The organism is Hymenobacter caeli (genome assembly GCF_013294115.1).
Lineage (GTDB): Bacteria > Bacteroidota > Bacteroidia > Cytophagales > Hymenobacteraceae > Hymenobacter > Hymenobacter caeli.
In genome coordinates, this window is the sequence record NZ_JABSNP010000011.1 from 57389 (window position 1) to 113804 (window position 56416).

Annotated in this window: 52 protein-coding genes and 1 tRNA gene (1 of these 53 only partly in view); 20 read left to right on the top strand and 33 right to left on the bottom strand. The window is 65.6% G+C overall.

What is annotated here, in order from left to right; translation table 11 throughout:
• The 7 genes from HNP98_RS12635 to HNP98_RS12665 all read right to left on the bottom strand — a co-directional run.
• A protein-coding gene (locus HNP98_RS12635; RefSeq protein WP_173810436.1) for a VWA domain-containing protein crosses the window boundary here: on the bottom strand, positions 1-240 show its 5' end (the start). It extends 864 nt beyond the left edge of the window; 240 of the gene's 1104 nt are visible here — the first part of the coding sequence; it begins with the start codon at positions 238-240; its stop codon lies off the left edge, out of view.
• Between the two features lie 12 nt (positions 241-252).
• Positions 253-789, bottom strand: a complete 537-nt coding sequence (locus HNP98_RS12640; protein ID WP_173810437.1) for a CbrC family protein — start codon at positions 787-789, stop codon at positions 253-255.
• A gap of 30 nt (positions 790-819) precedes the next feature.
• Entirely contained in the window at positions 820-3120 is a 2301-nt protein-coding gene (locus tag HNP98_RS12645; protein WP_173810438.1) for a DUF5682 family protein, read from the bottom strand.
• Between the two features lie 34 nt (positions 3121-3154).
• Positions 3155-3829: a hypothetical protein gene (locus HNP98_RS12650; RefSeq protein ID WP_173810439.1), complete on the bottom strand. Its 675-nt coding sequence runs from the start codon at positions 3827-3829 to the stop codon at positions 3155-3157.
• Positions 3826-4224: a RusA family crossover junction endodeoxyribonuclease gene (locus HNP98_RS12655; RefSeq protein WP_173810440.1), complete on the bottom strand. Its 399-nt coding sequence runs from the start codon at positions 4222-4224 to the stop codon at positions 3826-3828. The genes HNP98_RS12650 and HNP98_RS12655 overlap by 4 nt, the downstream gene beginning before the upstream one ends.
• Positions 4225-4257: 33 nt before the next feature.
• Positions 4258-5334, bottom strand: coding sequence for an ATP-binding protein (locus HNP98_RS12660; protein WP_173810441.1), 1077 nt, complete (start codon positions 5332-5334; stop codon positions 4258-4260).
• Between the two features lie 92 nt (positions 5335-5426).
• Positions 5427-8570 (bottom strand): SWIM zinc finger family protein, encoded by a 3144-nt coding sequence (locus tag HNP98_RS12665; protein WP_173810442.1) that lies wholly within the window; start codon positions 8568-8570, stop codon positions 5427-5429.
• A 498-nt stretch (positions 8571-9068) separates the two neighbouring features.
• On the opposite strand from HNP98_RS12665, the gene HNP98_RS12670 reads away from it, so the two are divergent.
• The gene (locus tag HNP98_RS12670) at positions 9069-9860 is read left to right on the top strand and encodes an MBL fold metallo-hydrolase (protein ID WP_173810443.1); all 792 of its coding nucleotides are present in this window, start codon (positions 9069-9071) and stop codon (positions 9858-9860) included.
• A 226-nt stretch (positions 9861-10086) separates the two neighbouring features.
• Here the strand turns inward: HNP98_RS12670 and HNP98_RS12675 are convergent, their stop codons facing one another.
• From HNP98_RS12675 to HNP98_RS12695, 5 genes are all read right to left on the bottom strand, one after another.
• On the bottom strand, positions 10087-10506 hold the full coding sequence (locus HNP98_RS12675) for a response regulator (RefSeq protein ID WP_173810444.1): 420 nt from the start codon (positions 10504-10506) through the stop codon (positions 10087-10089).
• Between the two features lie 68 nt (positions 10507-10574).
• A complete protein-coding gene (locus HNP98_RS22350) occupies positions 10575-11114 on the bottom strand; it encodes a sensor histidine kinase (protein ID WP_173810445.1) in 540 nt (179 codons plus the stop codon).
• Positions 11048-11761, bottom strand: coding sequence for a PAS domain-containing protein (locus HNP98_RS12685; protein WP_173810446.1), 714 nt, complete (start codon positions 11759-11761; stop codon positions 11048-11050). Before HNP98_RS12685 ends, HNP98_RS22350 begins: the two co-directional genes overlap by 67 nt.
• On the bottom strand, positions 11758-13446 hold the full coding sequence (locus HNP98_RS12690; RefSeq protein ID WP_173810447.1) for a response regulator: 1689 nt from the start codon (positions 13444-13446) through the stop codon (positions 11758-11760). Before HNP98_RS12690 ends, HNP98_RS12685 begins: the two co-directional genes overlap by 4 nt.
• 1114 nt (positions 13447-14560) lie before the next feature.
• Positions 14561-15523 carry an alpha/beta fold hydrolase gene (locus HNP98_RS12695; RefSeq protein ID WP_173810448.1) on the bottom strand — a complete coding sequence of 321 codons (963 nt, stop codon included), beginning with the start codon at positions 15521-15523 and terminating at the stop codon, positions 14561-14563.
• A gap of 269 nt (positions 15524-15792) precedes the next feature.
• On the opposite strand from HNP98_RS12695, the gene HNP98_RS12700 reads away from it, so the two are divergent.
• Positions 15793-17091 carry a metal-dependent hydrolase family protein gene (locus tag HNP98_RS12700; protein WP_173810449.1) on the top strand — a complete coding sequence of 433 codons (1299 nt, stop codon included), beginning with the start codon at positions 15793-15795 and terminating at the stop codon, positions 17089-17091.
• Positions 17092-17180: 89 nt separating this feature from the next.
• Positions 17181-17639 carry a YybH family protein gene (locus HNP98_RS12705; RefSeq protein ID WP_173810450.1) on the top strand — a complete coding sequence of 153 codons (459 nt, stop codon included), beginning with the start codon at positions 17181-17183 and terminating at the stop codon, positions 17637-17639.
• A 598-nt stretch (positions 17640-18237) separates the two neighbouring features.
• Here HNP98_RS12705 and HNP98_RS12710 read toward each other — a convergent pair.
• Positions 18238-18311: transfer RNA gene (locus tag HNP98_RS12710), tRNA-Asp, on the bottom strand.
• 273 nt (positions 18312-18584) lie between these two features.
• On the opposite strand from HNP98_RS12710, the gene HNP98_RS12715 reads away from it, so the two are divergent.
• The 8 genes from HNP98_RS12715 (at position 18585) to HNP98_RS12750 (ending at position 24781) form a co-directional block, all read left to right on the top strand.
• Positions 18585-19532 carry an acetyl-CoA carboxylase carboxyltransferase subunit alpha gene (locus tag HNP98_RS12715; RefSeq protein WP_173810531.1) on the top strand — a complete coding sequence of 316 codons (948 nt, stop codon included), beginning with the start codon at positions 18585-18587 and terminating at the stop codon, positions 19530-19532.
• A 99-nt stretch (positions 19533-19631) separates the two neighbouring features.
• Complete coding sequence (locus tag HNP98_RS12720; protein WP_173810451.1) at positions 19632-20480, top strand: MBL fold metallo-hydrolase; 849 nt, start codon at positions 19632-19634, stop codon at positions 20478-20480.
• 117 nt (positions 20481-20597) lie between these two features.
• A complete protein-coding gene (locus HNP98_RS12725; RefSeq protein ID WP_217425754.1) occupies positions 20598-21104 on the top strand; it encodes a hypothetical protein in 507 nt (168 codons plus the stop codon).
• Positions 21105-21644 carry a hypothetical protein gene (locus tag HNP98_RS21555; protein WP_217425755.1) on the top strand — a complete coding sequence of 180 codons (540 nt, stop codon included), beginning with the start codon at positions 21105-21107 and terminating at the stop codon, positions 21642-21644.
• The gene (locus HNP98_RS12735) at positions 21622-22353 is read left to right on the top strand and encodes a metallophosphoesterase (RefSeq protein WP_173810452.1); all 732 of its coding nucleotides are present in this window, start codon (positions 21622-21624) and stop codon (positions 22351-22353) included. Before HNP98_RS21555 ends, HNP98_RS12735 begins: the two co-directional genes overlap by 23 nt.
• Positions 22350-23312, top strand: a complete 963-nt coding sequence (locus HNP98_RS12740) for an SRPBCC family protein (RefSeq protein ID WP_173810453.1) — start codon at positions 22350-22352, stop codon at positions 23310-23312. Before HNP98_RS12735 ends, HNP98_RS12740 begins: the two co-directional genes overlap by 4 nt.
• A 58-nt stretch (positions 23313-23370) precedes the next feature.
• The gene (locus tag HNP98_RS12745) at positions 23371-24159 is read left to right on the top strand and encodes a patatin-like phospholipase family protein (RefSeq protein ID WP_217425756.1); all 789 of its coding nucleotides are present in this window, start codon (positions 23371-23373) and stop codon (positions 24157-24159) included.
• A 49-nt stretch (positions 24160-24208) separates the two neighbouring features.
• Positions 24209-24781, top strand: a complete 573-nt coding sequence (locus tag HNP98_RS12750; protein WP_173810454.1) for a 1-acyl-sn-glycerol-3-phosphate acyltransferase — start codon at positions 24209-24211, stop codon at positions 24779-24781.
• 102 nt (positions 24782-24883) lie between these two features.
• Here HNP98_RS12750 and HNP98_RS12755 read toward each other — a convergent pair whose 3' ends face one another.
• Positions 24884-25549 (bottom strand): DUF4159 domain-containing protein, encoded by a 666-nt coding sequence (locus tag HNP98_RS12755; protein WP_173810455.1) that lies wholly within the window; start codon positions 25547-25549, stop codon positions 24884-24886.
• A gap of 156 nt (positions 25550-25705) precedes the next feature.
• Between HNP98_RS12755 and HNP98_RS12760 the strand changes: the two genes are divergently transcribed.
• The 3 genes from HNP98_RS12760 (at position 25706) to HNP98_RS12770 (ending at position 28631) form a co-directional block, all read left to right on the top strand.
• Positions 25706-26401 (top strand): hypothetical protein, encoded by a 696-nt coding sequence (locus HNP98_RS12760; protein WP_173810456.1) that lies wholly within the window; start codon positions 25706-25708, stop codon positions 26399-26401.
• Positions 26398-27807 (top strand): RtcB family protein, encoded by a 1410-nt coding sequence (locus HNP98_RS12765; protein WP_173810457.1) that lies wholly within the window; start codon positions 26398-26400, stop codon positions 27805-27807. Before HNP98_RS12760 ends, HNP98_RS12765 begins: the two co-directional genes overlap by 4 nt.
• Before the next feature lie 101 nt (positions 27808-27908).
• Positions 27909-28631, top strand: a complete 723-nt coding sequence (locus HNP98_RS12770) for a hypothetical protein (RefSeq protein ID WP_173810458.1) — start codon at positions 27909-27911, stop codon at positions 28629-28631.
• Between the two features lie 23 nt (positions 28632-28654).
• Here HNP98_RS12770 and HNP98_RS12775 read toward each other — a convergent pair whose 3' ends face one another.
• Entirely contained in the window at positions 28655-29356 is a 702-nt protein-coding gene (locus HNP98_RS12775) for an RsmE family RNA methyltransferase (protein ID WP_173810459.1), read from the bottom strand.
• An 87-nt stretch (positions 29357-29443) separates the two neighbouring features.
• Here HNP98_RS12775 and HNP98_RS12780 point away from each other — a divergent pair, with 87 nt between their 5' ends.
• On the top strand, positions 29444-30415 hold the full coding sequence (locus HNP98_RS12780; protein ID WP_173810460.1) for an ADP-ribosylglycohydrolase family protein: 972 nt from the start codon (positions 29444-29446) through the stop codon (positions 30413-30415).
• Between the two features lie 22 nt (positions 30416-30437).
• Here the strand turns inward: HNP98_RS12780 and HNP98_RS12785 are convergent, their stop codons facing one another.
• Together HNP98_RS12785 and pckA are read right to left on the bottom strand one after the other, a co-directional pair.
• The gene (locus HNP98_RS12785; protein ID WP_173810461.1) at positions 30438-31226 is read right to left on the bottom strand and encodes a S1/P1 nuclease; all 789 of its coding nucleotides are present in this window, start codon (positions 31224-31226) and stop codon (positions 30438-30440) included.
• A gap of 171 nt (positions 31227-31397) precedes the next feature.
• A complete protein-coding gene (gene pckA / locus HNP98_RS12790) occupies positions 31398-33035 on the bottom strand; it encodes a phosphoenolpyruvate carboxykinase (ATP) (RefSeq protein ID WP_173810462.1) in 1638 nt (545 codons plus the stop codon).
• Positions 33036-33361: 326 nt separating this feature from the next.
• Between pckA and HNP98_RS12795 the strand changes: the two genes are divergently transcribed.
• On the top strand, positions 33362-34282 hold the full coding sequence (locus HNP98_RS12795; protein WP_173810463.1) for an AraC family transcriptional regulator: 921 nt from the start codon (positions 33362-33364) through the stop codon (positions 34280-34282).
• 112 nt (positions 34283-34394) lie between these two features.
• Complete coding sequence (locus HNP98_RS12800; RefSeq protein ID WP_173810464.1) at positions 34395-35951, top strand: peptide MFS transporter; 1557 nt, start codon at positions 34395-34397, stop codon at positions 35949-35951.
• A gap of 118 nt (positions 35952-36069) precedes the next feature.
• On the opposite strand, the gene groL is transcribed toward HNP98_RS12800, so the two are convergent.
• From groL to HNP98_RS12870, 14 genes are all read right to left on the bottom strand, one after another.
• Positions 36070-37716: a chaperonin GroEL gene (gene groL, locus HNP98_RS12805; RefSeq protein ID WP_173810465.1), complete on the bottom strand. Its 1647-nt coding sequence runs from the start codon at positions 37714-37716 to the stop codon at positions 36070-36072.
• Between the two features lie 53 nt (positions 37717-37769).
• Positions 37770-38060: a co-chaperone GroES gene (gene groES / locus HNP98_RS12810; protein ID WP_068232777.1), complete on the bottom strand. Its 291-nt coding sequence runs from the start codon at positions 38058-38060 to the stop codon at positions 37770-37772.
• A gap of 219 nt (positions 38061-38279) precedes the next feature.
• A complete protein-coding gene (secG, locus tag HNP98_RS12815; RefSeq protein WP_173810466.1) occupies positions 38280-38651 on the bottom strand; it encodes a preprotein translocase subunit SecG in 372 nt (123 codons plus the stop codon).
• 23 nt (positions 38652-38674) lie between these two features.
• Positions 38675-40066: a hypothetical protein gene (locus HNP98_RS12820; protein WP_173810467.1), complete on the bottom strand. Its 1392-nt coding sequence runs from the start codon at positions 40064-40066 to the stop codon at positions 38675-38677.
• A 129-nt stretch (positions 40067-40195) separates the two neighbouring features.
• Positions 40196-40720 (bottom strand): LptE family protein, encoded by a 525-nt coding sequence (locus tag HNP98_RS12825; protein WP_217425757.1) that lies wholly within the window; start codon positions 40718-40720, stop codon positions 40196-40198.
• 46 nt (positions 40721-40766) lie between these two features.
• The gene (locus HNP98_RS12830) at positions 40767-42068 is read right to left on the bottom strand and encodes a sigma-54 interaction domain-containing protein (RefSeq protein ID WP_173810468.1); all 1302 of its coding nucleotides are present in this window, start codon (positions 42066-42068) and stop codon (positions 40767-40769) included.
• A 21-nt stretch (positions 42069-42089) separates the two neighbouring features.
• On the bottom strand, positions 42090-42440 hold the full coding sequence (locus HNP98_RS21560; protein ID WP_246275122.1) for a type II toxin-antitoxin system HicB family antitoxin: 351 nt from the start codon (positions 42438-42440) through the stop codon (positions 42090-42092).
• 30 nt (positions 42441-42470) lie between these two features.
• A complete protein-coding gene (miaB, locus tag HNP98_RS12840; RefSeq protein WP_173810469.1) occupies positions 42471-43907 on the bottom strand; it encodes a tRNA (N6-isopentenyl adenosine(37)-C2)-methylthiotransferase MiaB in 1437 nt (478 codons plus the stop codon).
• Between the two features lie 190 nt (positions 43908-44097).
• Positions 44098-45387 carry an anthranilate synthase component I family protein gene (locus HNP98_RS12845; RefSeq protein ID WP_217425758.1) on the bottom strand — a complete coding sequence of 430 codons (1290 nt, stop codon included), beginning with the start codon at positions 45385-45387 and terminating at the stop codon, positions 44098-44100.
• A gap of 37 nt (positions 45388-45424) precedes the next feature.
• Positions 45425-46993 (bottom strand): tetratricopeptide repeat protein, encoded by a 1569-nt coding sequence (locus tag HNP98_RS12850; protein ID WP_173810470.1) that lies wholly within the window; start codon positions 46991-46993, stop codon positions 45425-45427.
• A gap of 90 nt (positions 46994-47083) precedes the next feature.
• The gene (locus HNP98_RS12855) at positions 47084-47854 is read right to left on the bottom strand and encodes a zinc ribbon domain-containing protein (RefSeq protein ID WP_173810471.1); all 771 of its coding nucleotides are present in this window, start codon (positions 47852-47854) and stop codon (positions 47084-47086) included.
• Positions 47844-48965, bottom strand: coding sequence for a Nif3-like dinuclear metal center hexameric protein (locus HNP98_RS12860; RefSeq protein ID WP_173810472.1), 1122 nt, complete (start codon positions 48963-48965; stop codon positions 47844-47846). Before HNP98_RS12860 ends, HNP98_RS12855 begins: the two co-directional genes overlap by 11 nt.
• A 130-nt stretch (positions 48966-49095) precedes the next feature.
• Positions 49096-49785 carry a uracil-DNA glycosylase family protein gene (locus HNP98_RS12865; RefSeq protein WP_173810473.1) on the bottom strand — a complete coding sequence of 230 codons (690 nt, stop codon included), beginning with the start codon at positions 49783-49785 and terminating at the stop codon, positions 49096-49098.
• Between the two features lie 20 nt (positions 49786-49805).
• Positions 49806-50465: a DUF6992 family protein gene (locus tag HNP98_RS12870; RefSeq protein ID WP_173810474.1), complete on the bottom strand. Its 660-nt coding sequence runs from the start codon at positions 50463-50465 to the stop codon at positions 49806-49808.
• A gap of 120 nt (positions 50466-50585) precedes the next feature.
• Between HNP98_RS12870 and lpxK the strand changes: the two genes are divergently transcribed.
• The 3 genes from lpxK (at position 50586) to miaE (ending at position 54498) form a co-directional block, all read left to right on the top strand.
• On the top strand, positions 50586-51647 hold the full coding sequence (lpxK, locus tag HNP98_RS12875) for a tetraacyldisaccharide 4'-kinase (RefSeq protein ID WP_173810475.1): 1062 nt from the start codon (positions 50586-50588) through the stop codon (positions 51645-51647).
• A gap of 65 nt (positions 51648-51712) precedes the next feature.
• On the top strand, positions 51713-53788 hold the full coding sequence (locus HNP98_RS12880; protein ID WP_173810476.1) for a putative porin: 2076 nt from the start codon (positions 51713-51715) through the stop codon (positions 53786-53788).
• 119 nt (positions 53789-53907) lie between these two features.
• On the top strand, positions 53908-54498 hold the full coding sequence (miaE, locus tag HNP98_RS12885) for a tRNA-(ms[2]io[6]A)-hydroxylase (RefSeq protein ID WP_173810477.1): 591 nt from the start codon (positions 53908-53910) through the stop codon (positions 54496-54498).
• 198 nt (positions 54499-54696) lie between these two features.
• On the opposite strand, the gene fahA is transcribed toward miaE, so the two are convergent.
• Together fahA and HNP98_RS12895 are read right to left on the bottom strand one after the other, a co-directional pair.
• Entirely contained in the window at positions 54697-55989 is a 1293-nt protein-coding gene (fahA, locus tag HNP98_RS12890; protein ID WP_173810478.1) for a fumarylacetoacetase, read from the bottom strand.
• Between the two features lie 113 nt (positions 55990-56102).
• Entirely contained in the window at positions 56103-56339 is a 237-nt protein-coding gene (locus HNP98_RS12895) for a NifU family protein (RefSeq protein WP_173810479.1), read from the bottom strand.
• Positions 56340-56416 lie beyond the last annotated feature (77 nt).

The window sequence follows — 56416 nt, forward strand, 5'->3', positions numbered from 1 at the left end:
CGTCATGGCGTCCTGTTGCATCACGGCCACTACCTCGGCGGGGAAGTACGCACGGATGTCGCCCAGCCAGCGGCTCACCCGCGGGGCCGAGCCGCCCAGCCCGGCCTTGCGCGCGGCCTGGTCGCCGTCGTAGAGGGCCGTGAGCACGTCGTCCATGCGGCCGTAGTCGGGCGGCAGGGGCACGGCGTTGGCCGCGTCGGCGGCGCTGCCGAGGACGAGTTTCCAGCGGGTAGTGTTCATGGCAGCAGCGTTTTAGTTGGCGTCAACATGAAGGCGATGCTTTGCACAACGCGGGCACTGAAATAAATAGCCGGTCATATCGCCATCCTTATGCATTTGGTATTGAATTGCGTCTTCGCCCCAACCGCTGGCTACGGCATCGTCCCGAACTTCTGCCCAAATAGGGACTAATTCCTTGCTGCCCACATAACCCAGAAAAATGCAGGCTTCTCCGCAGTGCCCCAGCCAGACGGAGCCTTGCCAGGAGGCGTAGCCCGGCGTGCGGCTGCTCACTTGTTCCATGGACGATGGCGACATTGGCGCTCCCAAGCCATTCGGTCCAGGATTAAGTCCTTCAAAATCAGACACGAAAGAGCCATTGTACTTCGCGGCGGCCCGGCCATCGGCGATGCACAAAGGGCAAAGAATATCCACGTCGTCTGTGCAATAAAAATTGCCGGTGTAACACAACGCCCGTGCTTCTTCACAGCACTGGCAGATAATTTGACGCTGCTCGACAATGCCAAGCGCGTAAGCGTTCGGGCTATAAAAGAAATCTGGTGGGCTCATGATGGATATTTCTCCTAAAGATTAAGCCAACTAGACCGGCTCCCCCAGCAGCGCGCGGAGCCCCGGCAGCACGCGCGCCCCGCGCTCCCAGTCAAAATCCACGGTGGCCGTGCTCGCCGCCGGCGCTTGCGCGTCGGTGGCGGCCAGCTCCAGCAGCTGCCGCCGCTCGGGCAGCGAGAAGTCGGTGAAGGCGCGGCGGAGCAGGGGCACGATTTCGCGGAAGGTGGCTTCCGGCAGGGCCCCCAGCCAAGCGTCGAGCAGGCCGAACAGCTCGTGGTGGTGCAGCAGGAGCAGGCCGCTGCCGCGCAAAAAGCCCTCAATCCAGGCCGTGGCGTAGTCGGTGGGCTGGGCGGGGGCCAGGGCCAGGCCGAGGGTGGTGGCCGTGGCCTCGGCATCGGCCTGCCGGGCGTCGAAGAGGAAGCGGGCGGCCGCCCCGGCCAGCAGGCCGTTGCTGGCGGCGTGGCGCTGCACGGCCCCCAGGGCCCCGTACCAGGCGGCCTCGTGCGCCGGCACTTCGAGTAGCCGGATGGCCTGGTGGGTGGCTTCCAGGCGGGTGAGCAGCGGGCGGGCGGCATCGTAGCCGAGGCCGGCGCAGGCGGCGGGCAGGCCGATGCAGAGGCGCGGCACCAGCTGGTCCACCACCTGGGCCACCTGGGCCGTGTCGGTGCGGCGCACGTTGCCGTAGCGCAGCACCTGCACCAGCGGGGGCAGGGCGGCCAGCAGGTGCGTCACGTCGCGGGTGCCGGCCCCGATGGTTTCGAGGCGCGCCACCAGCGCCGGAATGGCGGGGCCCAGGTCGGCGCGCAGGGCTTCTTCGAGCAGCTGGCTCACGGCTTCGAGGGTGGCGGTTTCGGCGGCGCGGGCGGTGGCGCGGGCCGCGGCGGCCCCCAGCACGGTGTTGCCCCAGCGGCCGGCCTCAATCACGGCCAGGGCCATTTCGGGGGCCCAGGCCAGCCGCCACAGCTCGTGGAAGGTGCCGCTTTTGCCGCTCACGGCCTCCGGCTCGCCCCACTTGATGTCGAGCAGGCGCAGGCGGTGCAGCAGGTGGCTGCGGTCGAGCTGGGCGGACTGGCGTAAGTCCAGGTCGAGGGGTTTGGGAAAGGCTTCGGGCTTGAGGCGCAGGGTTTTCTGCTGCTGGGCCAGATCCTGCTGCAAGGGCGTGGCGGGCAGGCCGGGGGGCACCTCGCCCAGCCGCTCGCCGATGACCAGGGCCCGGTGCACGAGGGCCAGCGGCTCGGCGTAGCCCCCGCCCAGGATGGCCACGGCCGCCTCCTGCAGCTCGTCGATGCCCGGCAGCGCCAGCCCGCGCACGGCGGCCAGGGCCCCCGCCAGCCGCACGCCCTCGATGGCGTGGGCCGAGGAGGCGTCCACGTCCTGCCCGCGCAGCAGGCGCGTGGCCTGCACCATCCAGTGGGTCAGCACCTCGGCCCGGGGCTGGGCAAACAGCAGCTCGTACCAGGCCGGCGAGAGCACCCCCGCCCCGTAGCCCGAGCTGAGGGCGAGCCGCTCGTAGGTCCACGGAATCCAGGTGGTTTCGGTGGGCACCTTTTTCAGGCCTTTTAGCCGGGCTTTGTCCTCTTTCTTGAGCAGCTCGGGCCGCAGCACCGGCGCGTGCCAGGCCCCGCAGACAACCGCCACCCGGGCGTAGCCCTGGGCCAGGGTGGCGCGCAGGGTTTCGCGCATGAAGGCCTCGCGCAGTAGGGTTTCCGCGCTTTCGGGGCGGGCCAGTTCTTCGCGCAGGGCCGTCATCAGGGCCAGCACCCCGGCGAAGGTGTCGGCGTTGCCGGGGGCGTGCTCGAGGTGGGTTTCCCACCACTGCTCCGAGTCGGCGTAGCCCGCCAGCCGGGCGATGTAGGCCACCGGGTCGGCTTCCACGGGGGCCTCACCCCCCCGGCCCCCCTCTCCGGGGGAGAGGGGGGAGACGAACAATTCCGTTTCGCGTGCCACTGCCGAGGGTTCATTTTGCTCGTCTGGCTCCCCCTCTCCAACGGAGAGGGGGCCGGGGGGTGAGGCAAACCGCAGGGTCATCGGCAAATCCATGCAGCGCACGTGGGCCCCGTGGCGGGCGCACCAGTGCACGGCCTGCCACTCGGGCGAGAACGTGGCAAACGGCAGAAACGAGGCCTGGCCCTGCTGCTTGGGGTTGTACACGAGCAGCGCCACGGGCGGCACCAGCTCCGGGTGGGTGGCGGTGGCCAGGGCCGCTTCCGCATCGGCGGGGCACTCCAGCAGCACCATGTCGGGCCGGAACGCATCGAGCGCCGCCACGAGGCTGGCCGCGCTGCCGGGCCCGTGGTGGCGAATGCCGAAAAGGCGCAGGTCGGTGGGCATGAACTATGTCTTCTTCAAGCGCCAGTGAAACAAATTATGCCACATTCCGCATTGGCAGCCATTCGCCAGATAACTCGTCGATAAGATTCTGTAAAAGATTAGCTTGTTGTGAGGCTTCAGGAAGTGTAAATCCATGAGCTACCTTGTTGCGGCCAGAGAGCAGCATTTTAGCTTGGTCGAAATGCTCATAAGACAGGTCTGCATCAGAATATAGATAATCCAGCAATGCCCGAACCGAAAGCTGTTCTAACGGGAAGCCTAAGCTTTCGGCATGGCGGCGTAGCAGTGCTTCCAAAGCCGACCAAAATAATAGGATAGCAGCTTCTGCTTCGCCTGCTTCGCGCAATTTTTTAGCTTGGCCTGTCCGTTGTATAATATTATCCCACGAAATAGGATCTTGTAGTAGGCCGCCGGCCACGCTTTCAGGCGAATAATTGATGAGCAGCAATCGCCATCCCGGCGTGGGCTGTTGCTTAATGGTTTCTGATAGTTCGCGCAAGCGACCAATAGAGATTGGTTGCTGCGTATTATTTGCCAGAATGAGCAGGTGTTGCCCTTGTTTTTCAGCCAATAGATCGGGCCTGAAGCCGTTCAAATCAAAAGGTACGCTTTCCATATCGGGCGGTGCCGTTACGGCATAGCCTTGTTGGCGGTAGCTTTCAGCTAAGGCAGCTACTTGAATGTCGTGTTGGCGTTGCGAAGGATTCATAAATAATTCTCGATTGCTTGGGAAGTAGAAACACGGACATAAACAAACTCTATACCCTCGGAAAGGGTCGAAACTACAAGCGGCGGCAGACGAATAAGGTCGAAAGCATCCGTGAGGGCCCGGCGGTGACTGTCTACGTCCGTTACGTAGGTATCGTCTACATATACAAGCCCGACCAAAGCGTCTTGAATCGGTTTGATGATGTTGTCGATGTCAGAAGGACGGTCACCGCAAAAATAGACGAGAGTTAAGTGACAGGGTAGGGCAATGACGGTTTGCTCACCCCATACTTTTTGCGCTTCAGATCTCACAAATTCTTTCCATTTCTGTCGGTTTGTAGCACTTTTAGACTGGTGTGAAATGGGCCGCCGAGGTAGCAAGAACTCAAATATCATTGGTAATGGTAATGATAATCTAGGATAAACGTTCTACTCCACCACCTCCCGGCACGCCCGGTACAAATCCTTCCAGCCGTCGCGCTCCTTCACCACGGTTTCGAGGTATTCGAGCCACACCACGCGGTCGGGGCCCGGGTCTTTGATGACGGCGCCCATGAGGCCGGCGGCCAGGTCGTGGGCGCGCAGGGTGCCGTCGCCGAAGTAGGCGGCCAGGGCCAGGCCGGCGTTCATCACCGAGATGGCCTCGCCGGTGCTCAGCGTGCCGGTGGGCGACTTGAGCTTGGTTTTGCCGTTGTCCGTCACGCCCGCCCGCAGCTCCCGAAACACCGTCACCAGGCGGCTGATTTGCTCCAGCGCGGGGGCCTCCACGGGCAGTTGCAGGGCCTGGCCCTGCTTGGCCACCCGGGTTTGCACGATGTGCACTTCCTCGGCCAGGGTGGCGGGCAGCGGCAGCACCACGGCGTTGAAGCGGCGGCGCAGGGCGCTGCTCAGCTCGTTCACGCCCCGGTCGCGGTCGTTGGCCGTGGCGATGACGTTGAAGCCCTGCGTGGCCTGGATTTCGGTGCTCAGCTCGGGGATCGGCAGCACTTTTTCTGAGAGCATGGTCAGCAGCGTGTCCTGCACGTCGGAGGGGATGCGGGTGAGCTCCTCGATGCGCACGAGCTGGCCGCTTTGCATGCCCTTGTAGAGCGGGCTGGGTACCAGGGCCCCCAGCGAGGGGCCCTCGGCCAGCAGGCGGGCGTAGTTCCAGGAGTAGCGCAGGCTGTCTTCGGCGGTGCCGGCGGTGCCCTGCACCAGCAGGTTGGTGTGCCCGCTGATGGCGGCCGTGAGGTGCTCGCTCACCCAGCTTTTGGCCGTGCCCGGCACGCCCAGCAGCAGCAGGGCTCTATCGGTGGCCAGGGTGGCCACGGCAATTTCCATCAGCCGCCGCTGGCCGATGTACTTGGGCTCGATGGCAAAGCCGTTGTCGAGCGCGCCGCCCATGAGGTACGTCACCACCGCCCAGGGCGAGAGCTGCCAGTTGGGCGGCTTGGGGCGGTCGTCGGCGGCTTTGAGGGCGGCCAGCTCCTCGGCGTAGAGGTCTTCGGCGTGGGGGCGGAGCAGCATTTTAGGGAAGAGTTTGGAATGAGGAAGTTAGCATTTCAGATTGACTGTCGCGTTCATCAGGCATTTTCTGAGTGGAATCCTGGCTTTGAAGCCTATTCCAGGAGCGAAGCGTCTAGTTCGGCCTGGAAGCGCAGGGTGCTGACGAACGTATCCAGCTGAACCTGCACGATGGGGTGGGCCTGGGGCACGGCGGCGATGCGCGCGGCCGCGGCGGGGCGGTCGGCGGGGGCCAGGTTGGGGCCCACGGTTTGCACGAGCAGCCAGGCCAGCCGCTGCGGCGGGGCGAGGGGTTCGCTGTAGGGCGCGAGGTGGTCGGTATGGGCCAGTGCGCCCGCCACGGCCTCCACCACGGCGGTGCTGAGGGGGCGGGGCCAGGGCGCGGGCACCAGGCCGAGGCCGAGCGTCCAGTCGGCCTCCTGGCTGCGCACGCGCGCCAGGGTGGGGGCCAGCAGCAGGGCTTGCCGGTCGGCCGGCGGCACCAGGGGCCCCAGGAGTGGCCAGTCGATGTTGCGCAGGCAGTGCGCCTTTTCCAGCGCCGGGCGCTCGTGCTGCCACAGGGCCAGAAAGGCGGCGGCAAAGGCCGCATCGTGGTGCAGTAGCGTGCTTTTGGCCCAGCCGGGTAGCAGCGGCACGGCCCACTCCGAGGCCAGGGCGGCGGCCAGCAGCTCGGGGGGCGTGAGGCCCAGGTGCGCCGCCCAGCGCTGCGGGGGCAGCAGCGCCAGCAGGTTGCCGAGGCGGGCGGCGGCGGGCCCCACGGCCGCCACCGCGCCCTTCGAGCGCACGGTGTACTCAAACCGACTGTCTTTTTCCTCGATGCCATCGGCCAGCCACGCCTTATCCCAGGCCGTGGGCAGGGTGATGTCGAGCACGGCTTTGCCCAGGCCCAGCAGCTTGCGCCGGGCCGTGATAAGGGGCGCGGCCCGCGCCCACAGCCGCTCGGTGAGGGCCGCGCCGGGTAGCTGCACCAGCAGCGCGGCCGCCTGGCGGCGCACCTCCTGGCCCCGCGCCCTGAGCAGGCCTTCGAGCACCGGCTCGTCGGCGGGGTGCAGGTGGCCGCCCAAAATTTCCAATAGCGCTTCCTGCACCTTGGCTGGCTCGGTGGGCAGGGCGGCCAGCAGCAGGGTGCGGGCCGCCGCCGCATCGTGGCCGAAAAGCCGGCGCAGCCAGGCGAGGCGCACGGCCAGGGTGCCGGTTTCCCAGGGGCTGGGGTCGGCCGGGCCGGCGGTGGCGGGCAGCGCGGCGGCAATGAGCCGGGCCCACGCGGGGTTGAGGGCGGCCAGCCAGGTGCCCCGCGTGCCGAGCATGGCCCCCGCCGCGGCAGCAGTTTCGGTGGACCGGGTGGCGTGCTGCAGCAGCGGCACCAGCAGCCGGGCGGGCACGCGGCGGCCGGCGGCGGCCACGTGGGTTAAGTAACTGGGCAGCAGGTCGAGGTGGAGGGAGCTGCCCAGCATTTGGTGCAGGCACTCGGTGCCGCGGGGGCCTAGTGGGGGCAGGGGGTCGGTCGGGGCGGGGGTTGGCGCCGCCACCGTGGCCGCGGCCGGCTGGTAGCCGGCCTTGCGCACCAGGGCCAGGGCCCCGGCGGCCAGCAGCAGCTGCTGCTCGCGCCCATCGGGCAGGGGCAGCGCCGCGAAGGGCGGCAGGGTTTCGGCCGTTTGGCGGGTGCCCAGCAGGGCCAGGCGCAGCAGCTGCGGCCAGGCGGGGGCGTTGGCCGCCGCAAAAACCTCGCTCGGGGCGGCTGGGCCGGGTGCGGCCGGGGCCAGGTGCGCCAGCACGGCGGCCGGGCCGCCCACCGGCTCCCGCGTAGCCGGTATTTGCTCGAAAAAACCAGCTTCCAATGGGTTAGAAGTAGTCTCTCCATCGTCGGGCACCCAGCTGATGAGGGGGCAAAACGCCTGGCCGTCCCACTCGCCGAAGAGGGTGAGGGGCTGGCCGCCGCTCAGCGCCAGCCAGTGCCAGGCCAGCTCCTCGTCGGCGATGCGCAGGGGCAGCGCCAGGGGCTCGGCGGCGTGGCGCAGCAGCCAGCGGCCATCGGGCGCGGGCTGCAGCTGCACTGGGGCCAGGGCCGCCGGCCACTGGCGCAGCCAGGGCTGGTGGGCCAGGGCGGTGGCGTAGCCATCCAGCAAGTGGCTGATGGTGAGGCCCGGCGGCGTGGCATCGGCCGCGCTGCCCGCCAGGGCCAAGCTCACCGCCACGGCCCGCAGCGGCAGCAAGCCGGGGTAAAAAGCCAGCTCGCCCGCATACGTACCCTGCGGAAGGAGCGGCGTGCCAAACGCCTGGTTGCCAAAGGCAAACTCCAGCACCAGCGCCAGCCGGCCCGACTGCTGGCCGTAGAGCCAGCTGCGGCGGCCGGTCAGGCGCTCCTCGGCCCAGCCGTACTGGCCCAGCACCAGCCAGGTATCGGCCACCACCAGGGTGGCCGGGTCGGCCAGCAGCTCGTCTTTTTTGGGTGTGCTGCCCACTTGCTGCTCCACGTCCTGGCGGGCAGCGGGAGCTAATGCGCTGCGGTTGAGGAAGGTGCGCAGCACCACGTACACCTCGCCGAGGCGGCCCAGCAGGCGGCCGGCCCAGTCGGGGCCGGCGGTGGGGCAGTCGGCCAGCTCGCGCAGGGTGGCGGCCAGGCCGGGCAGCTGGTTGTCCACGAGGCGGGCGGCCTGGGCTCCCCAAAAGCTTTTGGGCTGCTGGCCCAGGGTGGCCAGGCCGGCGCGCATTAAGTCGAGCAGCCAGGTTTCCAGCTCCTCGGCCCCGGCCTGCATGCGGGCCTGGCGCTGGGCGTCGCGCTTTTGCTGGGCGGCGTTGCCCGCAGCGGCGGGGGCGGCAGCACCATCGCCATCGGCGGCCGGTGGGGCAGGGCCCACCGCTTTCTTGGCCGTTTTAGCCGCCACCTTTTCGGCTTGCTCGGCGCCCTTGGTCTGGCGCTTGCCCAGCCAGTCGGCGAGCCAGGCGGGCGGGGTGCCGGCGGGCAGCAGCGCCGGCTGCCGCGCCAGCAGCAGCAGCAGCCCGGCCCCGTGCTTGCACGGAAACACGTGGCTCGGGCACGAGCACTTAAAGGCCGGCTCGGTGAGGTCGATGCCCGTGAGGTAGGGCTTGGCGCCGCTGCCGGCGCACTCGCCCCAGGCGGCCGCGTCGGTGCGGCCCAGGTTGGCCCACTTGGCGGCCTGGGCCAGCTCGCGCCCCCGCTTGAGGGTGCCCGCATCGGGTACGAGCGCCGTGGCCTGGTCTTCGGAGTAAGCAATCATTCGAGGGGAAGGGCAGAAGCAGCGTGCATGACGGCACAAAGTAGCGCGGGAAACAAAATCCCCCATTCGCCCCCGCCCCGGGGCCCTGCCCTGGCGTCCACACAGGGCCCCTGCCCCCTGGGTTGCTTTCGACAACAGCGGCAAAACCCGTGCTTCGGCCGCGCCGGCGGGGCAAGCAAAGCTGCCCGCTGCGACGTATTCTGTGAAATCGCATAAAAGTAAAAGGCCCTTCCTTATGCCAGGAAGGGCCTTTTTCTCAACGGCTGCGGTCCGGACGGGGTTTGTTCCCCTGCGAACGAGTCACCAGCCGCGAACTAAAACGAGCGGACTGCCTGGCCTGCCCGTCTTGTGCCGGTCCTGCCCGGCAAACGTAGCCGGCCTGAACTTGCGCGGGGCGGCCAGGTTATGGGCACGGTTTTCGGTGGTGGCTACCGCTCCGGGGGGCCCTGCGCCTGAAACCATCCGCTTACCAGTCTCACTCAACCGGCAGAAAAACTAATGAAATTCACGCTTCTTCTCACGGCCGCGCTGGCGACTTTTACGCTGCAAGCCCCGGCCCAAACCACCCCCGCCGCGGCCCCCGCGCCGCGCGCGGCCCCCGACCAGATTCCGACCAGCAAAGGCCCGCTCACGGTGCAGCCCATCACCCACGGCAGCGTGGTGTTCGCCTGGAACGGCAAGACCATTTACGTAGACCCCTACGGCGGGGCCGCGGGCTACACCGGCCTGGCCGCGCCCGATGTCATTCTCATCACCGACATCCACGGCGACCACCTGGACCCCCAGACGCTGGCGGGCCTCCCCGTGGGCAAGGCCCTGATGCTAGTGCCCCCAGCGGTGGCCGAGAAGCTGCCCGCCGAGTACAAAGCCCAGGTCCGCATCCTGCGCAACGGCCAGCGGCTCGACACGCTGGGCCTGAGCGTGTCGGCCATCCCGATGTACAACCTGCCCGAAGCCGCCGACGCGCCGCATACCAAGGGCCGGGGCAACGGCTACGTGCTGAACCTGGGCGGCAAAAACGTGTACCTGTCGGGCGATACCGAAGACATTCCCGAAATGCGGGCCCTCAAAAGCATCGACGTAGCCTTCGTGTGCATGAACCTGCCCTACACGATGGACGTGGACCAGGCCGCGCAGGGCGTGCTGGCGTTTAAGCCGGGCATCGTGTACCCCTACCACTACCGCGGCCAGAACGGCTTGAGCGACGTGGCCAGCTTCAAGAAGCAGGTGAACGCGGCCAACAAAAAGATTGACGTGCGGCTGCGCAACTGGTACCCGGCGGCCCAGTAAGGAACTGCTGTTACGCAGTAGGCAGTAGCGCGGACTGCAAGGTTCGCGCTACTGCCCCAGTGGCGCCTCAATGCAGGCACTGCGCAACAGCAGTAAGTAAGGCCATAAGCCAAGAACGTCCTGCTGAGCAACTTGCTCAGCAGGACGTTCTTGTTTTTCCAAAGCAAGCGCCCCATAGCTAGCGAAACGAGTGGACCAGCTGGCCTGCCGGCGAGTGATGATTGGCCTAGCCCACCGGCTCCGCCCCGAAATGCGCTGCCACCACGGCCTGGAGCTTCTCCTTGGTCAGCGGCTTGTTTAGTGCCCCCGCCACGGGCAGCTGCTGCACCCGCTCCAGGTCGCGCGGCAACAGCGACGTGGTGAGCATCACGATGCCGACGCCCCGCTGCCGGGCCAGGGGCAGCTGGGCGTAGGCTTCCAGGAACTCGATGCCGTTCATAACGGGCATTTTCATGTCCAGCAAAATCAGGTCGGGGCAGCGGGGGCTCAGGGGCTCGCAGGTCTGGTGCAGGGCCTGCAAGGCCTCGGCCCCGTTTTCGGCCACTTGCAGGTGCGCGGCCACGCTCATGCGCTGGATGAGCGTTTGGTTCAGAAAATTGGTCGTCGTGTCGTCGTCCACCAGCAGAATGCTGGACAGTTGGGGCATGGCGGGAGGGGCAGCCGCGGCAAGCCGGCTGGCCAGTGGTACGGCCGGGGCCCGCGGTGGTTGCGCCCCTACGCCGGCAGCCGCACAACGAACGTGGAGCCTTCGCCCGCCCGGCTCTGCACCGCGATGGTGCCGCCCGCGTTTTCTACCAGCTTCTTCACCATGTACAGGCCCACGCCCGTGCCCTCCACGTGGGTGTGCAGGCGCTCGAACAACCCGAACAGCTTGGCCTGCTGCCCCTCGCTCAGGCCCAGCCCGTTGTCCTGCACCCGCAGCACCCGGAAGGCGCCTTCGGCGCGGCAGCCGACGCGCACCACCGGCGGGCGGTCCGGGTGGTGGTACTTCAGGGCGTTGCTCACCAGGTTGTAGAGCAGGCTGCGCAGGTTTTTCTCCGCCATCACCAGCGCGGGGCACTCCACCGCTGCCTCCAGCCGGCCGCCGGTGGCGGCCAGCAGCGGCGGCAGGTCCTGGCGCACGTCTTCGATGAGGGGCGCCAGGGCGGTGGGCGCCGCCGGGTGGGCAACCTCCGGCTGGAGCTTGCTCACGTCGGTGAGGTGGCCGATGGTGCGGGTGAAGCGCTCCACCGCGTCCTGCATGCGCGCGAGCACGGGCAGCAGCGTGGCGTGGCGTCGGTGCGCAGCTCGGCGGGCAGCAGGTCTTCCAGCAGCCGCAGCAGCCCTTCGATGTTGCCGATGGGCGCTTTGAGGTCGGGCGAGGCCGTGTACACAAAATTGTCCAGGTCGCGGTTGGTGCGGGCCAGCTGCTCGTTGGTTTCCTTCAGCTCGGTGGTGTCGATGGCCGAGCCCACGTAGCCGTACAGCTCCCCGTTGGGGAAGTAGCTCGGGGCCCCCTGCGCCAGCAGCCAGCGGTACGGCCCGTCGTGGCGCCGCATGCGGTGCTCCAGCCGGTAGCGGGTGCGCGTGCCAATGGCCTCCGTGAGCAGGCGTTGGGCATTTTCCAGCTCGTCGGGGTGCATGTAGGGCCCCCAGCCCGTGGCCTCGTACTGCGCCGGCGTCACGCCCACAAAGTCGATAAACGCCTGGTTGACGTAGCGGATGCTGGAATCCGGATTCACCGCCCACACCATGTTGGGCGCCGCGTCGGCCATGATGCGAAAGCGGGTTTCGCTTTCTTCCATCTGCTGCAAGGCCCGCACTTCCTCCGTCACGTCGAGGGCCGTGTGGTGGATGCCGTACACCCGCCCCTGCTCGTCGTGCAGGGGCTTGTAGGTGAAGGTAAAATGCGAGGTTTTCAACTGGCCCCCGCGACCAGCAGCGTGGCGGCCTGGCGGACGCCCACGTAGGGCTGGCCGGTGGCGTACACTTGCTCCAGCAGGGCCGGAAAAGGCTGGCTTTCCAGCTCGGGCAAAGCCTTCCGGAAGGACAAGCCTAGCACCGCCGCCGGTTTGCCCCAGTAGCCGAGCATAAGTGCGTTGGCGTACTGAATGCGGATTTCCGGCCCCAGGTACAGCGCCATCGCCACCGGCGATTCCTCAATCAGGGTGCGGTAGCGCTGCTCGCTGGCCCGCAGCTCCCCTTCCGCAAACCGCAGCCGGGTATTGTCCTGGCGGGTGCGGGTGGTGGCGAGCTGGGTGCGCACGCGGGCCAGCAGCTCCCGGGCCGCGAAGGGCTTCACCAAGAGGTAGTCGTCGGCGCCCTTGTCCAGGCCTTCCACGGTGGCTTCCTCGCCGGCGCGGGCCGAGAGCAGCACCACCGGAATCCGGGCCGTGTCGGGGTTTTGCTTCAGGGCCTGCAACAGGCCGAAGCCGTCGAGGCGCGGCATCACCACGTCGGAGAGCACCAGGTCGGGCAGCTGCTGCGCCACGTCCTCCAGGGCCTGCAAGCCGTCGGCGGCCGTGCGCACGGTCCACTGCGGCTCCCGGGCCAATATGCGCTGCACGTAGCCGCGCATGTCGGCGTTGTCGTCCACCACCAGGATGGTCGCCGCGGCCTCGTCCGCCGGCCGCGCCCCTGCCGCTACTTCCGCCGGGGCCGCGCCGGGGCCCGCCGGTTCCGCGGGCGCCCCCGCCGGCCACTGCTGCGCCTCCGCCACAAACGCCGCCCCGGGGCTTGGTAGCGGGGCGGCCGGGCGGGCGTCGCGCACCTGCTCCGCCGGCAGGTGCGCCGCGCCCAGTGGCAGGCGCACGGCAAACGTGCTGCCCTGCCCTACCCGGCTCTCGGCCGTTATCGCCCCGCCGTGGAGCTGCACCAGCTCCTGCACGAACGCCAGCCCGGTGCCGGACCCCTCGTAGGAGCGCGACCGGGTGCCCTCGGCCCGGTAAAAGCGGGTGAACAGCTTCGGCAGCTCGGCCGCCGCCAGGCCCTCGCCGGTGCCGGCCACCCGCAGCACGGCCTGCCCGTCCTCCTCGCGCAGGCTCACCCGCACGCCCCCCGCAAAGGTGAACTCCAGGGCGTTGGAGAGCAGGTTGAACACGATTTTCTCCCACATCCCCGCGTCCACGCACACCGGCGCGCGCAGCGGGGGGCAGTCCACTTCCAGGGCCAGCCCGGTCTTTTCGAGGGCCGTGCGAAACACGCCGGCCAGCTCGGCCGTGTAAGCGGCCAGGTCGAGGGGCGCGAAATCGGCCTGCAAGCGGCCCGCCCCGATGCGCGCGAAATCCAGCAGGCTGTTCACCAGGCGTTGCAGGCGCAGGGTGTTGCGCTGCACCAGCGCCAGGCGCTCCTGCTGCGGGGCGGGCAGCGGGTGGGCCCCGTCGGCCAGGGCGTCGTCCAGCGAACCGAGCACCAGCGTGAGCGGCGTGCGAAACGCGTGGCTGATGTTGCTGAAAAAAGCCGTTTTGGCGCGGTCCAGCGCGGCCAGGGCCACGGCCCGCGCGCGCTCTTCGGCCAGCGTGCGGGCCGTGGCCAGGGCCGTGGTGGTGCCCGCCAGCAAGTCGAAAAAGAGGGCGTACGCGGCGTCCAGCGCCCGGCGGGCACTCACGCCCAGCACCAGGAAGTAGGCGGGCTGCGCCCCCCCGCCGCAACGGGTACACCAGGGCCGTGTGCGGGGCCTCCGGGTAGGGGCCGCTGGCAAACGCGCCGAAGCGGGCCGCCAGGGGCGCTACCCGCTGGGCGGTGCCGGTGCGCGCGGCCTCGGCCAGCGGCCAGGGGCCGGCCATTTCCTCCGCCAGGGCAATGGCCGCCGGTGCCAGCGCCGGGGCCTGGTCCAGCCCCACCTGGCCCGCCAGCCGGGCCTGGGCTGCCCCGGGGGCCCCGGCGTAGAGCGCCACGAACGGCAAATCCTCCGCAAATTCCCGAAAGGCTGCCAGCAGCCGGGCGGCCGTTTCGGGCTCGGTGAGGGCCCCCGCCGTGCGCTCGGCCACCGTGCGCAGAATGTGGAGGCGCCGCGCGGCCAGGGTCTGCTGGGTCAGCTCCGTCACGGGGTGAAACAGCCCGCCCACCCCGCCCGACTCGTCCAGGATGGGGCTGAAGGAGAAGGTAAAAAACGTCTCTTCCAGGTAACCGAAGCGGTCCAGGAACATGCGCTGGTTCTCCAGAAAGCGCGTCTGCCCGGCCGAGGCTTGCTCAAACGCTTCGCCCGGCACCGCCCAGGCCGCGGCCCAGCACGCCTTGTAGTCCTGGCCCAGGGAGGTGGGGTGCTTGTCGCCGCACAGCGCCCGGTTGCCGTCGTTGTAAATCTGCACCCGCTGGGGCCCCCAGGCAACGCTGATGGGAAAACTGGAGGCCAGGCACAGGCTCACCGTCGTGCGCAGGCTCTGGGGCCATTGCTCAACGGGCCCCAGCGGGGTCGTCGACCAGTCTTTGGCGGCCACCAGCGCGGCCATCTGGCCGCTGCCGGCCAGCGAACCGGGCGCGGGCCCGATGCGCTGGCCCGGGCGCGGGCGCAGTTGAATGGGAGTGAGGCATAGGGAACGGTAGGCGGGCGTTGGGGTGAGCCCGGGGCCCTGGGCAGCAAAAGAATTCGGGTAATTACGGGGGAGTGGCAGAGTCAGGTTGCTGCCGGAAGGCGAAACTTGCCCGCTGATGTTGCGTGGTTGGGGCGGTGTCGCTCACCTCGAATTTAAGAATCGTTGCGCCTGTTTCCGGCGGTCTTTTCACCGGGCCGGGCCGTCCAGAAACTGCTCCACCACCGCGCGGTACTTGGCGGGCTCCTCAAACCAGGGGAAGTGCCCGCTCTGCTCAAAAAACACCAGCTTGGCCCCCGGAATTGCCTGTTGCAGGCGCCAGGCGGTGAGGGGCGCCACGTTCATGTCGTAGCGCCCGGTGAGCACCAGCGTGGGAAACGTGAAGCCGGCCAGCTTGGGCGTGAAATCGGCCTGGCTGGCATCTTCGCCCACGGCCTGCCCCACCGCCGGCTCCAGGCCCACGTTGTGGATGGGGCCCAGCTTCTGGAAGTACCGGTCGCGCTGCGCCGCCGAGTAAAAGAGCAGGTTGAAGTGCGTGCGCATGCTGGCCTCGGCCGCGGCCTGCGTCACGACCGGCGGCGGTTGCTGCTGCTTTTCGGCGGCCATCGTTTCCGGAAACACCTCGTCGAACAAATGCACCAGGGTGCGCAGGTTGCTGCCCGCCGCATCCGAGAGGATGAGCTTGGCCACGTGCTGGGGGTAGGCGCTGGCGTAGGCAATGCTGAGCAGCCCGCCGTAAGAATCGCCCAGCAGCAGCACTTGCGGCAGGTTTAGGCCCTGGCGCAGGGCCTCCAGGTCGGCGACCTGCGCGGCCAGGGTCTGGGGCGCGCCCGCCTGCACGGGCCTGGAGGCGCCCGTGCCCCGCTGGTCGTAAAAAATCACCCGGCGCTTCTGGGCCAGCTGCCGCCACACGTCCGTGGGCAGCAGGTAGGCGTGGGACAAGCCGGGGCCCCCGTTCACGACCAGCAGCGGCAGCGCGCTGCCGGGGGCCCCAAAAGTCTCGTAGGCCAGGGCCACCTGCGCCGTGGGGATTTTGCCCGCCTGGTGGGGGAGGGCCTGCCCGGCGGCGGGCCCGGGCCCGGCCAGCAGTAGGGCGAGCAAGGCGGCCGGGAAGCCGGCGGGCCCGCGCATTCCAAACAACTTCAACTTCATGGGCAACGCGGGAGTGTGTAGGGGGAAAGGGTTGTACGGGCCGGCACCGCCGCCAGGGGCGGGCCGGTCGGGGCAAGGTAGGCAGGAGGCTCCGGAAAGGCCTGGGGCGCGGGCCCCAGCTGCCACCACAGGGTGGCGCGGAGCTGCGCAGCAGCTACTGGTGGGCAACCAGTGTGAATGGGCGGCGGGGGACAACGCCAGGGGGCGGCGCATTTGGTGCCATATTGCCGCGGTTCCGGCGCTACTCTTCCGCCAGCCGCCGCCCGCTCATGCGCAAAAGCTACTTCTTGCTGCTCCTGGCCCTTCTGCTGGTGGGGCCACCCCTGGTTTTGCGGGCGCAAGTCAAGGCCCTGCGCTTCGGCAAAGTCGTGGACGGCCGGGGAAAAGTTTTCACTGACGCCGTGGTGCTCGTCCTGGCCGACCGCATCGTGGCCGTCGGCGCGGCCAAGGACGTGGCCATTCCCGCCGGTGCCGAAACCATCGACCTGACGGCGTACACCGCCATCCCCGGCCTCATCGACGCGCACACGCACCTGTCCTTCTACTGGGACCGGGCCCCGGGCACCACCCCCTGGGCGCAGCTGGGTACCCTGGGGCCGGGCGTGACGGTGTTCCTGGCCCAGGAAAACGCCCGCAAGGCCCTAGAAACGGGCGTGACCACGGTCCGCGACCTGGGCTCGTTCGACAACATGGACTTTGCCCTGCGCGAGCTGATTAATAGGGGCGCTATCGTGGGCCCGCGCATGTTCGTGGCCGGCAACGGCCTGCACATCAGCAGCTCGCCCTACAAGGTGGGGGCCGTGCCCGACGCCGGGCAGTGCGACGGCGTGGAGGCGGTGCAGCGCGTGGCCCGCCAGCAAATAGCCGCCGGAGCCGACTGGATCAAAATGTACGGCTCGACCGGCAGCGACAAGGACGTGACGGGCTTCCAGACCTTTACCTACGCGGAGATGCAGGCCGCGGCCGACGTGGCCCATTTTGCCGGCAAGCGCATTGCCATCCACTCCTACGGCCCCGACGGGGCCCGCGACGCGGTGCGGGCCGGCACCAACACCGTGGAGCACGCCATCGCCATTGATGACGCGACCCTGGCCACCATGGCCAAAAAGGGCATCGTCTACGTGCCCACCGTCGAGCACAACCGCTACTACATTGCCCACCGGGCCGAGTTTGGCTACGACACCGCCGTGGTCCGGGCGCTGAACGGCTACGTGGCGCAAAACTTTGCCACCCTGAAGCGTGCCGTCAAGGCCCGGGTGAAAATCGCCATGGGCTCCGACGCCGTTTTCACCGGCTTCGGGGAGAACACGCGCGAGCTGGCCTGGTTCGTCAAGGCCGGCATGACCCCCGCGCAGGCCCTGCAAACCGCCACCACGACCGGCGCTGAGATGCTGGGCCAGGAAAAAAATCTGGGGGCCATCGCCCCCGGCTACCTGGCCGACCTGGTGGCCGTGGAGGGCGACCCCACCACTGACATCAACGTGGTGATAGACCACGTGAAATGGGTGATGAAGGGGGGCAAGGTCGGGGTTGACAAGACCCGGGGCGCGGCCCCCAGCAGGGATTAAGCGCGGATTCCTGCGCAGTAGCTTCAGGGCTTACTACCTACTTGCCCAAACCATCGTACGGTTTTCTTACCATTATTTTCCGCTTACAAATGATGAATGGCCGCACGCTTTGGCTGGTTTTGATGCTGTCCGGCTGCTTTCGGCCGCTGGTAGCCCAGTCGCGAAAGCCGGATGACAAGGCCCTCATCGTGGCCATGCGCACGGCCTCGAACGCGGCCATTGCCCGGCACGAGGTTGACGGCATCGCCCGGTACTGGCTGCCCGACTTCGTGCAGGTGGGGGGCAACGGCGGCTACAAAACCGGCAAAGACTCGGTCGTGGCCGGGTGGCAGAAAGCGTTCCGGCTGCATCCCGACGTGGTGTACGTGCGGAGCCCCCAGCGCATTGCCGTGAACCCCAACGGCCTGCTGGCCTGGGAAACCGGAACCTGGGTTGGCTCCTGGAGCCAGGGCGGCTCCTTTGAAGGGGGCGGCAACTACTCGGCGATGTGGCGCAAAAAGGACAAGGAGTGGCAGTTGCAGGCCGAGCTTTACGTCACGTTACACTAAGTGACCAGCCATTAGCTTTTGGCTGCCAGCTGCTAGCTTACTTTCTGACCAACAGATTTTTGAAGAAAGCCAATGCGCCTGCGCCGGGCCGCGCGGCCTAGGCCTTTTTTGTGTTCCGGCCCGCCCGCGCCACGGCCGTCCCTGGACATTTCTCCGGCGACGGAAGGCCGTCGCCGCCGCACCGGGCACCGCGGAGGGGCTCGGCGTGGTCCAGCACCTGCCGCGGCCCGTCGAAGTACGCCCGCAACTGAACGGGGCGTGCCCCGCCAGGCGGGCAGTCAAACCGGTCCGTCAGCACCAACCGGTTGGGCAGGGGCGCAATTGGGAGCCAAATCCGGCCAAGTCGGGGTACAAATGCCGGCGGCGGTCTAAAACGAGGTGGTCCGGCGAATTGCCCGCAGGGCTTCGCCGGGCCACTCTTATCCTTGAACAGCAGCCCCGGGCAGTAGTCAGAGTGGCCCGACGACCGAAAAAGTCGCCGGACCGCCCCGTTTTAGACCACTGCCCAAATGCCAAATCGTCCAAAAGCAAAAAACCCCTAAAAACCGCTTCTGTTACCAGGGGAGCGACTTTTAGGGGCTTTCGTTACGAACGGTTGCGGTCTGGACGGGACTCGAACCCGCGACCTCCGCCGTGACAGGGCGGCATTCTAACCAACTGAACTACCAAACCGTTTACCGAGCCAGAAAACGCGTTGTTTTCTTTTTTGGTGCTGCAAAGGTAACGCCATGCCCTGCGCTGCTGCAAGCCAGGAGCCCTTTTTTCTCTGAAACGGGCCCTTGGCGGGGGCTTGTGGGCTGTTTTTCAGGCGGATTAATTTTGGGCGTTCGTCCCAACGGCGGATGATTTACCTTTGCCAACCGTTTTTTGGGCGGGTGGGACCGGGCCTCGGGGGCCGTCCCACCCGCCATCACCCGCCTCCTTTACAGTCCAGCCGTGCCCGCTATGCTACTCGATTTTGAACAACCCATCGCCGCCCTCGAAGGCAAGCTCCAGGAAATGCAGCGACTGGCCGCCGACAGCGACGTGGACGTGACCAACGCCGTGGCGGCGCTGGAAGCCAAAATCAAAACCCTCAAGAAGGAAACCTACGCCAACCTCACGCGCTGGCAGCGGGTGCAGCTCTCGCGCCACCCCGAGCGGCCCTACACCCTGGACTACATCAACGGCATGGCCGAGAAGTTTGTGGAGCTGCACGGCGACCGCACCGTGGGCGATGATAAGGCAATGGTGGGGGGACTGGGCGAAATCGACGGGCAGCCGGTGATGTTCATCGGCCAGCAAAAGGGCCACAACACCAAGCAGCGGCAGTTTCGCAACTTCGGCATGCCCAACCCCGAGGGCTACCGCAAGGCCCTGCGCCTGATGAAGCTGGCCGAGAAGTTCCAGGTGCCGATCGTAACGCTGATTGACACGCCCGGCGCGTTTCCGGGCCTGGAGGCCGAGGAGCGGGGCCAGGGCGAGGCCATTGCCCGCAACCTCAAGGAGATGTTCACGCTGAAGGTACCGGTTGTCTGCGTCATCATCGGCGAGGGCGCGAGCGGCGGGGCCCTGGGCATCGCCATCGGCGACCGGGTGCTGATGCTGGAAAACACTTGGTACTCGGTGATTTCGCCCGAGTCGTGCAGCAGCATCTTGTGGCGCTCGTGGGACTACAAGGAGCAGGCCGCCGAGGCCCTCAAGCTCACGGCCACCGACATGCAGAAGGCGGGCTTGGTCGACGGCATCGTGAAGGAACCGCTGGGCGGGGCCCACACCGACCCGGACGCCATGATTGCCGTGCTGAAAAAGACGCTGCTCAAAACCCTGAAAGAGCTGGCCGCCGTGCCCGCCGCCGAGCGCATCTCGCAGCGCATCGACAAGTTTTCGGCCATGGGCGTGGTGGTGGAGTAGGTCATTTAACAGTTATCAATTAACATTTAGCAGTTCGTGGTTAGCGAACAAAAGCGTTATTAATTGGCGGGCTGTTAACTATTCATTGATAAATATTAAATGAAAATCCATTCCATTGATACCGGGTTGTTTAAGCTCGACGGCGGGGCCATGTTTGGCGTCGTGCCCAAGTCGATGTGGCAGAAGGTGTACCCGGCCGACGCCAATAACCTGTGCGCCTGGGCCATGCGCTCGTTGCTCATCGAAGACGGCAGCCGCCTAATGCTCATCGATACGGGCTTGGGCGACAAGCAGGACGCGAAGTTTTTCGGCCGCGTCGACTACCAGCCCACCGGCGCGCTCGACCAGTCGCTGGGGGCCCTGGGCTTCAACCGGGCCGACATTACCGACGTGTTTTTGACGCACCTGCACTTCGACCACGTGGGCGGGGCGGTGGTGCGCCGGCCCGACGGGGCCCTGGTGCCGGCCTTCCCCAACGCCACGTACTGGAGCAACCCGGCGCACTGGGACTGGGCCACCCACCCCAACCCGCGCGAAAAGGCCAGCTTTCTGACGGAGAACATCCTGCCGATTCAGGAAAGCGGCCAGCTGCAGTTCATCGACCCCGCCGCGGGGGCCCCGGCCGCGCTGCCGCAGCTGCGCGAGCTGCTGTTTGCCGACGGGCACACCGAGAAGCTGATGGTGCCCGTGCTCGAATACAAGGGCCGCACGCTGGCGTTTATGTCGGACTTGCTGCCCAGCGCCGCCCACCTGCCGCTGCCCTACGTGATGGGCTACGACATGCGCCCGCTGGTGACGATGGCCGAAAAAGAGGCCGTGCTGGCCCGCGCCGCCGCCGAAAACTGGGTGCTGGTGTTGCAGCACGACGCGCGGCACGAATGCTGCACCGTGCAGCAAACCGACAAGGGCGTGCGGCTGGCCGACACGTTCCGGCTCGGCGAGCTGTAACAAAGGTGGCCTGGCGGGCGTGGGCAGGCGGCGTTGATGACCGTGTGCCCGCCCGGCTGCACTTTTGCCTGGCGAGGCGGGGTAAAATCTATTTTTAACAGCGCCTGCTTTCAAAAAATGTCCGTTGTAAAGCTGTTCCGGCCCTACGTTTCCCTGGTGTTGCTGCTGGTGCCGCCCGGCTTGTTCGGCTTGTTGCTGCTGCTGTTTCAGGACAATGCCCGCCTGCGGCTTGGGGGCGGGTTCCCGTACCTGCCGTGGCAGTTTCTGGTGGTGGGCGCGGCCGGCACAGTTGCCACGCTCGGCGGCGTCCTGGATTGGCGCTACCACCGTAGCCCGCTCCACCTGAAAATTCCCAAAAAAGAGCGCGATGCGGAAGCGGCGGCGCTGGGGCTGGGCGGGGTGCCCATGTTTGTGCTCATGGGCCTGGCCACGCTGCACGGCAACCCCACCGCCTGGCTGATTCCGATTGTGGTGGTGCTGGTTTACACCGTGGTGGCCATCAGCTACGATGAGTTTGTGTTCCACCGCAAGCGCTGCGGGCCCGTTGAAAACACTTACCACCGGATGCTCGTGTTTGGCAACGGGACGGCCTGGCTGGCTTGGTTTCACTTCATTTACTGCTGATTGGGGGCTGCCACGACCGTCTGTAGCCTGCTAAGGCAGGGTGCCCAGCAGCTGGCCGAGCAGCCAGCCCGGGTGCGGCAGCCGCTTTCGCCCCACATTTTTACCACGGGTGCCCGCTGGATGTTTGCGCACCTGCCCCCGCTGGCGGGGCGGCCGGCCGGGTTCGACGATACCATCCGTTTTGGGCGGTACGGCAGCCTGAAGTACGGGAGCAGCCTGCTGGCGCTGCTGGTCGTGGCCGGCGTTTTGGTCCGGCTGCATTTGTTCCTGTTATTACCGCTGGCGGGGCTGGCGTTCTACGTGGTAGAAGTGCATTTCCTGTTCCTGTTTCCCCTGCTGCTCGACTGCGTGGCGCACCCGCTCCGCGCCAGCGTGCGGGCCACGTACCGCGTGGGCCTGCTGAAAGCGCTGGCCTGGACGCTGGTCCTGGCCGCGTTTATGCTGGCCGGGCTGCTGAGCCGCCGGCCGTGGCACAACTGGCACATTGGCTGCCTGGCACTTATCCACTGGTACCGCCATGAAGTTAGAGCTGGGGTATAGCCCCGATTTTGAGGTGCGGCAGGTGGAGTATATCTGTGCCGGGGCGGGCAGCTTCAGTGTGCTCTACTTGTCTGACCTGCACCTGACGCGGTTTGGCGGCCCCCTCGTGGCCCGGCTCATTGCCACGGTAGCCCGGCTCGACCCGCAGCTGATTTTGCTCGGCGGCGACTACCTGGACGGCCCACGGGGCGTGCCGCACTTCGCCCGCCTGCTGCAATTCCTGGCCACCCGCCCGCACGTTTTCGTGGTCGCCGGCAACCACGACGAATGGTTTGGGCTGGCCAAGGTGAAAAAAATGGTGGAGGCCCACCACCTGACCTGGCTGGGCGAGCAGGCTGTCGAAATCAGCCTGAACGGCCGCCGGATTGCGGTGAGTGGCAAGGGGGCGAGCGGTCGAGCCGAAGGGTTGGCTTTCAGTATCTTATGCCTGCACCAGCCGGCCGGTTTGCCCCGGCTAAGCGCGGCCCACAACCTGGTGTTGGCCGGGCACCTGCACGGCGGGCAGGTTGTGCTTTGGCGCTCGGCCCGCGGGCTGTATCCGGGGCGGTTGTTCTACCGCTGGAATATCTTGCAGGCCCGCCTCGGCCACTGCCTGTGCCTCGTCAGCAAAGGCCTGGGCGACACGCTGCCCGTGCGCTACAACTGCCCGAAAGACGTGGTGTTGGTGCGGGTCAATCCGGCCCGGCCGGCTACTGCAAGCCCCTTATGAAATCGTTGTTTGCTATCGTGCTGGCGGCCGTTTACGGGCTGATAATTCGCCTCTTGTTTGGCTTTGCCAACGGGCTGATGGAGATTATGAGCGTCACGTTCATCTTTCTGGTGCCCGTTGGGGTCGGCTACCTCACGGTGGGGCTGCTGGCCCCCGGCAGGGCCAGTACGCGCACGGCCGCCTTTTTCCTGCCCTGGCTGACCAGCCTGTTTCTACTGGTTGTTACGGTGCTGCTCAATGTAGAGGGGGCAGCTTGTTGGCTGATGGTTTTCCCAATTTTTGCGGTATTCGCCGGTTTTGGGGGCCTGCTGGCCTTTGCCCACCGCACGCGCAAAAACAGAAAAGCTGCTGACAGCCAGCAGCCTACCCGCCTCAACCTGTCGCTGCTGGTGGCCGGGCCGCTGCTGCTGGGTTTTGTCGAAGGCGAGAAAGCGCTTGTTCCCAAGCAGCTGACCATCAGCCGCGAGGTAGTGGTGGGCGCGCCGCCCGCCGCCGTCTGGCAGCAGCTCACCCGCCGCCGCACCGTGGCGCGGCCCGCCGGCGGCCGCTCCTTGGCCGGCCTGTTTGGGTTCCCGCGCCACCTCACCACCACGCTCGATTCGTGCCGGGTGGGCGGCAAGCGCGTGGCGTACTACGAAAAAGGCCTGTACTTTGAGGAAACCGTGGCCAGCTACTGGCCCGCCCGCCGGCTGGTGCTGCGCGTGAACGCCAACCCCAGTGCCGTGCCAGCGGCCGTGATGGACGAGCACATCGTGATTGGCGGCAAGCACCTGAATATTTTGCAGGATGCCTACCAGCTAACGCCCCTGGCCGGCGGCCGCACCCGCCTGCGCCTGGCCAGCCGGTTTTACATCAACACGCCCTTCAACTGGTACGCCGAAATCTGGGCGCACTACCTCATGGCCGACATCCTGGACGGGGAGCTGGCGGGCCTGCAAGCCCGAACCGCTGCCAGCTGACACGGCCCGCAGCGCCCGGGGCGGCGCGTGGCTTCACCCTTCTTACCTACTGATAAAATTGATTCCGAGCGAAAACGCGGCCTTCACTGCCCTCAGCCTGGCCCTGTCGGGCGGCGGGGCGCGGGGCATTGCCCATTTGGGCATTTTGGCGGCGCTCGACGAGCTGGAGCTGCCCGTGGGGCGGCTGGCGGGCGTCAGCTCGGGGGCCATTGCGGGTGCGTTTTACGCGGCCGGCTTCCCGCCGCGCGAGATTCTGCGGCTGCTGCTGGGCACCAATGTGGCCCGGCTCACGCGGCCGGCCTTTAGCCGGCTGGGGCTGCTGGGGCTGGATGCGGTGGAGGCGCTGCTGGCCAGCCATTTGGGGCCCCGCATTCAGTTCGAGGATTTGCAGAAGCCCCTCACGCTGGTGGCCACCGACTTGGTGGCCGGCGAGTCGGTGTACTTCAGCACGGGGCCCTTGCTGCCGCCGCTGCTGGCCTCGTCGGCGGTGCCCATCGTGTACCGGGCCGTGGCGTACCAGGGGCGGCAGCTCGTGGACGGCGGCCTGCTCAACAACCTGCCCGTGGAGCCGCTGCTGGGCTGCGGCGGGCCCGTGGTGGGGCTGCACTGCAACCCCGTCAACCGCGAGGCCCGCATCCCCACCATCCGCCGCCTGGTGGAGCGCACCCTGCACCTGGCCATCAACGCCAACACGGCCCACCGCAAAACCCAGTGCGCCCTGCTGCTGGAGCCGCCCGCGCTGCGCCACTTCCGCCCGCTCGACTACCGCAAGGGCGCGGAGCTGTTCGACATCGGCTACCGGTACGCGCTGGGGCGGGCGGCCGAGCTGCGGGCGCTGCGGGCCTGAGGCGGCCCGTGTTACCTTTGCGTTTCGTTCGCCTCCCAATTTATTTGCAATGCCCGCCCGCAAAACGTCCACCGTCTGGTACTACATCGCCAAAGCCGTGTTCTGGGTGTCGGGGTGGAAGCTGGGCCAACTGGCCGACCCGGACATCCGCAAGAGCATGATGATTGCGGCCCCCCACACCAGCAACTGGGACCTGATTTACGCCCGCGCCGCTTTTTATTTGATGGACGTGCCGGTGCGCTTCACCGTGAAAAAGGAGTGGACCGACCACTGGCTGCTCGGGGGCCTGGTGCGCTCGGTGGGCGGCCTGGCCGTGGACCGCAACAAAAACAACAGCTTGGTAGAGAACATGGCCGAGCTGTTCGACGCGCACGACGAGCTGGTGATTCTCATCACCCCCGAGGGCACCCGCAAGTACCAGCCGCGCTGGCGCAAGGGCTACTACTTCGCGGCCCTCGCCGCGCACGTACCCATCCGGCTGGGCTACCTGGACTACGCCAAGAAGGAAGCCGGCATCGGCCCGGCCGTGTACCCTAGCGGCGACTACCCCGCCGACGAGGAAAAAATCAAGGCCTTCTACCGCACCAAAACCGGCCGCTTCCCCGCCCAGGGCGTGCGGTAGCTTTTCACGTGCGGTAGCTTTTCATTTAACAGTTAGCAGTTAACAATTAGCATTTCCTGATTGCGCCTGCTGGCGCAATCAGGAAATGCTAATTGTTAACTGCTAATCGAAATCCAGGGCGTAGGCCACCAGGTTGGCCCCCATGCGCAGGGCCGCGTCGTGGATGGCGGGCGGGTCTTCGGGGTAGGTGCCCACGTCTTCCCAGCCGTTGCCCAGGTCGCACTCGTAGCTGTAGAAGCACACCAGCCGGCCCTTGTACACCAGGCCGAAGCCCTGGGCCTGCTTGCCGTCGTGCTCGTGCACTTTGGGCAGCCCGTGCGGAAACGGGTATTTCTGGTGGTAAATGGGGTGGGAGTAGGGCAGCTCCACGAATTCCAGCTCGGGAAACACCTTCTTCATCTCGGGCCGGATGAACTTGTCGAGCCCGTAGTTATCGTCGATGTGCAGGAAGCCGCCGCCCACCAGGTAGCGGCGCAGGTTCAGCGCTTCCGCCGCCGTGAAGCTCACGTTGCCGTGCCCCGTCATGTGGATGAACGGGTAGTCGAGCAGCTCGGGCGCGTCCAGCTCCACGGTGGCCTCGTCGGGCGCGATGTTGGTGTGCAGCGCCTGGTTGCAGAAGCTGATGAGGTTCGGCAGGCTGGTTTTGTTGGCGTACCAGTCGCCCCCGCCGCCGTAGTGCAGCTTGGCGATGCGGAAGCTGGGGGCAGGGGGCGGGGTGAAGGCGGTAGTGAGTATTAAAACCAGCGGCAGAAATAAGAATTTTAGCATAATGGTGGGGGAAAGCCGCATGATTAGTAAAATTGCTAATTATGTTTGCAATGCGGCGCAACGCCAGAACTCAAAGCTACCAAGCAAAGCAAAGACATCCTGCTGAAAATGGTGGTTCAGCCGCACCTGATTTCCTAACAAGCTCACCCGTGCCCGATGAGTATCAAACTCAAAAAGCTACTAGCAGCCTACGAAGCCGAACGCACTAGCCTTACCGCTGAAATGGAAGAATGCGTGGCTGAGATGGATTACGGAAAAGCGCATTTATTTTTCAAAGCCTTGGCGCGGATAAATCAGCAGCTGCAAACACTGAATAGCCTTCAGGATGAGCGGCACGACGAAAAAGAAGACTTAATGCATTCAGTTAAGTTCCTGGAGGAATTGGTAGATGCAGAAGATTACATGCGTGACTACCACAAGGAACTACTTGCTGAAGCAAAGGAAAAGCTGGCGGAACTGAATCGTTTTTCTACACAAAAAGCGCCGGCCGAACATGTAGTGCGCGGTATTATGGTCAAGCTCTTGGCTGGGGAAATGAGCGGTTTTACACTCATATTTGAGGCATCTCAAAGGCTCAGTTGTCATATAAAGCTGGTACGGAAAACATTGATTTTAACTGTACCCGAAATTCGTCGACACAGGGCAAGCTCTACTTTAGAAAAAAGACACATCAGAAACTTTAAGCGCATAGGCTTCCGCTTGTATGATAACAAAGATAAACTAATGCTATTTGCACCTTATTCGACTTTGGCAGAGCTGGCTGCTGTGCAGTGTGTTCTGGCCCGTGTTACGTTTGAGGTTTTCTATTTTAAAGAGCTTGCAGGCGAAACTTATATTAAATACCACCCATGACCACCGGCAAAGACCTCCTCGACCTTGGCTTCAAATCGGGCAAGTGGTTCAAGGAAGCCCTGGAGCACATCAACGCCAACGGCCTGGAAGGCGACGCCCTGCGCGCCTACCTCGACACGGTGAAGCCGCCGGCCGCGCTGCCGCTGCTGCCCGCGCCGATGCCGTTTCACGAGAACATCCGCGCTGATACGCTGGTCGAGCAGCAGAACATCGACTACGTGCGGCTGTCGATGCAGCAGCTCATGCGCACGCCCACCGTGGTGACGGGGGCCATTATGCCCGACGCCTGCCCGGCCGGGCCGGTGGGCACCATCCCCGTGGGGGGCGTGGTGGTGACGCGCAACGCCATCCACCCCGGCATGCACTCGGCCGACATCTGCTGCTCGGTGATGCTGACCAACCTGGGCAAAACCGACCCCAAAACGGTGCTCGACCTGGCCCAGCAGGTGACGCACTTCGGGCCGGGCGGCCGGCCGCCGGACGCCCGGTTTGCGCTGCCCGCCGACCTCCTGGCCGAATTCCAGGCCAACCCGTTCCTGAATTCCGACAAGGGCCTCGCCCTGGCCCGGGAGCACCTGGGCACGCAGGGCGACGGCAACCACTTCCTGTACGTGGGCACCTCGCGCAACACCGGCGACACGGTGCTCGTGACGCACCACGGCTCGCGCGGGGTGGGGGCCCGGCTCTACACGGCGGGCATGAAGGTGGCCGAGCGGTTCCGCCAGCAGCTCTCGCCCGCCACCGCGCCCGCCAACGCCTGGCTGCCCACCGACACCCCCGAGGGCGAAGCCTACTGGCAGGCCCTGCAAACCGTGCGCCGCTGGACCAAGCAAAACCACCTGTGCCTGCACGACGCCATTGCGGGCAAGCTGGGGGCCCCGGTGCAGCAGCGCTACTGGAACGAGCACAACTTCGTATTCAAAGCCGGCGACCTGTACTACCACGCCAAGGGGGCCACGCCCCTGGACCCGCAGTTCATGCCCGACATCACCGGTCCGCGCATCATCCCGCTCAACATGGCGCAGCCCATTCTGATTGTGGAGGGCGAAACCACGGCCAACAACCTGGGCTTCGCGCCGCACGGCGCGGGCCGCAACCTCAGCCGCACGAAGCACAAGTACAGCAAAATCGGCCAGGCCGACGAAGCCATTTTCGCCGAAGAAACCCAGGGTATTGATGCCCGCTTTTTCTTCAACCGCATCGACATTTCGGAGCTGCCCAGCGCCTACAAAAACGCCGATGACGTGAAGCAGCAAATCACCGATTTCAAGCTGGCCACCGTGGTTGATGAAATCCGGCCCTACGGCTGCCTCATGGCCGGCGACTGGGAGCAGGACGCGCCTTGGCGGACGAAGAAGCTGGCCAAAAAGGCGGCCGAAGCGGCGTTAGGTGGCGATTTGGCCTAGTAGCAGGCAATTGCTTTCGTGGGTGCTGCGAGGTAGGAAGCGAATGCGGAAAATGTCAAAACTACCTTGCTTACGGCACCACAACCTGATTAATTACTAAGATGAGCACCGAGCAGTTTGCATTAGATAAAAGCCGATTTGGTGAGGTTCAGAAAAAGATACTTCTCAAAAGTGCGCCGCTGATGGTATTGGCGTTGCTGGCTGGGGGTGGAATAAATTATTTCAACAACGGTGGAAGGCAGGACCAACCCAATGTCTTGTTCGTTATGTTACCATTGGGCCTGATTCTGTTGGCAGTAGGAATGTACAGGGGTGTGCAGCGGCAGAAAGGCTTATTCCTGAGTTACCGGCTCCACGTTGACGAGTGGGGAATTACGCGCGAGCAGGCCACAACGCCCACAATACGCTTGGAGAGCACGGAAATCCGGGAAATACACAAGGCTGCGGACGGCAGCTACGCGGTAAAGGGCGGCTCAATAAACCACACGATTTTTATACCGGCTCAAGTTGAAAATCCGGCAGCTTTAGAAGAAATCATGGGTCGGTTCAGCCCTTTGCTGACCCCGCCACCCCAGGCAGTGGCCACCCGGGCGCTGCAACTGCTGCCGGTGGCTACCGTGGTGCTGCTGGTGCTGGTGTATGTGTCGGCCAGCAAACCGGTGGTAGCCGTTAGCGGTACGTTGCTGCTCGGCTTTATGGGCTATTCGCTGGTGGCCACCCAGCGCAGCAAGCACGTTGATGGCAAAACCAAAAAAGGCATCTGGCTGGTGTTGATAGTTATAGCGTCAGTCGTTGCGGTTATGTATGTTAAGCTAAGGGCATAGGCGGAGTTTTTCCGGCCAGGTTTTCAGCGCACCAGCCGCGCCGTGAACACCGCCGCCAGCGCCGCCGTTTCGGTGCGCAGCCGGGAGGCCCCTAGCGTCACCGGCCGGATGCCCCGGCCGAGCGCCAGCGCAATTTCCACCGGGGTAAAATCGCCCTCGGGCCCGATGAGCACGCAGCAGGCGGGCCCGGTGGCGGCGACTTGCGCCAGGGCGGTGCGCTCGCCTTCTTCCAGGTGGGCGATGAAGGTGGTGGCCGGGTCGGCGGCGGCCACGAACGGCGCGAAATCCTGCAATTCGTCCAGCTGCGGCAGCCACGCCTGGCCCGACTGCTTGAGGGCGCTGACCGCTATTTTCTCCAGGCGGTCCAGCTTTAGGTCGCGGCGCTCGGAGCGGGCGCAGCGCAGGAAGGAAATGCGGTCCACGCCCATTTCCACGGCTTTCTCCACGAACCACTCCATTCGGTCGAGGTTCTTGGTGGGGGCCACGGCCACGTGGGTGAAGTAGGGGCGGGGCGGCACAGCCTCGTGGGCGACGAGGCGCAGCTGGCAGCGCTTGGGATTGGCGTCGGCCACCTCGGCTTGGTAGCGGCCCCCGCAGCCGTCCACGAGGGCCACGGGGGCCCCGGGGCCCAGGCGCAGCACGCGCACGGCGTGCTTGCTTTCTTCTTCGGAGAGGGTGTAGGCCGGTTGGCCGGGGTGCAGGTCGGGGGCGTAGCAGGTCAGCATGGGGCGGCAAAGGTCGGCCCGGCCGGGGCTCCGGCGCGCTACTGTGGCCAGGAAATGCGGGCGGTTCATCCGCTACTTTTGGTGCCTATGCTACTACCTGCCGCTACCCGGGCCGCCCTGCTGGGCCTGGCCGTGGGCGACGCCCTGGGCGTGCCCGTTGAGTTCCGAAGCCGCGAGGAGCGCCGCCGCGACCCCGTAACCGGTATGCGCGCCCACGGCACGCACGACCAGCCGGCCGGCACCTGGTCCGACGACGCCTCGCTCACCTTCTGCCTGGCCGAAACCCTGGCCCGGCCCGGGGCCCTGGCGGGGACCCCTGATTTGGCAGATTTCGCCCGCCGGTGCATCAACTGGCTGGATAACGCCTACTGGACGGCCACCGGCGAAACCTTCGACGTGGGCAACGCCACCCGGGCCGCCATCGGCCGGCTGCGCAAAGGGGTGGAGCCGACCCAGGCGGGGCCCCGCACCGAAGCCGACAACGGCAACGGGGCCCTGATGCGCATCCTGCCCCTGGCCTTTCACCAAACCTGGCGGGCCGACCCGCTGGACCCGGACGCCGCCTGGGCCCTGACGGCCGCCGTGGCCAGCGTCACGCACGGCCACCCGCGCTCCACGCTGGGCTGTTTTCTGTACCTGCTGGTGGCGCGGGAGCTGCTGGCGGGCCTGGGGCCGGCCGGGGCCTACGCCCAAATGGTGGCGGTGGCCAACCCGTGGTTGCGGCACGGCAGCATTCCCGCGGTGGTGGAAGACATCTACTACCGCCGCGTGCTCGACGGGACGCTGCCCGCGCTGCCCGAAGCCGAAATCCAGTCCTCCGGCTACGTGGTGCACACCCTGGAAGCGGCGCTGTGGTGCCTGCTGAATCAAACCAGCTACCCCGCCACGGTGCTGGCCGCCGTCAACCTGGGCAGCGATACCGATACGACCGGGGCCGTAGCCGGCGGGCTGGCCGGCCTGGCCTACGGCGAGGCGGGGCTGCCCGCGGAGTGGCTGGGGCCCCTGGCCCGCCGCGCCGACATCGAGGAATTGGCCAACCGCCTGGCGGCCCCCGGTTAATTAAACCGGGGGTCCCAGCACGCTATTTCAACGCCTCGTTCAGCACGCCGGCCAGGCGGAGGCCCGCTTGCTGGATGCGCAGCTTCAGCAGCTCGGCGTGCGCGGGGTAGTAGCGGTAGTCGAAGTCGGGGTTCTTGTCGGCTTCGGCGTAGAGGCGCTCGGCGTCCTGGTACGACTCGAACAGCCACTGGGTCAAGGGGGCTTGCTGCCACTGGCGCACCTGGCTACCGCTGATGCCTTTGTTGTACTCGTAGCCCATTTCGGTGTAGGTGAGGCCCTGGTAGTCCAGCAGGCCGCTGTCCCAGAGGCTGTGCAGGTTGGTTTCCTTGCCCCGGAACATCACCTTGATTTTGTTGCCGCCCTGGTCCTCGGCGCGGCCGGTGTGGAAGGGCTGGTGCACGTCGCCCACGAAATGCACCACGTACTTCAGGGCACTGGTCCGGTCGGCCTGCGGCTTGGTCTTGTCCTTCAGGATGGCGAGCTGGGCTTGCAGGGCGGTGTAGGCGTTGGCCTCCGGCTGCGCTTTAAGGGCCTGCTCGTAGGCGGCGCGGTCGAGGCCCAGGGGCGTGTTCACGTAGTGCCAGGGCGCGGTGTCCTTGAACTCGGGCGCGTAGCGGATTTCGTCGGGCCAGGTGCTCGCCATCACCAGGGTTTCGGGGCCCAGCAGGGCCTTCACCTCGCGGCGGGCCCGGCGGCTGAGGTGGTACTCGGCCAGCCGGCCGATGGCGCGGTGGCCGTCCACGCCCCAGGCCCCGGCGCGGGTGGCAACGAGCGAGAGCAAAACGAGCAGCGGTAAGCGGAAAAAAGTCATAAAGCGGAAAAAATTGCGGAAGTGAAATCACTGCGGTAACGTCGCGCGAATAGACGCCGGTTGCCGCCGCGGGCTGCTTCTCGCAACACTTTAGTAACGCTGGCCGGCCGGGACGCAAAAAGCCCCGGCACTGCGCGGTGCCGGGGCTTTTGCAGGCTAACGAATCGAAAATTACGCCTCCACGGCCACCTTGGCGGCCACATGCGGGGCCCCGGCGAGGATTTCCTCGCTGGCCGAAGCGGCGTATTTCTGGAAATTGGCCACGAACTTCTCGGCCAGGTCGCCGGCCGTTTTGTCGTAAGCGGCCTTATCGGCCCAGGTGTTGCGCGGGTCCAGGATTTCGCTGGGCACGCCCGGCACCGCCCCGGGCACCATCACCCCGAACACGGGGTGGGGCCGGAACTTCACCTCGTCGAGCTTGCCGGTGAGGGCGGCCGTAATCATGGCGCGGGTGTAGTTCAGCTTCATGCGCTGGCCGGTGCCGTAGGCCCCACCGGTCCAGCCGGTGTTCACGAGCCACACGTTAATGTCAGGGTTCTCGTCCATTTTGCGGCCCAGCATCTCGGCGTACTTAGTGGGGTGCAGCGGCAGGAACACGGCCCCGAAGCAGGCCGAAAACGTGGTTTGCGGCTCTGTAATGCCCATTTCGGTGCCCGCCACCTTGGCCGTGTAGCCCGACATGAACAGGTACATGGCGTGGCTTTTGTCGAGCTTGCTGATGGGGGGCAGCACCCCGAAGGCGTCGGCGGTGAGGAAGAAAATGTTCTGGGGCGTGCCGGCCACGCTCGGCTCCACGGCGTTGGCGATGAAGTCGATGGGGTAGGCGGTGCGGGTGTTCTCCGTCACCGACTTGTTGGCGTAGTCCACGGTGTGGGTGCCGGGCACGAAGCGCGTGTTTTCCACGATGCTGCCGAAGCGGATGGCGTCCCAGATTTCGGGCTCCTTCTCGCGGCTCAGGTCGATGACCTTGGCGTAGCAGCCGCCCTCGAAGTTGAAGATGCCGCCCTCGGGCGTCCAGCCGTGCTCGTCGTCGCCCACCAGGCCCCGGTGGGGGTCGGCCGAGAGGGTGGTTTTGCCCGTGCCCGAGAGGCCGAAGAAGATGGCCGTGTCGCCGCCCGGGCCCACGTTGGCCGAGCAGTGCATGGGCAACGTGTGGTGCTCGTGGGGCAGCAAGTAGTTCAGCACCCCAAAAATACCCTTCTTCATCTCGCCGGCGTAGCCCGTGCCGCCAATCAGAATCAGCTTTTTAGTGAAATTGATGATGGCGAAGTTGGGCTGCCGGGTGCCGTCCACGGCCGGGTCGGCCAGGAAGCCGGGGGCGTTGATGATGCTAAAATCGGGGAGCCAGCTGGTGTCCACGCCGGCCTCGGGGCGCAGAAACAGGTTGTAGCAGAACAGGTTGTGCCAGGCCAGCTCGTTCACCACGCGCAGCCGCAGCTGGTAGCCCGGGTGGGCCCCGGCGTAGGCGTCGCGCACGAACACCTCTTTATCGGCCAGGTAGGCCACCATTTTCTGGTGCAGCTGGTCGAATTTGTCCGGGGCAAACGGGATGTTGATGTCGCCCCACCACACGCTACTTTCCGTCCCGCCGTCCTGCACGATGAAGCGGTCCTTGGGCGAGCGGCCCGTGAACGCGCCGGTGTCGCACATCAGGGCCCCGGTGTCGGTCAGTTCGCCTTCGTGCCGGCGCAGGGCGTGGTCCACGAGCGCGGCGGGCCCCAGGTTGAGGTACACGGGGCCGGTGGTGGGGCCGAAGCCGAGCGGCTTCAGGCGGTCGGCCACGGCCGACGGGTTAGCGGGCGTTGACATAAGCAGTCAGGAAAAAAATAGGTAGGAATGAATGAAGTAGGCACAAATCGTTCCGTTCGGGGCACGCGGCACCCGGTTATCCAGGGGGCGGGCCCCACGCCTGAGTGGGGAGGGCCGCACGCCGCCGCCGGGCAAAAAGGCTAAATGCGAATCGTTGGGGCCTAAAACTAACCCGGGGCGCAGTAGTCGTTGCTAACGGAACAAAGGTAGCCGGCCCCCCAAGCCACCCACTGAAACAATCCACTGCTTTACCAGGACAAATCATACCTTGCGGTCGAATTTCATCAACTTGCGGTAAAATCTTACCTGTTTTCGCCCGTTCGGCCATGCCCCAGGAAATCGCGCACTACAACGGCATTTACGGCGACCAGAAGGCCATCGTGGCCTACGACTACCTCCAGAGCCAGCTCATCGCGCCCCGCCAGCGCCTCACCGATTGGGGCCTGAAGCCGCACCTGCACGGCAACTTGTTCCAGCTCTTCGTGCTCGAAGCCGGCCGGGCGGCCTTCGAGGCCCCCGAGCGGGTGGCGCTCATCACGCCCTGCGTGGTGGTCATCCCGGCAAACACGGTGCACGGCTTCACCTTCAGCCCGCAGGTGAAGGGGCGCACCGTGACGCTGGCCGAGGGCCTGCTCGACACCATTTTGCAGGCCACGCCCGACGTGCTGGTCGAGTTGAACGCGGTGCACGTCCTGTCCGATTTCAGCGCCGAGGTGCCCTTTGCCGACCTGCTGGCCCTGGTGCAGCAAATCCACGCCGAAACCCACGCCGACCTGCCCGGCAAGCAGCTGGCCCTGAACGGCCTGTTCAAGCTGCTGTTCGTGAAGCTGTTCCGGCTGCTGCACCACAACCGCCGCAAGGCCGCCAGCCCCAACCGGGCCCTGCACTACTTCCGCGAGTTCCAGAAGGCCGTCACCCGGGCCGCGCCCTTCGAGAAGAAAATTGCCGACTTCGCCCAGGAGCTGAAGATTACGCCCGTGCACCTCAACCGCATCTGCCAGGCCGTGAAGGGGCGCACGGCGCTGCAAATCGTGCAGGCCCACACCCTGCGCCGGGCCCACAACTACTTGCTGTACACGTCGCTCTCGGTGTCGGAAATCGCCTACGAGCTGCAGTTCGTGGACCCCGGCTACTTCACCCGCTTCTTCCGCAAGCAAACCGGCCTCTCGCCGGGGGCCTACCGCGCCCGGGCCTACCAGGCGTCTCCCGGGGGCCCGCCCACGGTTCCGGCCGGGGCCCAATCCTGAGGCCGCGCCCGCGCCGCCGACTGCCAAAACTTGCCTAGCTTTACCCGTTCCGGTTTCCCGGCCAATTAATGCGGCCGGTAACCTGCCTTCTTCTCACTTCTACTCCTGTTGTATGCAACCTGCCGCCGCTCAGCGCGAGCAATCCGCCTCTACCAGCCACCCGCGCGGGCTGTACCTGCTCTTCGCCACCGAAATGTGGGAGCGGTTCAGCTACTACGGCATGCGGGCCGTGCTGGTGCTGTTCCTCACCAAGGCGATGATGATGGACAAGGCGTTTGCCTCCAAGTTCTACGGCGGCTACACCAGCCTGATTTACCTCACCCCGCTCATCGGCGGCTTCATCGCCGACCGCTACTGGGGCAACCGGCGCTCCATCCTCATCGGCGGGGCCCTGATGGCGCTGGGGCAGTTCACACTGTTTACCGCGGCTTCTTACTACGGCCCGGCCGCCACCCACGCCCTCAGCCACCAGCTGCTGTACCTGGGCCTGGGCCTGATGATTCTGGGCAACGGCTTTTTCAAGCCCAACATTTCGTCGATGGTGGGCTCGCTCTACAGCGCCACCGACAAGCGCAAGGACGCGGCCTACACCATCTTCTACATGGGCATCAACCTGGGCTCGTTTTTCGGCAACACCGTCACGAGCCTGGTGGGCGACACCGGCCGGTCCGAGGATTTCCGCTGGGCGTTCCTGGCCTGCGGCATCGCCATGGTGCTGGGCACCTTTTTCTTCCAGTGGGGCAAAACCCGCTACCTGCACACGCCCACCGGCGAGCAGGTGGGCGAAACCCCGGCCCACTCGGGCGGCATCAAGGGCGTATTTGCCCTGCTGCCGGTGCTGCTGGCCGTCATGATCGGCATCCTGTGGCTCGATTCGGCCAAGTTCGCCACTATCGCCCCGCTGCTGGGCGTAGCCGTGGTAGTCATCGCCTTCATGATTTTCAGCGACAAGTCGCTGAGCGGGGCCGACATCCAGGGCATCCTGGTCATTTTCATCGTGTCGTTCTTCGTGGTGTTTTTCTGGGCCGCGTTCGAGCAGGCCCCGGCGTCGCTCACCTTTTTCGCCGACGAGCAGATGAACCGCAACCTATTCGGTTATACGCTGCCGGCCAGCCTGTTCCAGAACCTGAACGGCTTTTTCGTGGTGGCCGGGGCCCCGGTAATGGCCCTGTTGTGGACGGCCCTGGGCCGGCGCGGGGCCGAGCCGCCGTCCCCCGTGAAAATGGCGATGGGCCTGGCCCTGCTGGCCCTGGGCTACCTCATCATGTGCTTCGGGGTGCACAACGTGCAGCCGGGCGTGAAGGTGAGCATGTTCTTCCTGGTGGCCCTCTACTTCTTCCACTCCATCGGCGAGCTGTGCCTCTCGCCCATCGGCCTCTCGCTGGTCAACAAGCTGGCCCCGGCCAAGTTCGCCTCGCTGCTGATGGCCGTGTGGTTCCTGGCCAACGCCGCCGCCAACTACCTGGCCGGTTACATGAGCAGCCTCTATCCCGACCCCAAATCGACCAAGCCCGCGCCGGTGCTGCTGGGTTTCCACATCGAAAACCTCTACGACTTCTTCCTGGTGTTCGTCGTGTCGGCGGCTGTGGCGGCGGCCCTGCTGTTCCTCATCAGCGGCAAGCTGGCCAAGATGATGGACGCCCGCAACCACGCGCCAGCCGTCGCATAAGGCCGTACACGTAAAAGCAAAAAGCCCCGCCGGACCAACGTCCAGCGGGGCTTTTTTTACGGAATTTAACGAACCAACGGAATCCGTTCTTATCCGTTAAATCCACTTAATCTGCGGTCTACATCATGCCGCCCATACCACCCATGCCGCCCATGCCACCGTCGCCGTGGCCACCGGCCGACTCCTTGGGCTCGGGCTCGTCCGAAATCACGGCTTCGGTCGTCAGCAGCAAGCCGGCAATCGAGGCCGCGTTTTCCAGCGCGAGGCGGGTTACTTTGGTCGGGTCGATGATGCCCGCGGCCACGAGGTTCTCGTAGCGGTCTTCGCGGGCGTTGTACCCGAAATCGCCGCTGCCTTCGCGCACTTTCTGCACCACCACCGAGCCCTCGCCGCCGGCGTTCTGCACGATGCAGCGCAGGGGGGCCTCCAGGGCGGTGCGGATGATGTTCACGCCGGTGCGCTCGTCGCTGTTGTGGGTGTCCACCGCGGCCAGGGCCTCAATGGCCCGCACCAGGGCTACGCCGCCGCCGGGTACCACGCCTTCCTCCACGGCGGCGCGGGTGGCGTGCAGGGCATCGTCCACGCGGTCCTTCTTCTCCTTCATTTCCACTTCGGTGCTGGCGCCGATGTAGAGGATGGCCACGCCACCGCTCAGTTTGGCCAGGCGCTCCTGGAGCTTCTCCTTGTCGTAGTCGCTCGTGGTGGTTTCCATCTGGGCCTTGATCTGGGCGATGCGGCCCTGAATGGCTTCCTTGTCGCCCTTGCCGTTAACGATGGTGGTGTTGTCCTTGTCGATGATGATTTTCTCGGCCGTGCCCAGGTACTCCAAGGTGGCGTTTTCGAGCTTGTAGCCCTGCTCTTCGCTGATGACGGTACCGCCCGTGAGGGTGGCAATGTCTTCGAGCATGGCCTTGCGGCGGTCGCCGAAGCCGGGGGCTTTCACAGCGGCAATTTTCAGCGAGCCGCGCAGCTTGTTCACCACCAGGGTGGCCAGGGCTTCGCCGTCCACGTCTTCCGAGATGATAACCAGGGGCTTACTGGTGCCGAGTACTTGCTCCAGCACGGGCAGCAGCTCCTTCATGGTGCTCACTTTCTTGTCGTAGATGAGCACGTAAGGGGAGTCGAACTCCACTTCCATCTTCTCCGGGTTGGTCACGAAGTAAGGGGAGAGGTAGCCGCGGTCGAACTGCATGCCTTCCACCGTTTTCACTTCGGTTTCGGTGCCGCGGGCTTCTTCCACGGTAATCACGCCTTCCTTGCCCACTTTGTCCATGGCATCGGCAATCATTTTGCCGATTTCCGCGTCGTTGTTGGCCGAAATCGTGCCCACCTGGGCAATCTCCGAGTTGTTCTCAATCTTTTTCGACTGAGACTTCAGGTTGGCCACCACGGCGATAACCGCCTTGTCGATGCCGCGCTTCAGGTCCATCGGGTTGGCCCCGGCGGCCACGTTCTTCGAGCCGGCCGTGTAGATGGCCTGGGCCAGCACGGTGGCCGTCGTGGTGCCGTCGCCGGCCTGGTCGGCCGTTTTCGAAGCTACTTCCTTCACGAGCTGGGCGCCCATGTTCTCAATCGGGTCGCGCAGCTCAATTTCCTTGGCCACGGTCACGCCGTCCTTGGTAATCGAGGGGGCCCCGAATTTTTTGTCGATGATGACGTTGCGGCCTTTGGGGCCCAGGGTCACCTTCACGGCGTTGGCCAGTTTATTGACGCCGGCCTGCAAGCGGGCGCGGCCTTCGGTGTCGAATTGGATGTTCTTAGCCATTTTGAATGGTAAAACGGGGGTTTGTTAAAGGTTGAACGGACAGGTCCGCCGGCTTACAATACAGCGAAAATGTCCGACTCGCGCATGATGAGCAGGTCTTCGCCATCGACAGTGATTTCCGTGCCGGCGTACTTGCCGTAGAGCACCTGGTCGCCCACGGCCACCTGGGGCTTGATGAGCGAGCCGCTGTCGGCGGTTTTGCCTTCGCCCACGGCCACTACTTCGCCGCGCTGGGGTTTCTCCTTGGCCGTGTCGGGGATGATGATGCCGGACTTGGTTTTCTCCTCGGCGGCGGCGGCGCGGACGATGACGCGGTCAGCCAGCGGTTTCATGCTAAGTGCCATTCTGGGTTTGTTAAGGTTAAAGGATGGGGAAAAACTAGGGTATGCCGCCCACCGGCACTTCCCGTGCCAGGGCCCAAAACCTGACAAAATGCGCCGGTTTGGGCCCCAAAGTGGCAAAAATGGCAACAATCTCGACCATAAAAAACGCCGGCGGCCCCGCGTGATGCGGAGCCGCCGGCGCTGTATTTTTCAGTGGGCGAGCGCGGGCGTGGCCAGCTGCTACTTGGCGGGTTGAGGAACCGGGGCGGGCTGAACCGGGACTGCCGTGCCGGGCGTAGTACCCGGGGCCGGCAGCGACGGAGCCGCGGGTAGCTTGGTTTCCAGCGCGCGCTGCTGGTTCACGCTGCGGGCGGGGCCGGCTACGCCCTGGCCCAGCATGTGGGTGCCAAGCGAGAGCACCACCAGGGCGATGGCGAAGCCCCAGGTGAGTTTTTCGAGCAGGTCGCCGCTGCGCTTTACCCCAATCATGCTGGCCGCGCCGCCGGCGCTGAACTGGCCGGAGAGCCCGCCGCCCTTGGGGTTCTGGGCCAGTACCACCAAGGCCAGCAGGAAGCACACGAGAAGAATTAGAATCAGTAAGGCAGTGTACATGAGGTAGGAAAAGCCAGCCGGGTTTAGTGGGCCGGGGGTTGTAGCTGTTGGATTTGGGCCGCAAAGTACGCCATTTTTTCCGGCTGTTTCACCATCAGCCGCTCGTAAATCTCGACGGCGCGGGCCGTTTTGCCCTGCCGCACCAGTATTTGCGCCAGCCCCTCGGAGGCCAGCTCGGCTTCGGGGCGGGTGCTGCGGGCGCTCAAATCGGCCTGGGCCCCGGCCCCGACCGACGACAGCATGGCTGGGCGAGTGAGGCGCGGCTGTCGGCGCAGAAAGTTGTTCACCAGGTCAACCGCCGTTGGCAAGTCGGGCGGGCGGTGGGCTTCCCAGTGGGCCAGCAGCAGGGCATCGGGCGCAAAAAACTCGCCGCGGGGCGGTACCGCCGCCGCCGGAAACGCCGCGTCGGCCGCTTGGTCGTCGGCCTCCCACGAGTTCCGCAGCTGCATTGCGAACCCCAGCCGGCTGCCCCCGCTCAGGCCGTAGCCCAGGTCAACGTCGCCGGTGAAGGCCGCGGGCGACCACGCCGGCTGGCCAGCCTCTTCGGGCCGGGCGGCCGGCTCCGGTGCGGCCAGCGCCAGGGTAGCGGCGGCGGCGGCCCACTCGTCAACCAAGCCCGGTAGCTCGTAAACAGGCCCTACGGGGGCCGTCAGAGCTTCGTTTAGGCCAAACTCCAGCCGCGCCACGCCGGCATCTTCCGGGGGGCGGACGGGCGGGGCTGCGGCGGGTAGCTCAGGCTCGTTCGGGCCCTGGGGCAACGCGTCGGCGGGAGCCGGCTGAGGCGTTGCCAGGGCCGCCGCCGCAACGGCTGGGGCAACATCCAACTCAGTTGGCTGGGCCTCAGTTGGCAAGGGTTCGGCCAGTTCAGTGGCTTGGTTCGTTGCGGGTAGGGCCGTTGGCGCTTCGGCCGCCATGGCTTCGGCTACCGGCGCATCAACTGTCGGTGTCACGGCTGTTGGGTTGCTGGCCGCGGCGGGTGCCGGAACGGTGGTTTCTGCCGTGGTAACGGGTTCGGCGGTAATTTCAGCCGCTGGAGCCTCCTCTGTTACCTCCCCAGCCGCTGGGGCCGCTGCCGCCGTGGCCCCAGCGGCTTCGCTGAGGCTTGGTTCCACGGGTGGCAAACCGCTTGGCCTGTCAGCCACAACGCTTTCGTTGGCATTGGCAACAAGCACCGCGGCCGGGCCCACCTGCTCGATGAGGCGGCGCAGCAGTTCGCGGTCGGCGGCGTAGGTGGCGGCGCGGCGCAGGCGCTGGCCGGCCAGCATGGTGCCCTGGTCGTGGGCGGCCTTGGCCAGCAGCAGGTGGGCCGTTTGGCAGTACGGGAAGGCCTGGGCCAGCTGCTCCAGCTCGCGCACCTCGGCCGGCGCGATGGCCGTGGCGTGGTCGAGGACGTGCAGGAGGGCGGCGCGGGTCATTTCAAGTTAGGAGTTAGGAGTTATGGGTTATGAGTTTTTCAAAGGAACAAGCTGCGGCGTTACCAACAGAGCGGTTCGACTAAAATCGCGCAACCCATAACTTATAACCCATAACTCATAACTAGACAATTACCAGTTGGCCACCGATTTATTAAAAATATCGGTGATGATGTTATTGGTGATTTTGCGCACCGCCGTTTGGTCGTTGTTCACGGCCGCGATGTCCTGGGTGGACTGAAAATCGCCGAAACTCTGGAACACCTGGTCGAAGCTCTGCTTGTCGTCCTTGCCGTTGGTGAAGCGCACTTTTACCTGCACGGTGAGGCGGTTGGAGCCGGCCAGGTCCACGTTGTCCACCTTTTGGATGGCGGCCGGGGCGTAGTCGTAGGCCACGATGCTGCCGTCGAACTGAATGTCGCCGTCGCGCGGCACCAGCTTGAGGCTGGTGTTGCGCTGGAAATAGTCTTTCAAGTCTTCCGTAAACCGCTGGGTCAGAAACGCCGGCGCGGTGGGCGCGGTGGTCTGAATGGTTTGGATGGAGAACGTGCGGATGGCCGGGTCGATGTTGGTGCCATTGAACGAATACACGCCGCAGCCCGCCAACAGCAAGCTGATGGCCACCAGCGAATAGCGGACGCCACTTTTGCGCAGCATTCCTAAAAAGCTAACAGCTAACAGCCGATAGCTAATAGCTAATAAACTACACTTGTTCGAGGTCATATTGCTTGAGTTTGCGGTACAAGGTGCGCTCGGAAATGCCCAGGTCGTGGGCGGCGTACTTGCGCTTGTTGTGGTGCTTGCGCAGGGCCTTGAGAATCATCTCTTTTTCCTTCACGTCCAGCGACAACGTCTCTTCCTCGGTTTCGTGCGTGATGTCCTCCACGGGTTGCACCTCGTCGTCGTAGCCGTCGGGCTCGGCGTGCAAAACCGGGCCGGCCGGGGCCCCCAGAAAGTACTCGGCCGCCGGGGCCCCGTCGAACCCGTTGGCGGCGCTGGCCGCGCCCGGAGCAAACAAATGGCTGTTTTGGCGCAGCAGCTCCTGGGTTTCGTGGGGGCGCTGGCCGGCGGCCAGCTCCAGTACCAGCTTCTTGAGGTCGGTCATGTCGCGGCGCATGTCGAACAAAATCTTGTACATCAGGTCGCGCTCCGAGTAGCCGCCGGGGCCCTCCGCCGCGCCGCCCGTGCCCAGCAGCATGGGCAGCTGGCTGGTTTGGGCAGCGGGCAGGTACTTGGCCAGCTGGCGGGCGTCCAGCTCGCGCTCGGTTTCGAGCACCGAGATTTGCTCGGCGATGTTCTTGAGCTGGCGGATGTTGCCCGGAAACCGGAACCGCGTGAGCAGCTGCACCGCGTCGGGCGTGAGCGAAATGGGCTTCACGCGGTGCTTCTCCGAAAAATCGGCCGTGAACTTGCGGAACAGCAGGTAGATGTCCTCGCCCCGCTCGCGCAGCGGCGGCACCGTAATCGGCACCGTGCTCAGGCGGTAATACAGGTCCTCGCGGAAGCGGCCGTTGCGCACGTTTTCCAGCAGGTTCAGGTTGGTGGCGGCCACCACGCGCACGTCGGTCTTCTGCACCTTGCTGCTGCCCACGCGGATGAACTCGCCGTTTTCGAGCACGCGCAGCAGGCGGGCCTGGGTGCCGAGCGGCATCTCCCCAATCTCGTCCAGGAAAATGGTGCCGCCGTTGGTCACCTCGAAGTAGCCCTTGCGCGCCTCGTTGGCCCCCGTGAACGAGCCCTTCTCGTGCCCAAACAGCTCCGAGTCAATCGTGCCCTCCGGGATGGCCCCGCAGTTGATGGCGATGAACTGCCCGTGCTTGCGCGGTGACAGCGCGTGGATGATCTTCGAGAACGACTCCTTGCCCGACCCGCTTTCGCCGGTGATGAGCACCGTCATGTCGGTAGGGGCCACCTGCGTGGCCACCTGGATGGCGTAGTTCAGCGCCGGCGCGTTGCCGATGATGCCGAACCGCTGCTTGATGGATTGAATTTCTTGCGGAGTCAAAGTCAGTCAGTTAAAGTGCCGTCAGGCAACAATTTGCAGGTGTTTGCGCGGAATTGGAATTTCACGTCCCAAATCGCGGGCAAGCTCTATCCAATGGCCGATGGCCACTTCGGAAGCCGTAAGGGCTTCGGCTTTAGTAGCTCCATCGGCTACGCAGCCCGGCAGGTCGGGTACTTCGGCCAGAAACTTCCGGTCGCCGGGGCTCCAGGAAATGACAATCGGATAGAAATCCAAGCTGAGAGCAGGGGCCCCAGGACGAATTTTACGTGGGAAGTTCTTGACTATCAACAGTCTGATTACTAAAAACGCAACACCTCCAACCAACAGCAAGTTGAACACTTGCCAAATCAACATTGAGTTTTCAGGTATCATAATTCGTCGTTTGGAAAGTGAAACAAATTATTAACTAACCGCTTCGCCTAAAAGCGTACTGGCCGACGACGAATGCACGAGCACATCCACGTAGTCGCCTTTCACGAATTTTTGTTTTGGAAAGATGACGACTTGGTTCTGGCTGTTGCGGCCGCTGAGGTGCTCTTTCGAGCGTTTCGAGAAGTTCTCGACCAGCACCTTGTGCACGCGGCCGATGCCGCGCTGGTTGCGCTCGGCGCTGTGGAGCTGTTGTAAATCAATGATTTCCTGGAGGCGGCGCTTCTTGGTTTCGAGCGGAACGTCGTCGGCCAGCTTGCGGGCGGCCAGTGTGCCGGGGCGCTCCGAGTAGAAGAACTGGTAGGCCATGTCGTAGCGCACAAATTCCATCAGGCTCTTGGTGTCCTCGTGCTCGGCCTCGGTTTCGGAGCAGAAGCCGGCAATCATGTCGGTGCTGATGGCGCAGTCGTCGCCCAGTATTTCGCGGATTTTCCGCACCCGGTCCTCGTACCAGGGCCGGTCGTAGGTGCGGTTCATCAGGCTGAGGACGCGCGAGTTGCCGCTCTGCGCGGGCAAGTGGATGTACTTGCAGATGTTCTCGTGGCGCGCGATGGTGTGCAGCACCTCGTCGGTGATGTCCTTGGGGTGCGAGGTGGAGAAGCGTACCCGCAGCGCGGGGCTGATGAGGGCCACGCGTTCGAGCAGCTGGGCAAAGTTGACGTGCTCGGCGCCGTCGGCGCTGGTCCACTTATAAGAGTCCACGTTCTGGCCCAGCAGGGTCACCTCCTTGTAGCCGGCGGCCACCAAGTCGCTGGCTTCCCGCACGATGCTGTGGGCATCACGGCTGCGCTCGCGCCCGCGGGTGAAGGGCACCACGCAGAACGAGCACATGTTGTCGCAGCCGCGCATGATGCTGATGAAGGCCGACACGCCGTTGGAATTGAGGCGCACGGGCGTGATGTCGGCGTAGGTTTCCTCGCGGCTGAGCAGCACGTTCACGCCTTTTTGGCCGCCGTCGACCTGGCTGATGAGCTGGGGCAAGTCGCGGTAGGCGTCGGGGCCCACCACGAGGTCCACGATTTTCTCTTCCTCTAAGAACTTGCTCTTCAGGCGCTCGGCCATGCAGCCGAGCACGCCCACCAGCATGCCAGGGCGGCGCTTCTTGTGGGAGTTGATTTGCTTGAGGCGCATGCGCACCGTTTGCTCGGCCTTCTCGCGGATGGAGCAGGTGTTGAGCAGCACGAGGTCGGCGGTGGCCAGGTCCTCGGTCAGGTCAAAGCCCTCGTCGTAGAGGATGCTCGACACGATTTCGGAGTCCGAGAAGTTCATCTGGCAGCCGTAGCTCTCGATGTAGAGCGAGCGGGGGCGGCCCGTGCGGGTGGCGGCGCTCACGCGCACCTCGCCGCCGGGGGCGTGCTCGGGAGCAGCGGCTTTGTCTAAAAAATCGAGGGTCAGCAGGGGTTGGGACATGGGCAAGGCCGCTTTTCGGCGGGCCGCAAAGATACGGCTTCCCACCGGAAAATGACAGAATGGCAGGGCGGGTCATTTACCAGTTAGCAATCAACATTTAACAGCTAGCGCATTGCGTTCCACCGTTTCGCTACGCAAAGACCCCGTACTACTTACTGTATTATGATTGTTAAATGTTGATTGCTAACTGTTAAATGATGCTCGTGCCCAGCGCTTCCAGCAAGCCCTGGGCTTTGAGCAGGCACTCGGCGTATTCCTGCTCGGCGTCGGAATCGTAGGTGATGGCCGAGCCGACCTGGAAGCTGAGGTAGCCGGTATCGGCGCGGTACTGGAGGCTGCGAATCACCACGTTGAAATCAAAGTTGCCGTCGGGGCCCACGTAGCCGATGCTGCCGCTGTAGAGGCCGCGCCGGCTGCGCTCGTAGTGCTCGATGAGCTGCATGGCGCGCACCTTGGGGGCCCCGGTCATGGAGCCCATCGGGAAGGTGGCGCGCAGGATTTCGGGCAGCGCCACGCCCGGCCGCAGTTCGGCTTCCACCGTCGAAATCATTTGCCACACGTGGCGGAACGGGTAGAGGCCAAAGAGTTCGGGCACGCGCACGGTGCCGGTACGGGCCACGCGGGCCAGGTCGTTGCGCACCAAGTCCACAATCATCAGGTTTTCGGCCCGCTCTTTTTCATCGGCCAGCAAGGCTTGGCGTTGCTGGGCATCTTCGGCGGGTGTGGCCCCGCGCCGCGCCGTGCCTTTGATGGGCTGCGACACGATGCCAGGGCCCCGGCGGGCCAAAAACCGCTCGGGCGAGGCGCACAGCAGGTAGTGGTCGTGCCAGCGCACAAAACCCGCGAACGGGGCCGGCGAGGCCGCGTTGAGCCGCCAAAACAAGTCCGTGGGGTTCAACTGCACCCCTTCGGCGTAAAATTCCTGGCACAGATTCAATTCGTACACCTCACCGTTGAGGATGTCCTCGCGCACGGCCGCCACGGCGCGCAGGTAGTCGGCCTTGGGCAGGCGCGGGCGCAGGGCCGGCACGTGCGGCGGGGCCCCGGCCGGCCGGGGCGTGGCCAGAATATCATCCAGAATTCCTTCCGTAACCCCGTGGATTTCCACGTTTTTGGCCTGCCAAACGAGCCAGGTAGTGGGCGTGAAGAAGTGCAGCAGCGGCCACTCCAGGGCCCCAAAGTTCTCGCTGGACAAGGCCTCAATCTCGTTTTTGAGGTCGTAGGTGAGGAAGCCGCACCGCGGGCCCTCCGCCGCCGGCTGAGCCAAATAATCTTCCAGCCCGGCCAACGAGTGCGGGGCCCCGGGCGCGGCGTCGGCCACGGCCAGTAACCGCTCGAACGGGCCCTGCGGGTAGTCTAGGTCGTTGGGTTCGAAGTAAATGCAGTGCGCAAAGCCGGCCGCCCATCGCAGGGCTCGTCGCCGAAATTCCTCCGGGGCAATGGCGAGGCTGGCGAGGTTGATGCGAACGGACTGGCTCAAGGGAAGGCGAGGGAAGGGCGGAAAGGGGCGGCCAAGCCTACAACCCGCGCAGGGCCAGCTTGGCTTTGGCGTCGGTGCTGTTTTTGTACTCGTGCCCGGGCGAACGCAGCGCCTGTTCGAAATAGGCCCGGGCCTGGGCCCGCTGGCCGGCGGCCCGGGCCAGGTAGCCCAGCTCCAGCGCCGCCTGGGGCCCGAAGTAGTAGGCGTTGTCGGGTGCTTGGTTCGACAAGGCCAGGGTTTGGGCGTAGGCCAGGCGGGCCGAGTCGGGGCGGCCCAGGCCCTGGTAGGCGCGGGCGTAGCGGTAGGGGGCCTCCAGCCGGTCGCGCAAGGGGGTGGCGGCCCCGGCCCGGAAGCCGCGCAGCGTGGCCAGCGCCGGCCGGTAGTAGCCCCCGTCGAGCTGCAAGCGGGCCCGGGTGAGGACGGGGTTGAGGGCCAGCGCGTTGTGGTAAAAGCGCTGGGCGTACGCGTCTTCCTCCACCGTTGTGGGCCCCGCGAGGTTGATTTGCTGACGGTAGCGCTCCACGGCCGCCGCGGGTTGCCCGCCCAGCCACGCCGCCAGGTAGAGCTTAAACGCCGTGTCTTTGCGGTAGTTCTGGCCCCGGTACTCGCGCAAAAACTGCGAGTTTTCGCGCTCCGAACCAGCGTAATCGGCCTGGTAGAGCAGCAGGTCGCCGGCCAGGTGGTGCAGGTAGGCGAAGGGCAGGTAGGCCGGGCCGACGGGCCGGGCGCGGTAGGCGGCCAGGGCGGCCGCGGTTTGGTGCTGGCGCTTGAGCACGGCGGTGGCCACGTAAGCAAAAAGCAGATTATCTGGCTGTTGGGTGGGCAAAAGATCCGCGAGCCGCAGGGCCTCGGTGGGCTGTTTGAAGTACGTCTCGCGGATGAGGGCCCGGAACAGCTGGCTCTCGGCCTGGAAGGCGTTGGGCTGGTCGGCGGCCCGGCCCAGGTTGGCGAGGCCGGCGTCCACGTCGCCGGGAAGGCCCAGCAGGCGCAGCAGCCAGTGGTAGCCCTGGGGCAGCGTACCGATAGCGAACTGCCCCAGGCCCAGCGTGGTGCGGGCGGGCACAAAATCCGGGTACTGCTGCGCCACGGCCTGGATTTGCTGGTAAGCCCGGCGCAGCTGCCAGGCCCCCGCTACCTGGTGCCCAAAGCCCACGTGCTCTAGGCCCAGGTGCAGCCGGATTTCGGTGCGGGCGTAGTCGCGCCAGGGCCCCGCCGGGGCATCGTCCAGGGCATCGAGCCGGGCCTGCTGGCCCGGCACCAGCTGCGCGTAGCGCGCCGCGTCCTGCGAGGCCAGCAGCTCCACGAAGTCGGCGCAGTCGGCCACCAGCAGCGGGGCGGGGGCCCCGGGCGCGCGGACCAGCTCGGGGGCCAGTAGTTGCCGGGCGGGGCCCAGGCGCAGCTTCAGCACCTCGGCGTAGGCGCGCCGGCTGGCAGGCGGCAGCTGGTTGTCAGCCGTTGGCACCGCCGGCTCGGGGCTGGTCGCCTCACCGTTCAGGGGGCCTTGCGGTACGAAAGCCGTCAGCAGCCACAAAGCCGCCAGGGGCCCCAGCCCCCGGGCCGGCGGTGGGGAGAAGCGAAGTGCGTGCCTGCGAAATCGTCGGAGCATGAAACGGGCCATCAACAAAAAAGGAACGGCGCGGGGCCGTTCCTTTTACGCTTTCTCTTGGACCGACAACGAGTTGCCAAGAGTTGAAAACTAAACGTTGGCGGTGGCGCGGCCTTCCACGTCGGCCAGAATGCGGCCGCAGTGCTCGCACACGATGATTTTTTTGTGCGAGATGATGTCGGCCTGGCGCTGGGGCGGCACCGTGTTGAAGCAGCCGCCGCAAGCGTCGCGGCGCACCAGCACCACGGCCAGGCCGTTGCGCACGTTGCCGCGGATGCGGGTGTAGGCCGTCAGCAGGCGGGGCTCCACCGGGGCGGTGGCCTCCTCGCGCTGGGCCAAGATGCCGCGCTCTTCCTCTTCGTTTTCGGCGATGATGGTGTCCAGCTCGCCCTTTTTGGTGTCGAGGTCCTTGCGGCGCTCGTCGAGCTTGCTCTTGGTGCCGGCGATTTCGGCGTTTTTCACGTCGATCTGGTACTGCGACTCCTTGATTTTCTTGTCCGAAATCTGGATTTCGAGGCGTTGCAGCTCCATTTCCTTGGCAATGGCTTCGAACTCGCGGTTGTTGCGCACGTTCTGCTGCTGCTCGTCGTATTTTTTGATGAGCGTCTCGGCGTCTTTGCTGGCCTGCTTGCGGCTCTTGATGAAGTCGTTGAGGCCCTGAATGTCCTCGTCGAATTTCTTCACCCGCACTTCGTAGCCGGCAATCTCGTCTTCGAGGTCGCGCACTTCCTCGGGCAGGTCGCCGCGCACGCGCCGGATTTCATCCAGCTGGGAATCAAGGTGCTGCAACGCGAGCAGGGCTTCCAGCTTGGTGGCTACGGGAACATCGGCGTGGGCCAGGGCGGCAGCTTTAGCAGTCATAGTGAACGGGATTCGTAGGAGTGTCAGCGAATAAGACCGCAAAAGTACGCCCAAAACCGGCCAGGAGCAAATCGCGGAACACCTCGCCCGTGAACTGCTCGCTCTCGAAATGGCCCACGTCGCAGAGCATGAGCCGGCCCTCGGCCCCAAAAAACTCGTGGTACTTCACGTCGCCGGTCACGTAGGCGTCGGCCCCGGCCGCCCGCGCCGCGCCGATGAGGAACGCGCCCGCCCCGCCGCACAGCGCCACAGTTTTTATCTCCCGCTCAAACGCCGTGAAGCGCACCACCGGCACGCGCAGCTGCTCCTTCAGCCGGGCCCGGAAGGCGGCCGGGGCCAGGGCCTGGGGCAGCTCGCCCACCAGGCCAGCACCCACGTCCTGGTGCGTGTTTTCGAGCTTAACCAGCTCGTAAGCAATTTCTTCGTAGGGGTGGGCCTGGCGCAGGGCCCCCAGCACGGCGGCCTGGCGGTGCAGCGGCAGCAGCACTTCGAGGCGCGTTTCGGGCACGGTTTCGGGGCGGTTTTCCTGGCCAATGGCCGGCCGGGTGCCTGCGCCGGGCGTGAAGGTGCCCAGGCCGTCGGCGCGGAAGCTGCACGCGGTGTACTGGCCCACCTGGCCCGCGCCGGCGGCGTACAGGGCCCCCAGCACGCGGCCGGCCACGCCGGCAGCTTGGTCCTCGGGGCGGTTGGGCACGTAGGTGGTGAGGCGGGCCAGCCGGCCGCTTTGCGGGGCCAGGGTGCGGGTTTTGGCGAGGCCCAGCTTCTCGGCCAGCTTGTCGTTCACGCCGCCGCGCACGTTGTCGAGGTTGGTGTGGGCGGCGTAGATGGCCACGTCGTTTTTCAGGGCCAGCATAATGGTTTGCTCCACCTCGCTGGCCCCGGTGAGGCGCTTGAGCGGGCGAAAAATGACCGGGTGGTGGGCCACCACCACGTTGCAGCCGCGGCGCACGGCCTCGGCCACCACGGCCGGCGTGCAGTCGAGGGTGATTAGAACGCCCGTAATCTCAGCCCGTGGGTCGCCGCACTGCAGGCCGGCGTTGTCGTAGCTTTCCTGGTAAGCGAGGGGCGCGGCGGCTTCGAGCAGCTGGGTTAGGTCGTGGACGGTGGGCATTTTCATTGCATTTAACATTTATCAATTAACATTTAACAGCCGGGCAGGGATGATATAGCCGCGGACGTCGGCAGTTGAATGGCCCTTTGGTTGGACCAAAAGTCCGATGTTAAATGGTGACTGATGAATGTTAATTGACCAGGCATTCGCCCAGCGCTTCGACGTAGCGGGCCACGTTGGCGTCCACGTCGCGGCGGTGGTACTGCATGAGGTAGCGCGGGTGGTCGAGGACGATAATCTTTTTGAACAAGCCCAGCTCGTCGTTCAACCAATTGAAGAAGATGCCGTTGCGCTTGCCCAGGCTCACGGCTACGTCGGTGCGCAGGCCGAAGTCCGCCACTTGCTGGCGCAAGGAGAGCTGCATGTCGGGCCACAGGGACTTGGTGAGGGCGGGCGCGTCGTAATAATTGTAGTTCAGTCCATTGTGCAGCAGCACCAGCGGGTAAACCGAGCCCAGGTAGAAATGCTGGTAAAATACCGTGGGCCCGCCCAGGGCCGCCACTACCTTGTAAATGAACTGGCTGGAGATTTCCGGCCGCTGCCGGGGCAAGCCGTGGGCGATGCCGCAGAATTCGGCCAGGGCCCCCGGGTCGGTGAAGGCCACGCCGGTGCGGCCCATGCCCAGCCGGCCGGGGTTGATGCCCAGCACGGCCACCCGGGGCCGGTGGTCGGCGTAGTATTTCTGGGCAAACCGGCCGAGCAAGTCGTACACCGCCGGCTCGCGGAACGGGCTCAGCGCCTCCACGCCGGCCGGCAGGGCCGCCGTGGGCAGCGGGAAGGTGCGCAGAAAATGCAGCAGGTGGTCGGCGAAAGTGGGCATGGGGCAAGATACGGGCGAAATCAGCGCAGCGGCAGCACCACGGCTACGGCCCCGGGGCCCAGGCGCACGCGGCTCAGCAGCGGGTACAGGGCCTGGCCGTGCCGGTGGTGGGCGGCGTACTGCGCCCCGTCGAAGAGCAGCAAAAAACCGCCTTGCAGCAGCAGCGACTGCCCATAGCCGCGCCAGCGGTTGGGGTTATCGGCGGCGGGATTGTGGCTTTTTTCCAGCAAGAACAAACCCGTGGCGACGTAGGCCACGTCGAGGCCGGCGTTGAAGAGGTAGATGTTTTCGGTGCGCAGCTGGCCGCGCACGGCCCCCGCGCGGCCGGTGGGGCCCGCGGTGGGCGCGCGGGCGGCGCGGCGGGCGGCGGCGTAGCCGGAGGCGGCCAGGGCCAGGTTGATGGCCCCCCAGCCGATGTTCATCTGGTGGAAATAATGGGCCGAGCCGTCGGTTTGGCCCGTGGCGACGCCGCTGACCAGCAAGTTGCCCGCCGCCCAGCTGCCCAGCGCCGCCAGGCCGCGCTGGTCGAAACGGCGGCGCTCGGCGTCGAAAGCAGCCAGTGGGCCGGCCGCGGCGGGTCGGGCGGCTGGGCGCAGGGTGTCGGCGGCCCCGGACTGGGCCCGCAGGGGCCCGGCGGCCAGCAGGCCCAGCAGGCAAGCGAAAAAAACCAGGTGGCGCATGGCGGGAGGCGGTGGGTGAACGGGAATGCGTTGCAAGCAACCACGCGGCCGCCGATTTGTGCGGCCGGCCCCGCCCCGACCGTACTTTTGCGGGCCCTTGCTTTGGCACTTTGCCCGCGTATGCCTGCTGGACTAGCTTTTCTACTGCTGCCGTTTTCCTGGCTCTACGCCGGCATTATGGCCGTTCGCAACGGGCTGTACGACCGGGGTTGGAAGCAGTCGGAAGCCTTCGCCGTGCCGCTGGTGGGCGTGGGCAACCTGCGGGTGGGCGGCACCGGCAAAACGCCGCACGTGGCCTGGCTGCTGGAAGAGCTGCTGCGCCAGGGCCACCGCCCGGCCGTGCTCAGCCGCGGCTACGGCCGCCGCACCCGGGGCCCCCGCCTGGCCGGGCCCGCCGATTCGGCGGCCACGGTCGGCGACGAGCCGTGGCAGTACTACGAGCAGTTTGGGCCCCGGGGCGTGCCCGTGGCCGTGGCCGAAGCCCGCCGCCTGGGTGTGGCGCTGCTGCTGCACGCGCACCCCGAAACCACCGTCGTCGTGCTCGACGATGCCTACCAGCACCGCGCCGTGCGCCCGGCCCTGAACCTGCTGCTCACCGAATGGGCCCGGCCGTTCTACGCCGACCACGTGCTGCCCGCCGGCCGCCTGCGCGAAAGCCGCGCCGGGGCCCACCGGGCCGACGTCATCATTGTCACAAAAAGCCCGCCCGGGGCCCCCGCCGCCGCCCGCGCCGCCGTGGCCCGGCGCATCGGCCGCTACGCGCGGCCCGGGGCCCCGGTGCTGTTTTCCACCTACGCCTACGGCCCCCCGCGGGCCCTGGCGGCGGCCGCTGGGCCGCCCGCGCCGGCGGGCCCGGCGCTGCTGCTCACCGGCATCGCGCAGCCAGGGCCCCTGCGCCGGCACCTCGAAGGCCTAGGCTACGAAATAGCCTGCCACGCCGACTTCCCCGACCACCATGCCTTCCGGCCCGCCGACTTCGCGGCGCTGCGGGCGCATTGGCGGCCCGGCTGGCCTATTTTTACCACCACCAAGGACGCGGCCCGCCTGGCCGATCCGGCCCTGGCGGCCGCGCTGGCCGGGTTGCCACTCTATACCATCGCGGTGCAAGCGGCGTTGGACGCGGGGGCCGCGGCCGGGCTGCGCGCCCGGCTGCCCGCGCCGCCGGGGCCCCGTCCGGCCTGACCCGCCGCGTTGCGCCTTTATTTTCTTGCCCCGCCCGGCCCCGCGCCGCTTAATTTTTTGCCCGTTTGCGCTACTTCCTATTTCTTCTGAGCCGCGGCCTGCGTGGCGCCTGGCCGGCCGGGGCCCTGCTGCTGGCCCTGGTGCTGCTGGCGGCCCCGGGGGCCCGCGCCCAAATCGTCGACGACTCCACCAAGGTGCTGTACGGCCCCAAAACGACCCGCGTCATCTACGAGGCCGAGGTGCTGCGCGACTCCACCGCCGGCCTGCCCGTCGACACCACCCTGACCAAGTGGCCGCAGGGCCGGTTCTGGACGCACGACTCCACGTTCCAGCAGGATTTGGGCACGGTGGGCTCGGCGTCGCGGCCACTGCTTTACCGGCCCAACTTGCAGCTCGGGGCCCGGCTGGGGCGCAACGTGTTCGACAAGTACGCCCGCGACGGGGCCCAGATTCCGTACTACGACAGCCGCTCGCCCTACTCGTTTTTCCGGGCGATACAGTCCACCTCCGGCGAGCAGGTGTTTGAAATCAGCTACAGCCGCAGCTTTAAAAAGAACTTCAGCGTGGGGGCCGCCTACGAGCGGATTGCGTCCAACAAAATCATCGGCACCACGTCGGGGGCCGTGGGCGGGGTGGGCCTAGTGGAGCACTCCAACCTGCTGTTTTTCGTGCGCTACCAAACCGAAGACGGCCGCTACCACCTGCTGGCCAACATCAACACCGCCCGCCACCGCGCCGTGGAGCAGGGCGGCATCCAGCCGCTGGTGTCGGAGAAACGGGACTCGGCGAATCATGTCCAAAACCCGGCTTACCCCGGCAACCTGTTCAATTATTCCAGCGAGCAGGTGTACCTCACGGGGGCGCAAAACACCGAAAACCGCGACCAGCTCCACCTCTTCCAAAACTACCGCTTGCTGGGCCGGGGCCTGACGGTGTACCACGTGCTCGACTTCTACCACCAGTACAATAATTATTCGGACGCGGCCATTCCGTACAACCTGACCACGGGCCAGCTACTGTTTTACCCCATGCTGCGGAGGCTGCGCACCCCGGCCGTCACCCTCGACCGGGCCGATTACAAGCAGGTGGAAAACACGTTCGGGGTGACGGGCCACTCGTCGGCGCTGGAGTACCGGCTGTACGGACGGCTGCGCAACGGCCGCCTGACTACCGGCACCGACAGCAGCATCATCGTGCCCCCGACCACGGTGGGCGGGCTGGCCACCCCCGCCACCACGCTGCGGCAGGCCATCCCGACGCGCACCTACAACGAGCTGTTTTTGGGCGGCACGGTGGCCTTCAACTACCACACCATTTACGCCGTGGAAGTGGCCGGTGAACTTAAGCCGCCCAGTTTCAGCCAGCTCAACAACCCGCTGAAAGGCGGCGAGTACTGGCTGCGCGGCAACGTGCGCACCGGGCCCCTGTCGGTTGAGGCGCTGCTCTCGTCGTACTCGCCCACGCTCACCCAGCGCGAGTTCGACGGCAACCACTACAAATGGAACAACGTGACCGACGACGGCAACGCCAAGTTCGGCAACACCACCACGCAGCAACTCACCGGCCGGCTGCACCAGCGCCTGCCGCTGTTCGCCGACCATCTATTCGAGGCCAGTGTATCGGCGGTGAACCTGACCAACTACGTTTATTACGACCAAACGGGCCGGCCCGCGCAACTGACCGATGCCAAGCAGCTGCTCATCGGGTTTGCGCGGCACCGGGTGCGCTTTGGGCGTTTTGCGTTCGACAACCAGGCCACGTACACCCAGGGGGCCAGCAACGACGGGGCCGGCATCCGCATTCCGGCCCTGGTTACCGAGTCGCGGGCGTATTACCAGAGCTATATTTTTGGGAAGGCCATGTTCACCCAAATTGGGCTGGAGTTTTATTACCAATCCAAGTTCAAGGGCTACGATTACAGCCCCAGCACGCAGCAGTTCTATTTGCAGGATAATTTCACCATCCGCAACTACGGCGTGGCCAGCGCCTTCTTCTCCGCCGATATCAAGGCCGTTACGATATTTCTGAAAGTGCCCTACCTCAACCAGGGCCTGCACGACGCCGGGTACTTCGCCTCCCCGTTTTATCCCGCCTACCCGCGTCGCTTTCAATTCGGTATTAATTGGAAATTCTTCAATTAATAATTGCTGATTAATCGCTATTTAATTGATTATAATTGTCTGCCGGCAAGTGTCAAATTAGGGATTAATCAATCTTAAAAATAATCAGCGAAATCACGGTTAATCACAGTTAATCAGCGATGAAAACGATACTGAAACTCAAGCTCAACACCGACCCGCGGTGGGTGGACATTGCCAGCAAGAACATCGAGGATATTCTGGTGGACCACGCCTGGTGCGAGCAGAAAGCGGCCAGCACCGGCATCAGCATGATCATCCATTACCCCGAGAAAATGCGGCTGGTGGACGAGCTGACGCTGCTGGTGGCCGAGGAGTGGAGCCACTTCGAGCGCGTGCTCGACGAGCTGCGCAAGCGCGGCTTCGCACTGGGCCGCCCGCGGCGCGACGAGTACGTGGTGCAGCTGCTGGCCCACGTGCGCAAAGGCGGGGCCCGCGAGCGCCAGCTCCTGGACCAGCTCCTGGTGTCGGCCCTCATCGAAGCCCGCAGCTGCGAGCGGTTCAAGCTGCTCTGGAAACACATTCCCGACCCGGAATTAAGCCAGTTCTACTACGAATTGATGGTGTCGGAAGCCGGCCATTTCGTGAGCTACGTCGATTTAGCCAAAGAATATTGCGCCGACTACGACGTGGACGCCCGCTTGCAGGAGCTGCTAAAAATCGAAGGCGACATCGTGACCAATTTACCGGTGCGCGACGACCGAATGCACTAAAATTAGTGGCGGTGGTCTAAAACGAGGTGGTCCGGCGAATTGCCCGCAGGGCTTCGTCGGGCCACTCTGACGAAAGAACAGTGGCTCCGGGGTATTGTCAGAGTGGCCCGACGACAAAAAAAGTCGCCGGACCACCCCGTAGTAGACCACCGCCAAATTAGTTATGGGTTATGAGTTGACGTTCTACAAACTCATAACTCAAAACTCATAACTCAAAATGGTGCCGCTTACCTCGCCGAAGCCAATGCGCACGCCGTCTTTCTCAGCGTAAGCCCGCAGGGTCACCGTGTCGCCGTCGAGCAGGAAGGCGCGGGTGCTGCCGTCGGCCAGGGGCACGGGCTGGGTGCCGCGCCAGGCCAGCTCCAGCAGCGAGCCGAAGGTGTCGGGCGTGGGGCCCGAGATGGTGCCCGAGGCGCAGAGGTCGCCCACTTCGAGGTTGCAGCCGTTGGAGGTGTGGTGGGCCAGCTGCTGGGCCATGCTCCAGTACAGGCCCTGATAATTGGGAGTGGCCAGCACGGTTTCGGGGCCCCCGGCGGGCGCGAGGGCGGCTTCGAGCTGGATGGCGAAGTGGTGGTCGCCGCTGGCTTGCAGGTAGGGCAGGGGCGCGGGCTCCTGCGCCGGGCCGGCGGTGCGGAAAGGCTCCAGCGCGTCGAGCGTCACGACCCAGGGCGACAGGCTGCTGGCGAAGCTCTTGCCCAGAAAGGGCCCCAGTGGCACGTATTCCCAGCTTTGCAGGTCGCGGGCGCTCCAGTCGTTGAACAGGCACAGACCAAAGATGTGCTCCTCGGCCTGCTCAATCGGCACTGGGGTGCCCAGGGTCGTGCCGGTGCCCACCACGAAGGCCATTTCCAGCTCAAAATCGAGCTGCTGGCTGGGGCCGAAAGTGGGCGCGTCCGCGCCTGGGGCCAGCTGCTGGCCTTGGGGCCGCCGGATGGGCGTGCCGCTGGCCACGATGCTGCTGGCGCGGCCGTGGTAAGCCACCGGCAGGTGCCGCCAGTTGGGCAGCAAGGCGTTTTCGGGGCCCCGGAACATAGTGCCCACGTTGGCGGCGTGGGCCAGGCTGCTGTAGAAATCGGTGTAGTTAGCGGGTTTCACGGGGCGCAGCAGGCGCACGTCGCGCTGGCGGAGCAGGGCGGCCCGGGCGGCTTCGGGGTGGTCGCGCAGGTCGGCGTTGTCGTGGCGCAGCAGCTCGCTCACGCGCTGGCGCACGGCCCGCCAGGCCGGCCGGCCCAGCCGCAAAAAGCCGTTCAGCGAGCGGCGGCGGAACACCCGCGGCTGGGCGTTGCCCAGCTCGGTGAGGTCGTCGAAAAAGCCGAACTGGCTCAGCACGTACAAATCCAGCACGTAGTCGCCGATGGCCACGGCCAGGCGGGGGCCCCGCTCGTCGGTTTCGAACACGCCGAACGGCAGGTTCTGGATGGGGAAATCGTGCTGGAACGGAATATCAATCCAGGCACGCAGGCCGGGGGCGTTCAGGGCGTTGGCGGACATGCAACAGGGGTAAGGCCGTACAAACGAATACCCCGGGGCCGGGTTTCAGCGGCGGCACGGACGGTGCGACAACTGAAACCCGGCCCCGGGGCAAGGCGCTTTTAAAAAGACAGTTACTTGGCTTCTACGGCCGTGATTTCGGGCACCGCTTTGCGCACGGTGTCTTCGAGGCCGGCGCGGGTCATCGGCGACATGGGGCAGGCCCCGCAGGCCCCTTCCCATTCGAGCTGGAGCACGCCGTCGGCGGTGATGTTGGCCACGCGCACGTTGCCGCCGTCGGTGGCCAGGTAAGGGCGCAGGTCGTCCAGAGCGGCTTCGATGCGGGGCAGCAGGGGGTGGTCGGGGGTCATTTCTTCTTGGTTATGAATTGTAAATTATGAATTATGAATCGTAAATCATGAACAGTAACGGCATCCGGCGACGGGCG

Coding starts and splice junctions, on each gene's coding strand:
- HNP98_RS12640 (WP_173810437.1), bottom strand. CDS start 789: ATGAGCCCACCAGATTTCTTTTATAGCCCGAACGCTTACGCGCTTGGC.
- HNP98_RS12645 (WP_173810438.1), bottom strand. CDS start 3,120: ATGCCCACCGACCTGCGCCTTTTCGGCATTCGCCACCACGGGCCCGGC.
- HNP98_RS12650 (WP_173810439.1), bottom strand. CDS start 3,829: ATGAATCCTTCGCAACGCCAACACGACATTCAAGTAGCTGCCTTAGCT.
- HNP98_RS12655 (WP_173810440.1), bottom strand. CDS start 4,224: ATGATATTTGAGTTCTTGCTACCTCGGCGGCCCATTTCACACCAGTCT.
- HNP98_RS12660 (WP_173810441.1), bottom strand. CDS start 5,334: ATGCTGCTCCGCCCCCACGCCGAAGACCTCTACGCCGAGGAGCTGGCC.
- HNP98_RS12665 (WP_173810442.1), bottom strand. CDS start 8,570: ATGATTGCTTACTCCGAAGACCAGGCCACGGCGCTCGTACCCGATGCG.
- HNP98_RS12670 (WP_173810443.1), top strand. CDS start 9,069: ATGAAATTCACGCTTCTTCTCACGGCCGCGCTGGCGACTTTTACGCTG.
- HNP98_RS12675 (WP_173810444.1), bottom strand. CDS start 10,506: ATGCCCCAACTGTCCAGCATTCTGCTGGTGGACGACGACACGACGACC.
- HNP98_RS12695 (WP_173810448.1), bottom strand. CDS start 15,523: ATGAAGTTGAAGTTGTTTGGAATGCGCGGGCCCGCCGGCTTCCCGGCC.
- HNP98_RS12700 (WP_173810449.1), top strand. CDS start 15,793: ATGCGCAAAAGCTACTTCTTGCTGCTCCTGGCCCTTCTGCTGGTGGGG.
- HNP98_RS12705 (WP_173810450.1), top strand. CDS start 17,181: ATGATGAATGGCCGCACGCTTTGGCTGGTTTTGATGCTGTCCGGCTGC.
- HNP98_RS12715 (WP_173810531.1), top strand. CDS start 18,585: ATGCTACTCGATTTTGAACAACCCATCGCCGCCCTCGAAGGCAAGCTC.
- HNP98_RS12720 (WP_173810451.1), top strand. CDS start 19,632: ATGAAAATCCATTCCATTGATACCGGGTTGTTTAAGCTCGACGGCGGG.
- HNP98_RS12725 (WP_217425754.1), top strand. CDS start 20,598: ATGTCCGTTGTAAAGCTGTTCCGGCCCTACGTTTCCCTGGTGTTGCTG.
- HNP98_RS12735 (WP_173810452.1), top strand. CDS start 21,622: ATGAAGTTAGAGCTGGGGTATAGCCCCGATTTTGAGGTGCGGCAGGTG.
- HNP98_RS12740 (WP_173810453.1), top strand. CDS start 22,350: ATGAAATCGTTGTTTGCTATCGTGCTGGCGGCCGTTTACGGGCTGATA.
- HNP98_RS12750 (WP_173810454.1), top strand. CDS start 24,209: ATGCCCGCCCGCAAAACGTCCACCGTCTGGTACTACATCGCCAAAGCC.
- HNP98_RS12755 (WP_173810455.1), bottom strand. CDS start 25,549: ATGCTAAAATTCTTATTTCTGCCGCTGGTTTTAATACTCACTACCGCC.
- HNP98_RS12760 (WP_173810456.1), top strand. CDS start 25,706: ATGAGTATCAAACTCAAAAAGCTACTAGCAGCCTACGAAGCCGAACGC.
- HNP98_RS12765 (WP_173810457.1), top strand. CDS start 26,398: ATGACCACCGGCAAAGACCTCCTCGACCTTGGCTTCAAATCGGGCAAG.
- HNP98_RS12770 (WP_173810458.1), top strand. CDS start 27,909: ATGAGCACCGAGCAGTTTGCATTAGATAAAAGCCGATTTGGTGAGGTT.
- HNP98_RS12775 (WP_173810459.1), bottom strand. CDS start 29,356: ATGCTGACCTGCTACGCCCCCGACCTGCACCCCGGCCAACCGGCCTAC.
- HNP98_RS12780 (WP_173810460.1), top strand. CDS start 29,444: ATGCTACTACCTGCCGCTACCCGGGCCGCCCTGCTGGGCCTGGCCGTG.
- HNP98_RS12785 (WP_173810461.1), bottom strand. CDS start 31,226: ATGACTTTTTTCCGCTTACCGCTGCTCGTTTTGCTCTCGCTCGTTGCC.
- pckA (WP_173810462.1), bottom strand. CDS start 33,035: ATGTCAACGCCCGCTAACCCGTCGGCCGTGGCCGACCGCCTGAAGCCG.
- HNP98_RS12795 (WP_173810463.1), top strand. CDS start 33,362: ATGCCCCAGGAAATCGCGCACTACAACGGCATTTACGGCGACCAGAAG.
- HNP98_RS12800 (WP_173810464.1), top strand. CDS start 34,395: ATGCAACCTGCCGCCGCTCAGCGCGAGCAATCCGCCTCTACCAGCCAC.
- groL (WP_173810465.1), bottom strand. CDS start 37,716: ATGGCTAAGAACATCCAATTCGACACCGAAGGCCGCGCCCGCTTGCAG.
- groES (WP_068232777.1), bottom strand. CDS start 38,060: ATGGCACTTAGCATGAAACCGCTGGCTGACCGCGTCATCGTCCGCGCC.
- secG (WP_173810466.1), bottom strand. CDS start 38,651: ATGTACACTGCCTTACTGATTCTAATTCTTCTCGTGTGCTTCCTGCTG.
- HNP98_RS12820 (WP_173810467.1), bottom strand. CDS start 40,066: ATGACCCGCGCCGCCCTCCTGCACGTCCTCGACCACGCCACGGCCATC.
- HNP98_RS12825 (WP_217425757.1), bottom strand. CDS start 40,720: ATGCTGCGCAAAAGTGGCGTCCGCTATTCGCTGGTGGCCATCAGCTTG.
- HNP98_RS21560 (WP_246275122.1), bottom strand. CDS start 42,440: ATGATACCTGAAAACTCAATGTTGATTTGGCAAGTGTTCAACTTGCTG.
- miaB (WP_173810469.1), bottom strand. CDS start 43,907: ATGTCCCAACCCCTGCTGACCCTCGATTTTTTAGACAAAGCCGCTGCT.
- HNP98_RS12850 (WP_173810470.1), bottom strand. CDS start 46,993: ATGCTCCGACGATTTCGCAGGCACGCACTTCGCTTCTCCCCACCGCCG.
- HNP98_RS12855 (WP_173810471.1), bottom strand. CDS start 47,854: ATGACTGCTAAAGCTGCCGCCCTGGCCCACGCCGATGTTCCCGTAGCC.
- HNP98_RS12860 (WP_173810472.1), bottom strand. CDS start 48,965: ATGCCCACCGTCCACGACCTAACCCAGCTGCTCGAAGCCGCCGCGCCC.
- HNP98_RS12865 (WP_173810473.1), bottom strand. CDS start 49,785: ATGCCCACTTTCGCCGACCACCTGCTGCATTTTCTGCGCACCTTCCCG.
- HNP98_RS12870 (WP_173810474.1), bottom strand. CDS start 50,465: ATGCGCCACCTGGTTTTTTTCGCTTGCCTGCTGGGCCTGCTGGCCGCC.
- lpxK (WP_173810475.1), top strand. CDS start 50,586: ATGCCTGCTGGACTAGCTTTTCTACTGCTGCCGTTTTCCTGGCTCTAC.
- miaE (WP_173810477.1), top strand. CDS start 53,908: ATGAAAACGATACTGAAACTCAAGCTCAACACCGACCCGCGGTGGGTG.
- fahA (WP_173810478.1), bottom strand. CDS start 55,989: ATGTCCGCCAACGCCCTGAACGCCCCCGGCCTGCGTGCCTGGATTGAT.
- HNP98_RS12895 (WP_173810479.1), bottom strand. CDS start 56,339: ATGACCCCCGACCACCCCCTGCTGCCCCGCATCGAAGCCGCTCTGGAC.